This is a genomic window from Paraburkholderia sp. RL18-101-BIB-B (assembly GCF_046026985.1).
Classification (GTDB): domain Bacteria; phylum Pseudomonadota; class Gammaproteobacteria; order Burkholderiales; family Burkholderiaceae; genus Paraburkholderia.
Map to the genome: position 1 here is coordinate 1 of NZ_JARESV010000043.1, position 56,651 is coordinate 56,651.

General features: G+C 62.8%; 53 protein-coding genes, 1 other RNA gene and 1 riboswitch (1 of these 55 running past the window's edge). Of the genes, 31 read left to right on the forward strand and 23 right to left on the reverse strand.

Annotated elements, in window-relative coordinates; genetic code table 11:
- From P0D73_RS36155 to P0D73_RS36170, 4 genes are all read left to right on the forward strand, one after another.
- A partial coding sequence (locus P0D73_RS36155; RefSeq protein WP_408434981.1) for a beta strand repeat-containing protein occupies positions 1-1,143 on the forward strand: 1,143 nt, incomplete at its 5' end.
- Positions 1,144-1,682: 539 nt separating this feature from the next.
- Complete coding sequence (locus P0D73_RS36160; protein ID WP_408434983.1) at positions 1,683-3,365, forward strand: ShlB/FhaC/HecB family hemolysin secretion/activation protein; 1,683 nt, start codon at positions 1,683-1,685, stop codon at positions 3,363-3,365.
- 84 nt (positions 3,366-3,449) lie between these two features.
- Positions 3,450-5,306, forward strand: coding sequence for a peptide transporter (locus P0D73_RS36165; RefSeq protein WP_408181135.1), 1,857 nt, complete (start codon positions 3,450-3,452; stop codon positions 5,304-5,306).
- A 7-nt stretch (positions 5,307-5,313) separates the two neighbouring features.
- A complete protein-coding gene (locus P0D73_RS36170; protein ID WP_408434986.1) occupies positions 5,314-7,110 on the forward strand; it encodes a methyltransferase domain-containing protein in 1,797 nt (598 codons plus the stop codon).
- A 118-nt stretch (positions 7,111-7,228) separates the two neighbouring features.
- Here P0D73_RS36170 and P0D73_RS36175 read toward each other — a convergent pair whose 3' ends face one another.
- Positions 7,229-8,074, reverse strand: coding sequence for a MurR/RpiR family transcriptional regulator (locus P0D73_RS36175; protein ID WP_132373093.1), 846 nt, complete (start codon positions 8,072-8,074; stop codon positions 7,229-7,231).
- 289 nt (positions 8,075-8,363) lie between these two features.
- On the opposite strand from P0D73_RS36175, the gene edd reads away from it, so the two are divergent.
- The 4 genes from edd to P0D73_RS36195 all read left to right on the forward strand — a co-directional run bounded on the left by edd (position 8,364) and on the right by P0D73_RS36195 (position 13,159).
- Positions 8,364-10,268, forward strand: a complete 1,905-nt coding sequence (edd, locus tag P0D73_RS36180) for a phosphogluconate dehydratase (RefSeq protein WP_408318568.1) — start codon at positions 8,364-8,366, stop codon at positions 10,266-10,268.
- 25 nt (positions 10,269-10,293) lie between these two features.
- The gene (gene eda, locus P0D73_RS36185; protein WP_132373097.1) at positions 10,294-10,935 is read left to right on the forward strand and encodes a bifunctional 4-hydroxy-2-oxoglutarate aldolase/2-dehydro-3-deoxy-phosphogluconate aldolase; all 642 of its coding nucleotides are present in this window, start codon (positions 10,294-10,296) and stop codon (positions 10,933-10,935) included.
- A 330-nt stretch (positions 10,936-11,265) separates the two neighbouring features.
- Complete coding sequence (locus tag P0D73_RS36190; protein ID WP_408434988.1) at positions 11,266-12,651, forward strand: GntP family permease; 1,386 nt, start codon at positions 11,266-11,268, stop codon at positions 12,649-12,651.
- Between the two features lie 10 nt (positions 12,652-12,661).
- On the forward strand, positions 12,662-13,159 hold the full coding sequence (locus P0D73_RS36195; RefSeq protein WP_132373101.1) for a gluconokinase: 498 nt from the start codon (positions 12,662-12,664) through the stop codon (positions 13,157-13,159).
- A gap of 89 nt (positions 13,160-13,248) precedes the next feature.
- On the opposite strand, the gene purB is transcribed toward P0D73_RS36195, so the two are convergent.
- Complete coding sequence (gene purB / locus P0D73_RS36200) at positions 13,249-14,637, reverse strand: adenylosuccinate lyase (protein WP_310813928.1); 1,389 nt, start codon at positions 14,635-14,637, stop codon at positions 13,249-13,251.
- Between the two features lie 149 nt (positions 14,638-14,786).
- Positions 14,787-15,539 carry a glycosyltransferase family 2 protein gene (locus P0D73_RS36205; RefSeq protein WP_408434990.1) on the reverse strand — a complete coding sequence of 251 codons (753 nt, stop codon included), beginning with the start codon at positions 15,537-15,539 and terminating at the stop codon, positions 14,787-14,789.
- Between the two features lie 237 nt (positions 15,540-15,776).
- Here P0D73_RS36205 and P0D73_RS36210 point away from each other — a divergent pair, with 237 nt between their 5' ends.
- From P0D73_RS36210 to P0D73_RS36235, 6 genes are all read left to right on the forward strand, one after another.
- The gene (locus P0D73_RS36210) at positions 15,777-16,733 is read left to right on the forward strand and encodes a LysR family transcriptional regulator (protein ID WP_132373107.1); all 957 of its coding nucleotides are present in this window, start codon (positions 15,777-15,779) and stop codon (positions 16,731-16,733) included.
- Positions 16,734-16,871: 138 nt separating this feature from the next.
- The gene (locus tag P0D73_RS36215; protein WP_408181130.1) at positions 16,872-18,185 is read left to right on the forward strand and encodes a Glu/Leu/Phe/Val family dehydrogenase; all 1,314 of its coding nucleotides are present in this window, start codon (positions 16,872-16,874) and stop codon (positions 18,183-18,185) included.
- A gap of 274 nt (positions 18,186-18,459) precedes the next feature.
- On the forward strand, positions 18,460-19,353 hold the full coding sequence (locus tag P0D73_RS36220) for a glutamate/aspartate ABC transporter substrate-binding protein (protein WP_408181129.1): 894 nt from the start codon (positions 18,460-18,462) through the stop codon (positions 19,351-19,353).
- 82 nt (positions 19,354-19,435) lie between these two features.
- Entirely contained in the window at positions 19,436-20,176 is a 741-nt protein-coding gene (locus tag P0D73_RS36225; RefSeq protein ID WP_132373113.1) for an amino acid ABC transporter permease, read from the forward strand.
- On the forward strand, positions 20,176-20,853 hold the full coding sequence (gltK, locus tag P0D73_RS36230; protein ID WP_408181128.1) for a glutamate/aspartate ABC transporter permease GltK: 678 nt from the start codon (positions 20,176-20,178) through the stop codon (positions 20,851-20,853). The genes P0D73_RS36225 and gltK overlap by 1 nt, the downstream gene beginning before the upstream one ends.
- Entirely contained in the window at positions 20,850-21,575 is a 726-nt protein-coding gene (locus P0D73_RS36235) for an amino acid ABC transporter ATP-binding protein (RefSeq protein ID WP_012434314.1), read from the forward strand. Before gltK ends, P0D73_RS36235 begins: the two co-directional genes overlap by 4 nt.
- Before the next feature lie 127 nt (positions 21,576-21,702).
- Here P0D73_RS36235 and P0D73_RS36240 read toward each other — a convergent pair whose 3' ends face one another.
- Positions 21,703-22,638 (reverse strand): class II glutamine amidotransferase, encoded by a 936-nt coding sequence (locus P0D73_RS36240; protein WP_408181127.1) that lies wholly within the window; start codon positions 22,636-22,638, stop codon positions 21,703-21,705.
- Between the two features lie 166 nt (positions 22,639-22,804).
- On the opposite strand from P0D73_RS36240, the gene pyrC reads away from it, so the two are divergent.
- The 3 genes from pyrC (at position 22,805) to rnpB (ending at position 25,216) form a co-directional block, all read left to right on the forward strand.
- Entirely contained in the window at positions 22,805-23,866 is a 1,062-nt protein-coding gene (gene pyrC, locus P0D73_RS36245) for a dihydroorotase (RefSeq protein WP_408434992.1), read from the forward strand.
- Between the two features lie 12 nt (positions 23,867-23,878).
- Positions 23,879-24,706 (forward strand): DUF3025 domain-containing protein, encoded by an 828-nt coding sequence (locus P0D73_RS36250; protein WP_408181125.1) that lies wholly within the window; start codon positions 23,879-23,881, stop codon positions 24,704-24,706.
- A gap of 96 nt (positions 24,707-24,802) precedes the next feature.
- Positions 24,803-25,216: RNase P RNA component class A (gene rnpB / locus P0D73_RS36255), an RNA gene on the forward strand.
- Between the two features lie 109 nt (positions 25,217-25,325).
- Here rnpB and P0D73_RS36260 read toward each other — a convergent pair.
- Complete coding sequence (locus P0D73_RS36260) at positions 25,326-25,748, reverse strand: OsmC family protein (protein WP_408434994.1); 423 nt, start codon at positions 25,746-25,748, stop codon at positions 25,326-25,328.
- Positions 25,749-26,395: 647 nt separating this feature from the next.
- Here P0D73_RS36260 and rplM point away from each other — a divergent pair.
- The 3 genes from rplM (at position 26,396) to erpA (ending at position 27,872) form a co-directional block, all read left to right on the forward strand.
- Positions 26,396-26,824, forward strand: coding sequence for a 50S ribosomal protein L13 (gene rplM, locus P0D73_RS36265; RefSeq protein WP_020069304.1), 429 nt, complete (start codon positions 26,396-26,398; stop codon positions 26,822-26,824).
- A gap of 11 nt (positions 26,825-26,835) precedes the next feature.
- Entirely contained in the window at positions 26,836-27,228 is a 393-nt protein-coding gene (rpsI, locus tag P0D73_RS36270) for a 30S ribosomal protein S9 (RefSeq protein ID WP_011489810.1), read from the forward strand.
- A gap of 278 nt (positions 27,229-27,506) precedes the next feature.
- The gene (gene erpA, locus P0D73_RS36275; RefSeq protein ID WP_007180424.1) at positions 27,507-27,872 is read left to right on the forward strand and encodes an iron-sulfur cluster insertion protein ErpA; all 366 of its coding nucleotides are present in this window, start codon (positions 27,507-27,509) and stop codon (positions 27,870-27,872) included.
- Positions 27,873-27,953: 81 nt separating this feature from the next.
- On the opposite strand, the gene P0D73_RS36280 is transcribed toward erpA, so the two are convergent.
- Entirely contained in the window at positions 27,954-29,084 is a 1,131-nt protein-coding gene (locus tag P0D73_RS36280) for an anhydro-N-acetylmuramic acid kinase (protein ID WP_408434996.1), read from the reverse strand.
- Between the two features lie 207 nt (positions 29,085-29,291).
- On the opposite strand from P0D73_RS36280, the gene tyrS reads away from it, so the two are divergent.
- The 3 genes from tyrS (at position 29,292) to P0D73_RS36295 (ending at position 31,802) form a co-directional block, all read left to right on the forward strand.
- Positions 29,292-30,536 (forward strand): tyrosine--tRNA ligase, encoded by a 1,245-nt coding sequence (gene tyrS, locus P0D73_RS36285; RefSeq protein WP_408181122.1) that lies wholly within the window; start codon positions 29,292-29,294, stop codon positions 30,534-30,536.
- Between the two features lie 31 nt (positions 30,537-30,567).
- Complete coding sequence (gene dtd, locus P0D73_RS36290; protein WP_134457836.1) at positions 30,568-31,026, forward strand: D-aminoacyl-tRNA deacylase; 459 nt, start codon at positions 30,568-30,570, stop codon at positions 31,024-31,026.
- Positions 31,027-31,130: 104 nt separating this feature from the next.
- Complete coding sequence (locus tag P0D73_RS36295) at positions 31,131-31,802, forward strand: histidine phosphatase family protein (RefSeq protein ID WP_408181120.1); 672 nt, start codon at positions 31,131-31,133, stop codon at positions 31,800-31,802.
- A gap of 368 nt (positions 31,803-32,170) precedes the next feature.
- Here the strand turns inward: P0D73_RS36295 and P0D73_RS36300 are convergent, their stop codons facing one another.
- From P0D73_RS36300 to ruvA, 3 genes are all read right to left on the reverse strand, one after another.
- On the reverse strand, positions 32,171-33,112 hold the full coding sequence (locus tag P0D73_RS36300) for an oxygenase MpaB family protein (RefSeq protein ID WP_408434999.1): 942 nt from the start codon (positions 33,110-33,112) through the stop codon (positions 32,171-32,173).
- A gap of 31 nt (positions 33,113-33,143) precedes the next feature.
- Positions 33,144-34,208, reverse strand: a complete 1,065-nt coding sequence (ruvB, locus tag P0D73_RS36305; protein WP_132373133.1) for a Holliday junction branch migration DNA helicase RuvB — start codon at positions 34,206-34,208, stop codon at positions 33,144-33,146.
- Positions 34,209-34,326: 118 nt separating this feature from the next.
- The gene (gene ruvA / locus P0D73_RS36310; protein WP_007180436.1) at positions 34,327-34,908 is read right to left on the reverse strand and encodes a Holliday junction branch migration protein RuvA; all 582 of its coding nucleotides are present in this window, start codon (positions 34,906-34,908) and stop codon (positions 34,327-34,329) included.
- 160 nt (positions 34,909-35,068) lie between these two features.
- On the opposite strand from ruvA, the gene P0D73_RS36315 reads away from it, so the two are divergent.
- Positions 35,069-35,701, forward strand: coding sequence for a LysE family translocator (locus tag P0D73_RS36315; protein ID WP_408435001.1), 633 nt, complete (start codon positions 35,069-35,071; stop codon positions 35,699-35,701).
- Between the two features lie 160 nt (positions 35,702-35,861).
- Here P0D73_RS36315 and ruvC read toward each other — a convergent pair whose 3' ends face one another.
- Entirely contained in the window at positions 35,862-36,404 is a 543-nt protein-coding gene (gene ruvC, locus P0D73_RS36320) for a crossover junction endodeoxyribonuclease RuvC (RefSeq protein ID WP_132373137.1), read from the reverse strand.
- Between the two features lie 128 nt (positions 36,405-36,532).
- Between ruvC and P0D73_RS36325 the strand changes: the two genes are divergently transcribed.
- Positions 36,533-36,772, forward strand: coding sequence for a hypothetical protein (locus tag P0D73_RS36325; protein WP_132373139.1), 240 nt, complete (start codon positions 36,533-36,535; stop codon positions 36,770-36,772).
- Positions 36,773-36,984: 212 nt separating this feature from the next.
- Here P0D73_RS36325 and purH read toward each other — a convergent pair whose 3' ends face one another.
- From purH to P0D73_RS36350, 5 genes are all read right to left on the reverse strand, one after another.
- Positions 36,985-38,550: a bifunctional phosphoribosylaminoimidazolecarboxamide formyltransferase/IMP cyclohydrolase gene (purH, locus tag P0D73_RS36330; protein WP_408435003.1), complete on the reverse strand. Its 1,566-nt coding sequence runs from the start codon at positions 38,548-38,550 to the stop codon at positions 36,985-36,987.
- A 65-nt stretch (positions 38,551-38,615) separates the two neighbouring features.
- Positions 38,616-38,849 (reverse strand): Fis family transcriptional regulator, encoded by a 234-nt coding sequence (locus P0D73_RS36335; RefSeq protein ID WP_007180440.1) that lies wholly within the window; start codon positions 38,847-38,849, stop codon positions 38,616-38,618.
- The gene (gene dusB / locus P0D73_RS36340) at positions 38,846-39,910 is read right to left on the reverse strand and encodes a tRNA dihydrouridine synthase DusB (protein ID WP_408435006.1); all 1,065 of its coding nucleotides are present in this window, start codon (positions 39,908-39,910) and stop codon (positions 38,846-38,848) included. The genes P0D73_RS36335 and dusB overlap by 4 nt, the downstream gene beginning before the upstream one ends.
- A 239-nt stretch (positions 39,911-40,149) precedes the next feature.
- Positions 40,150-41,538, reverse strand: coding sequence for a UbiH/UbiF/VisC/COQ6 family ubiquinone biosynthesis hydroxylase (locus P0D73_RS36345; RefSeq protein WP_408435008.1), 1,389 nt, complete (start codon positions 41,536-41,538; stop codon positions 40,150-40,152).
- Between the two features lie 21 nt (positions 41,539-41,559).
- Complete coding sequence (locus tag P0D73_RS36350; protein ID WP_408435010.1) at positions 41,560-42,966, reverse strand: aminopeptidase P N-terminal domain-containing protein; 1,407 nt, start codon at positions 42,964-42,966, stop codon at positions 41,560-41,562.
- 203 nt (positions 42,967-43,169) lie between these two features.
- Between P0D73_RS36350 and P0D73_RS36355 the strand changes: the two genes are divergently transcribed.
- The gene (locus tag P0D73_RS36355) at positions 43,170-43,784 is read left to right on the forward strand and encodes a glutathione S-transferase C-terminal domain-containing protein (RefSeq protein ID WP_132373149.1); all 615 of its coding nucleotides are present in this window, start codon (positions 43,170-43,172) and stop codon (positions 43,782-43,784) included.
- Positions 43,785-44,084: 300 nt separating this feature from the next.
- Positions 44,085-44,843: a metalloprotease LoiP gene (gene loiP, locus P0D73_RS36360; protein ID WP_408435012.1), complete on the forward strand. Its 759-nt coding sequence runs from the start codon at positions 44,085-44,087 to the stop codon at positions 44,841-44,843.
- Positions 44,844-44,979: 136 nt separating this feature from the next.
- Here the strand turns inward: loiP and lnt are convergent, their stop codons facing one another.
- From lnt to P0D73_RS36395, 7 genes are all read right to left on the reverse strand, one after another.
- Entirely contained in the window at positions 44,980-46,689 is a 1,710-nt protein-coding gene (gene lnt / locus P0D73_RS36365; protein ID WP_408435014.1) for an apolipoprotein N-acyltransferase, read from the reverse strand.
- A gap of 82 nt (positions 46,690-46,771) precedes the next feature.
- Positions 46,772-47,665 carry a CorC family transporter gene (locus P0D73_RS36370; RefSeq protein ID WP_091799238.1) on the reverse strand — a complete coding sequence of 298 codons (894 nt, stop codon included), beginning with the start codon at positions 47,663-47,665 and terminating at the stop codon, positions 46,772-46,774.
- Between the two features lie 201 nt (positions 47,666-47,866).
- On the reverse strand, positions 47,867-48,568 hold the full coding sequence (locus P0D73_RS36375) for a gamma-glutamylcyclotransferase (protein WP_132373155.1): 702 nt from the start codon (positions 48,566-48,568) through the stop codon (positions 47,867-47,869).
- 49 nt (positions 48,569-48,617) lie between these two features.
- On the reverse strand, positions 48,618-49,079 hold the full coding sequence (gene ybeY / locus P0D73_RS36380) for an rRNA maturation RNase YbeY (protein ID WP_408435016.1): 462 nt from the start codon (positions 49,077-49,079) through the stop codon (positions 48,618-48,620).
- A 39-nt stretch (positions 49,080-49,118) separates the two neighbouring features.
- Positions 49,119-50,198, reverse strand: a complete 1,080-nt coding sequence (locus P0D73_RS36385) for a PhoH family protein (protein WP_408435018.1) — start codon at positions 50,196-50,198, stop codon at positions 49,119-49,121.
- 47 nt (positions 50,199-50,245) lie between these two features.
- Positions 50,246-51,619 carry a tRNA (N6-isopentenyl adenosine(37)-C2)-methylthiotransferase MiaB gene (gene miaB / locus P0D73_RS36390; protein ID WP_132373160.1) on the reverse strand — a complete coding sequence of 458 codons (1,374 nt, stop codon included), beginning with the start codon at positions 51,617-51,619 and terminating at the stop codon, positions 50,246-50,248.
- Between the two features lie 139 nt (positions 51,620-51,758).
- Positions 51,759-52,742, reverse strand: a complete 984-nt coding sequence (locus P0D73_RS36395; RefSeq protein ID WP_132373162.1) for a LysR family transcriptional regulator — start codon at positions 52,740-52,742, stop codon at positions 51,759-51,761.
- 111 nt (positions 52,743-52,853) lie between these two features.
- Here P0D73_RS36395 and P0D73_RS36400 point away from each other — a divergent pair, with 111 nt between their 5' ends.
- The 4 genes from P0D73_RS36400 to ribB all read left to right on the forward strand — a co-directional run bounded on the left by P0D73_RS36400 (position 52,854) and on the right by ribB (position 56,483).
- Entirely contained in the window at positions 52,854-53,252 is a 399-nt protein-coding gene (locus P0D73_RS36400; protein ID WP_408435030.1) for a VOC family protein, read from the forward strand.
- A 16-nt stretch (positions 53,253-53,268) separates the two neighbouring features.
- Entirely contained in the window at positions 53,269-54,435 is a 1,167-nt protein-coding gene (locus P0D73_RS36405) for an MFS transporter (protein WP_408435020.1), read from the forward strand.
- A gap of 188 nt (positions 54,436-54,623) precedes the next feature.
- The gene (locus P0D73_RS36410) at positions 54,624-55,313 is read left to right on the forward strand and encodes a helix-turn-helix domain-containing protein (protein WP_132373166.1); all 690 of its coding nucleotides are present in this window, start codon (positions 54,624-54,626) and stop codon (positions 55,311-55,313) included.
- A gap of 119 nt (positions 55,314-55,432) precedes the next feature.
- Positions 55,433-55,616, forward strand: a riboswitch (FMN riboswitch).
- Between the two features lie 147 nt (positions 55,617-55,763).
- Positions 55,764-56,483, forward strand: coding sequence for a 3,4-dihydroxy-2-butanone-4-phosphate synthase (ribB, locus tag P0D73_RS36415; protein WP_134457854.1), 720 nt, complete (start codon positions 55,764-55,766; stop codon positions 56,481-56,483).
- Between the two features lie 116 nt (positions 56,484-56,599).
- On the opposite strand, the gene P0D73_RS36420 is transcribed toward ribB, so the two are convergent.
- A protein-coding gene (locus tag P0D73_RS36420; protein WP_408435022.1) for an HAD family hydrolase crosses the window boundary here: on the reverse strand, positions 56,600-56,651 show its 3' end. The gene runs 635 nt beyond the window's last position; only the last 52 of its 687 coding nucleotides appear in the window; the start codon falls outside the window, past its right edge; it ends in the stop codon at positions 56,600-56,602.

Genomic DNA, 56,651 nt, shown 5'->3' on the forward strand with positions numbered 1-56,651 from the left:
GCCAACGGTTCGGGTGTGGTGGACAACGGCTCGATCAACACGTCGGGTAACGGTTCGACCGATATCTCCGGCAACTCGACCAACGGTTCGGGCGTGATCGTCGATCCGAATGGTTCGATCAACACCACCGATAACGGCACGACCAATATCTCGGGCAATTCGGACAACGGTACGGGCACCGACAACAACGGAACGATCGACAACTCGGGTAATGGCACGACCAACATCTCGGGTGATTCGACCAACGGTACGGGTATCGACGACAACGGCACGATCAACACGTCGGACAACGGCACGACGATCATCGACGGTAACTCGACCAATGCCTCGGGTGTGATCGACAACGGCACGATCAACACCACGGACAACGGTACGACTGTGATCATCGACAACGGCAACATCGCCGGCGGCGATAGCAACGGTACGGCCAATGGCTCGACCAATACCACCGGCGGTGGCGATAGCAACGGTGCCGACAACGGCTCGACCAACATCTCGGGTGGTGGCGACAGCAACGGTGCCGACAACGGTTCGACCAACATCTCGGGTGGCGGCGACAGCAACGGTACGGACAACGGTTCGACCAACATCTCGAATGGCGGTCAAACGGGCGGTACCGACAACGGTTCGACCAACATCTCGGGCGGTGGCAGCGACGCCGCTGCGAGCAGCAGCGCCCACGGCGGCTCGGGTGGTGCGGCTGGGGCGGTGGTCGGCGCGGTCGGTGCAGGCGGTCTGGCTGCATTCATCTGGGCCGACATGGATGCGCACTGGTACCTCGATCAGGCGCAGCCGCTGACGGTGGGGGCAGGTGATGCCGCGCTCTGGACCGACGCCGAAGTCGAGCATGTGAACGTCGACATGCTGATGCACTATGCCGATGTGCGTTTGCTCACGCACTCGGGGCCGGTGGACCGTCATCTGGTCTTGCGCGATGGCGCCGACGGCGTGAAGCATTTCACGTCCGAGGACAAGCAGTCGCAGACGAAGGCGGATCTGTCGGTCAATGCGCAGACGCATGAGTTCTTCTACACGGAGAGCGGCGTTAAGGATGGCAAGCCGTACGTCATCAACTCGCATGGCTGGCTTAAGCACGGCGTGGACCAGGCGTTTCCGGTTCATGCCTCGGCAGCCGGCGCCTGATCCTGCGGTCGCCCAACTGGCGTCCTGCGCCAGTTGGGCGGCTAGCGGGGCTGCAGGGTAATCGGGCTCGTTCAGGACGATCTACTCCGGCTCGCATATTTAGCTGCTTGAAAGGCGGTGCTCTACGCACCGCCTTTTTTATTCGGACCAAAGACTTGTACTTATTTGAGATTATTCTTAATCGAAAAATATAGGATTAATCCTATGCGAGAAAATTGAAGCGGATACGAATAACGCTCAGAAAAATATAAAAATCGCACTTTCAGACCGAATTTTAGGAATTGTCCCATCGCACTACGCCTGCACAAAAGGCAGTCACACGCCCTCAATCGGCATTGCTGGCCGAAACGCGGGGTGAAACGGCCCAAACACGCCATTGACTCTTAAAAATCGGGGCGCTTTTTTGGAATAGTCCTATTCGCTTCCGAACATCAAACTTTTACTCTTTCCAGTGTCGGCGGTACGAATCACTGGGATAAAAAATAAACCCACAAAGATCGTGTCGCCACCCTGTTTTAATCAAAGCAAGGATTGCTTCCATGTTGTGGCGTAGAAACTCAGTAAATCGGCAGATCACTCAAGCAATGTGGGTGTTGCCGTTGTTGATGACCGGCGTAGTCCATGCCGAGCCCGTCGCCGATACGAGCGCGGTGGTGACGGCGCAAAAAGCCATCGTCGATTTCAAGCTTCTCCCCGCAGGTGGCCAGGACGAAGCAGCGGTGATCCAGTTGCTGCGCACTCAGGCACAGCAACTGGGCGTAGCGCCCCATTCGCTATACGAAGTCAACCGCTGGTCGGATCGACTGACGGATGCGTTGCGTCAAGGCGGATTCCCGATTGGCCAGGTGCTGATGACCGAGTCGGACTGGCATGCGCTGCAACAAGGCGGCCAGCCGATGTTTTCCGTCTTTCCTGGCCGCATCAGCCAGATCGAAATCCATAACAAATCGCGCGTCGCGGATTCCCGCCTGCGCAAGCTGATCACGCACGCACTGTGCGGCAGCGATACGCTCGCCGGCGCGTGCTACCTGAAGACCTCGCGCCTCGAACGCTCGACGCAGCTTCTGCAAGACGTGCCGGGCGTCGCACTCGACAATGCGCCGCAATTCGGACCCGGCGCGGGCACAGGCGACGTAAAGGTCGTGTATGGCATCGCGCAGAAGGGCAAACCTCTCGCGGCCAATCTGATCTTCGACAACCAGGGCGTGCCGACGACGGGCACGTACCGCATGGGCGGCACCGTCTCCGGAAACAACTTTTTTGGCGCGGGCGAAAGCTACGCATTCACGCTGCTCGCTACCGACAAGAAGATGTGGACCGGCGAACTGGATGGCAGCGTGCCGATCCTGAATGACGGATTACGTCTGACCGGTGGCATTAGCCGCCAGCAATACACGACGAACACCATTACGCCGATGGCCGGTGTGGCCACCACGGCCTCCGCGGGCGTACTGTATCCGTTCACCCGCGGACTCGATGCCAATGTCTGGGGTGGTGTCTCGCTGCTGCACAGCCAGACCTCGACGGACATGAAAGAGTACGACACCTCGACGCACAGCAAGCTCGACTCCGTTCGCTTCTCCGTGCAGGCCGACAACGGCGACCGCGCGCAGCAACTACGTACGAATATCCTGACCGGTCAAGGCGCGATCACGCTCGGCCATCAGAGCAACGACTTTCCATACGGAGACTCGGTCGCCAACCCCGCCGGCAACTACGCGAAGTTCACGGGCAGCAGTTTCGGCACTTACGCCCTGACTCGCAGCGGCAATCTGTTCCTGTCGGGTCGCATTAACGGGCAGATGACAAACCGCAACCTCGACCCGAGTGAAAAGCTGGCCGCAGGCGGCCCCAATGCCGTGCGCGCGTACCGCTCCGATGAAATCTCGTTTGACGACGGCGTCGTCATCAACGCGGGCCTGTACCAACGTTTCCCCGTCGCGACAGGTCACCAGATCCAACTCGGCGTGTTTTCGGATTTCGCCATCGGCCGTGTCAACCACACACCTTGGGCAGGCTGGGAACAAAGCTATCCGGGCGTATCGGACGTCACCAACACGCGCACGCTCGCCGGCTACGGCGCCAGTGTCGACTGGCTCACGCCGATCGGCGCGACGGTCTCGGCGTCGGTATCGAAACCCTTTGGCTTCTCGTCGGCTTCCTGGGTCGAGCCCGGCAAAAAGCCGCTGCAGTACTGGCTGTCGGTCACCTGGAATCACTAACACGCATTGCATGAGACGGGGCCGCCGCGGTCCCGCCCATCACTCGCTCACGCTTTAACGATATTCAATCATCCGGAGAACATCATGAAATTCAGCATCAACAAGTTCGAACACCTCTGCTATCGCCGTGAACATGAGAAGGCGGGCCGCATGCTACTGGAGTTGCTCAACAAGATCGATCAAAACTATGGCGTATTGATGGACGTCGATACGTGGGCCCAGTCGGGCGAAGCGCACAACATCATGGACGAACACCTGCTCGCACGAATCACGTCTGCGATCACCGCACTGGCCACGGATCCGAAATTTACGATCTCGGACGTCGGGATCGGGCGTCTCATGCTGTTCCAGCGCTGGCTTGCCGCCATGTTCTCGGCAAGCCCATTCCGCAATGCGGACCACATTCTGCGTTCACTGGGCGTAGACGAAGAAGCGCGCAATGCGATTGAGCTTCGCAACAACGAATTCCGCAAGTTTCAGTTGTTCTATCTTCCGGAATCTGAGGTTCGCGTCGACTGGGACGTTCTGTGGAAAGCCAACAAGGTGATGGCCGCAAGCATGGCGACGACGATCATGTCTTCGCGCTTCCTCGGCACGCCGTCCGCGCATCAGAAGCGCGAGATGCTGCTGCGCTGGTTGCCTGAGCGGCTTGCGGAAATCGAAAACGTTGACGCGCTTCCGATGGGCGTGCTGCACGACATGTACATGCACTGCAGCTACGCGGACCTGCCGGGCAAGCACGACATCAAGAAGCCGATCAACACGCTGATCCGTCGCAAGCTCGCAAGCCTGGACATCCACGACGTACAGCGTGCCGCCGCGCCGGCTGTCGCCGGCGAAAAGCCGGTGGTGATCGTGGTGCTGGAATGGTTCTCGAAGAACCACTCGATCTACCGCACGCACTCGCAAACGATGGTCGCGATGCGCGACAAGTTCCACCTCGTCGGTATGGGCTACAACGGCCGTGTCGACGATGCGGGCAAGGCTGTCTTCCATGAGTTCATTCCGCTCGAAGGCGCAAACCTGTGGGAAACCGCCCGGCAAGTCCGCGATACCAGCGAAGCACGCCAGGCACAGATGATGTACATGCCGAGCGTTGGCATGTTCCCGATCACGATGGTGCTTGCCTGCCTACGCGTCGCCCCGATGCAATTGATGGCGCTGGGTCACCCCGCCACGACGCACGGTCATGCAATGGACTATGTGGTGGTCGAAGAAGATTACGTCGGCGACGAGGCCTGCTTCAGTGAGAAGCTGCTGAAGCTGCCTTCGGACGGCATGCCGTATCGTGCGCCGGCCGCGCTGCTCGAGTTGAATCTGCCGGAGAAAGCGCCCTCGGACGGCGTCGTGAAGATCGCCATCGCCGGTACGACGATCAAGCAAAACCCGGGCTTCCTCAATACGTGCGCCCAGATTGCGCGCGAATCGAAAGTGCCGGTGAAGTTCCATTTCCTGATGGGCCAGGCGAACGGACTGATCTATCCGCAAGTGCGCAATCTCATTCGCCGTCTGATGGGCGATGCGGCTGTCGTGCACAAGCATCAGAACTACGCGGGCTATATGAAGGTGATCGCGGGTTGCGATCTGTTCCTGAATCCGTTCCCGTTCGGCAATACGAATGGCATCGTCGATACGGTGTGGGCGGGTCTCGTCGGCGTGTGCAAGACCGGCCGCGAAGTGCACGAACATATCGACGAAGGCATGTTCCGCCGTCTCGGCTTCCCCGAGTGGATGGTCACGAAGACCAACGAAGAGTACAAGGCAGCGGCACTGCGTCTGATCGAAAACGCTGAAGAGCGTAACGAACTCTCGGCGAGGCTGGCGGGTCCTCAGGCTATCGAAAAGCTGATCTTCGCGGGCCGTCCGGAAATCCTCGGCGAGCGCATGCAGGCACTGTGGCAAGAACAGATCGACGTAGCAACGCCGGCAGCGGCTGCATGAGGCGAAGATGAACGAAACGAGCAAATCGGCACTGCGCCGCTCGCACGATCCGGCCTTCATACAACACTACTTCGTGGGCAAAGGCCTCGACATCGGCGCCGGGGAGGATCCACTGGCAGCGCACACGCATCTCTTTCCTCGGGCTCGCCGCATCCAGTCGTGGGGCGAGCAGCAAGGCGACGTGGTGCAGATGAAGGGCGCAGACGACGGGTCATTCGACTTCGTGCATGCCAGTCACGTCCTCGCCGAAGTCGCCAATCCGGGCAAGGCGCTGGCAAGGTGGCTGGATCTGCTGAAGCCCGGTGGCTACGCGGTCCTGACTCTCCCCGACGAGGACCTGTATGGAAAGGGTGCTTGGCCGAACCGCTTCAACAAGCGGCACAAGGCGAGCTTCACGATCTGTAAGCCCGAAAAGCAGTTGGCGCAATCGATCAATATCCTGGACCTGATACAGACGCTGTCCCACGTCGCATCTTGCGAACGTGTAAGTCTCCTGCGCGATCACTACGATGAAGCGCGCAACGACGCGGATCAGACCGCACGCGGTCTCGCGGAATGCGCGATCGAAGTCGTGTTGCGCAAGCGTGCCGTGCCGACGGCGCAGAACATGCTCGACGCCATCGTGAAGGCGCGTAGCGCGGAGGCGAGCATCGACGCTGGCCGACGCGCGGTGAAGACTTATCCGTACCGGTTTATGGTCTACCATCGGTCAATGATGGAGTGCCTCCGCTGGGACCGGGAGGATGAGGTCGATCGTATTTTGGAACAATGTGTCGTGCGTCTGCCCAATGAGCATCTGCCGCGTTTATATCGCGCGTTGCATGCAATTTCGCGCGGTAAGCTACACCACGGCTTCCGGTTGCGCGAAGCGGCGATGGCGTCGTTCGGCTGGCAACGCCGCACGACGGCGCAACCGCCTGCCACATTTCCCGAGTGGAAGGGCGAATCGCTTGAGGGCAAGTCGATCGTGATCTGGAGCGAGTTCGGGCTAGGCGACGAGATTTTCTTCTTGCGTTTCGCTCGCATGCTGCGCGAGCGCTGCGGCGCCGCGCGCGTGACGGTGATGTGCCAGACGCCGCTCGTGTCGCTTTTCGAAGTCTCCCGCGAAGCCGACGCCGTCATCGACGTGAAACATGCCGCACAACTGCCGGTGCACGATTGCTGGGTGTTCCCGCATGCCATTCCTGCGCATCTGCCGTTGGAACTAGACGCACTACCCGTATCGGTGCCCTTCCTGCGCGCGCCGTCCGACGAGGCGCCTGCTTTACTGCGGATCGAATCGCATGCGCTGAAGGTCGGCGTGGTATTCAAAGGTGCGCCGACGCACGAAAACGACCACGCGCGCTCGCTGCCGTCATTGTCCGTGCTCGACGAACTGTTCCAGCTCGAAGGCGTCGAGTTCTTCAGTCTGCAAAAAGGCGCGGGTGCCGACGAGGCCGCGCAGTACGCGCAACGATTGTCGAACTTTCATGATCTGGGCGCCGACATTCGCAGCATGGACGAGACTGCCAGTGCCATCGCGGCACTGGATCTCGTGCTGACGGTCGATACGTCGGTTGCGCACGTCGCGGGCGCGATGGGCAAGCCAACGTGGCTGATGTTGCCTTCGTACGGCGACTGGCGTTGGCACTACACGCGGGAAGACAGCCCTTGGTATCCAACGATGCGCCTCTTTCGCCGGCGCTTCGGCGGCAACTGGCCCGAAGTCGTCGCGCGCATTCGCGGCCATCTGCTGACGCTGATCGCATCGAACCTGGACAGCGCAGGCTCGTCAGCTCTTCCTGCACCTGCGATTTCCAGGTGACCGTGCGGCGGTTGCGTCCCTCTCAGGTGACCGAGTGAAGCGCGCTGTCGGCGTGCGCGAAGACTCTGGTGCAAATAGGTGATGGGTCGAGAGTTTCGTATAGATCGGGATACGCTCTTCAACCTTCGCCGTCGATCCTCAACCGGCCGATCACCCCTTTCGCCTGTCCAACCCGCTCGACCAACTCAGGCCCGCGCTTGAGCGCGACGCCGACCGCCAGAATGTCGCCGATCGCCAGATGCGACATGCGCGACGTCATCGGCGAGAACACGTCGTTTTCCTCGACCACGTTCGAGAACAGGCAGATCGACGCGACGCGCGCAAGCGGTGAACTGCCATGCGTGATCGCGATCACCTTCGCGCCGCGAGCGAGCGCTGAGCGCGCCGCTTCGATGATGTCGCGGGTTCGGCCGGTATTCGACACCGTGACCACGACATCGCCGGGTCCGAGCAGCGCCGCCGACATCGAGTAAGTATGCGGATCGGAGTACGCGACGCTCGGCATGCCGAGCCGGAAAAACTTGTGCTGGATATCCTGCGCGGCAATGCCTGAGCCGCCCGCTCCATAGAACTCGATGCGCGCCGCGTTCGCCAGCAGATCGACAGCCGCTTCGATGCTATCCGGCGACAGGCTGTTACGCACCTCGATCAGCGTGCCAATGGTCCGGTCGAATACTTTGGCGATCAGTCCGGGCGCGCCCTCATCCGGCCGCACATCCCGATAGACGGTCGGCACGCCCGACGCAATCCCTTGCGCCAGCCGGATCTTGAACTCACGAAACCCCGAAAACCCGAGCGCATGACAGAACCGCGCGATGGTCGGCTGGCTCACGCCCGCGCGGGCGGCCACTTCCGTCATCGACAGATCGAGCACTTCGCGCGGCGCCTCGATCACGTAGTCGGCGAGTTTGCGCTCGGACGGCCGCAACTGCTCGCGCATCTCTTCCACCTGAGACAGCATCATTGGAAAACTCGCACTATGCTGAAGAATGCGTGGACTATAGCTGATTGCTGAGAAGGTACAAAAACTACATTTATGCCTGTAGGTGTAATCCCTAGGTTTTAGGCGTAACGCACGAAAGCTAAGCCGGTTGGGCGTTTCAGGCAATCAAAACATGCCGCAGCGCAGCACCAGAGAACATTGCGATCATGTAGTTTTTCTACTAAGATGGCGTCGTCAACTGATTCGACATCCCCGCGATACCTACCTGGCATAGTGCGCGCACGCTCACGCCAGCGACGAAGGAGCTCCGATGGTTTCCCCGCATTCGCAATTGTTGAAGGTCACGCAACGCGTGGTCGAGCGCAGCAAACCCACTCGTGAGGCGTATCTCGCCCGCATCCACCATGCGCAGGGCAAGTTTCCGGCGCGCGGCGCGCTCTCCTGCGCCAATCTCGCGCACGGTTTCGCGGGCCTCGAAGGCAACGACAAACTCGTCATCAAGCAGATTCGCGAGCCGAACATCGGCATCGTGTCCTCGTACAACGAGATGCTGTCGGCCCACGCGCCGTACAAAAACTACCCCGACATCATCAAGCAGGCCGCGCGTGAAAACGGCGGCGTCGCGCAATTCGCGGGCGGCGTGCCGGCCATGTGCGACGGCGTCACGCAAGGCAATGCCGGCATGGAACTGTCGCTGTTCTCGCGCGAAGTCATTGCGATGAGCACGGCGGTCGCGCTCACGCACAACATGTTCGACGCGGCACTGTGCCTCGGCATTTGCGACAAGATCGTGCCGGGCCTGTTGATCGGCGCGCTGCAATTCGGCCATATCCCGACCATCTTCGTGCCGGCCGGCCCGATGGGCAGCGGCCTGTCCAACGACGACAAAGCCAAGACCCGCCAGCTCTTCGCCACCGGCCAGTGCGACCGCGGCGCGCTGCTCGAAGCGGAAGCCGCCGCGTATCACAGCCACGGCACCTGCACGTTCTACGGCACCGCGAACAGCAACCAGATGCTGATGGAAGTGATGGGTTTGCATCTGCCCAGTTCAGCTTTTGTGCATCCGCATACGCCGCTGCGCGACGCGCTGACGGCGCAGGCCGCGCGCCGCGTGCTCGATCTGACGGTCGAGCGCGGCAACTACATGCCGATCGGCCATGTGGTCGACGAAAAGGCGATCGTCAACGGCATCGTCGCGTTGCTGGCGACGGGCGGCTCGACCAACCACACGCTGCATCTGGTCGCGATTGCACGCGCGGCGGGCATCGTGATCGATTGGGACGACTTCGACACGCTGTCGCAAGCGGTGCCTCTGCTCGCGAAGATTTACCCGAACGGCAAGGCCGACGTGAACCACTTCCACGCGGCAGGCGGCGTCGCGTTCCTGGTGCGCAATCTGCTGGAAGGCGGCTTGCTGCACGAAGACGTCAACACTGTCGCGGGCAAGGGCCTGAAGCACTACACGGAAGAGCCCAAGCTGATCGACGGCAAGCTGCAATGGGTGCCGGGCGCGCAAACGAGCGAAGACACGGCGGTGTTGCGCGGCATCAAGGAACCGTTCCAGCCGGACGGCGGTTTGCGCCTGATGCAGGGCAAGCTCGGCCGCGGCGTCATCAAGATTTCCGCGGTCGCGGCGCAGCATCGCAAGGTCAAGGCGCCGGCCATCGTGTTCGATTCGCAGGAAGCCGTGCAGGAAGCGTTCGACAAGCACGAACTGAAGCGCGACTTCATCGCGGTGGTGCGCTTCCAGGGCGCGCGGGCAAACGGCATGCCTGAACTGCATCGTTTGACGCCGCTGCTCGGTGTGTTGCAGGATCAAGGTTTCCATGTTGCATTGGTCACGGATGGCCGCATGTCCGGCGCGTCGGGCAAAGTGCCGGCGGTGATTCACCTGTCGCCGGAAGCGTTGCTGCAAGGGCCGATCGGCAAGGTGCGCACGGGCGACATGCTGGTGATCGACGCCGAAGCCGGCGTGCTCGACATCGAGATCGACGCGGCCGAATGGGCAGCGCGGCCGAACGCCGTGCCGCAGCATCAGGCCGAAAACGAAGTCGGTTTCGGCCGCGAACTGTTCGGGGTATTCCGCGCGGCGGCGGCGCCGGCGGAGCAGGGTGCGTCGGTATTCGGCGCGATGGTGGGCGAGCGTCCGGCGCATCACGGCGAAGCAGCCAAAGCTCATACCGCAAAACACACAAGCACCACTCACGCCAGCTAAGTGCTGCAGAACAAGGAGTCTGACTATGACCTCGAAAACAGTAAGCGATATCGTGCGCCTCGGGCCGGTGATTCCGGTGCTCGCGTTTGACTCGGTCGAACAGGGGGTACACGTGTCTCGCGCGCTGCACGCGGGCGGCGTGAAGGTGCTGGAAATCACCTTGCGCACTGCAGCAGGCCTCGAAGCGATCGAACGCGCAAGCCAGTTGGCCGAAGACATCGTGGTCGGTGTCGGCACGATTACGAAGCCCGAGCATTGCGCTCAGGCCAAGAAGGCGGGCGCGCAGTTCGGCGTCTCTCCTGGCCTGACGAGAGACATGCACAAGGCCGCGCAGGATGCGGGCTTGCCGCTGCTGCCGGGCGTGATGACGCCGTCGGACATCATCGCGGCGCTGGAACTCGGCTACGAAATCGTGAAGTTTTTCCCGGCGCAGCAAGCCGGTGGCGTGCCGATGCTGCAAGCTTTTCACGGTCCGTTCCCGAATCTGAAGTTCTGCCCGACCGGCGGTATCACGGCGGAAACGGCGACGCATTTCCTTTCGCTGCCGAACGTGGTTTGCGTGGGCGGCTCGTGGCTCACGCCGAAAGCCGCGCTCGCCGCGCAAAACTGGGACGAGGTCACGCGCCTCGCGCGGGCCGCGAGCCAGTTGGCCGCGCCCGCCCATTGAGTTGAAGCGGTCCGCACGCTAAGCGTTATCAAGGTCCAGCGCAAAGGAGCCTCGTCGATACAGCCGCTCAGGCTGTCCTGGCGAGGCTCTTTTGCGATATGCGCGCGGAATTGGCGCACGTTTACAGACAACAAACAGTAAAATTCAGCGTCCGCGCGGTCAGCCCGGTTTCAAGGCGCCGCACAGGTCGCCGTGAGACGAAGTGCTGCCGTGTCCGCACGCACAAGAAAACGCCGGGCCGCCCGAAGTTTTCTTGTGACCCCCTCAGGGGGCTGGCGCGCAGCACCAGGTCGGATGCACTCAAATCAATAACGCAAAAGGAGGAGCTTCATGGAAGCTGTCCACGGCAGCACGCTGCTGGTCTTCGCGGTGATCGCCATCGCATTGCTGATCCTGCTGATCACGCGCTACAAGGTTTATCCGTTCCTCGTCCTGATCATCGTGTCGCTGCTGCTGGGTCTTGCATCCGGCATGCCGATGGCCACCATCGTCAAATCGTTCGAAACGGGTAACGGCAATACGCTCGGACACATAGCGGTCGTGGTGGGTCTGGGCACGATGCTCGGCAAGATGATGGCCGAATCGGGCGGCGCCGAGCGTGTCGCCACCACGTTGATCAACTTCTTTGGCGAGAAGAACATCCACTGGGCGATGATGATCGTGGCGATCATCGTCGGCTTGCCGGTGTTCTTCGAAGTCGGTTTCGTACTGCTGATTCCGATCGCCTTCAACGTCGCGAAGCGCACCAACAAGTCGCTGCTGCTGGTCGGCTTGCCGATGGTCGCGGGCCTGTCCGTCGTGCATGGGCTGCTTCCGCCGCATCCGGCCGCGATGCTCGCGGTGCAGGCCTATCACGCGGATATCGGCAAAACCATCGCCTATGGGCTGATCGTCGGCGTGCCGACCGCGATCGTCGCCGGTCCGCTGTTCGCGTTGCTAATCAGCCGCTATATCCAGCTGCCGAAAGACAACGCGCTCGCCGCGCAATTTCTCGGTCACGAAGACGCGGACAAAAACGGCACGCAAAACGCCGCGCCGAAGCGCGAACTGCCGAGCTTCGGCATCACGCTGCTCACGATCCTGCTGCCGGTGATCCTGATGCTGGTGGGAAGCTGGGCCGATCTCTTCACCACGCCGAAAACCTTGCCGAACGACCTGCTGCACTTCGTCGGCAATTCGGACGTCGCGTTGCTGATCGCGGTGCTGGTCAGCTTCTGGACCTTCGGTGCGAGCCGCGGTTTCAATCGCGAGCAGATCCAGAAATTCTGCGGCGACTGTCTCGCGCCGATCGCGGGCATCACGCTGATCGTCGGCGCGGGCGGCGGTTTTGGACGCGTGCTGATGGATAGCGGTATTTCGAAGGAAATCGTCAATGTGGCAACCGCCATGCATCTGTCGCCGCTGTTGTTCGGCTGGCTGGTGGCCGCATTGATTCGTCTGGCCACGGGTTCGGCGACGGTCGCAATGACCACGGCGTGCGGCATCGTCGCACCGATCGCTTCGGCTAGCGGCGTGCATGTCGAGCCGGAACTGCTGGTGCTCGCCACCGGCTCGGGCTCGCTGATCTTTTCGCACGTGAACGACGGCGGTTTCTGGCTGATCAAGGAATACTTCGGTATGACAGTGGGGCAGACCTTCAAGACATGGTCGCTCCTCGAAACCATCATTTCACTGATGGGCTTGGGTTTGACCTTCGCGCTCGCGACGGTCGTGTAAGGAGTTTTTGATGATTCTGATCGCAATGGGCGTGTCGGGCGCCGGCAAGACGAGAATTGGCGAAATGCTGGCGGAACGCCTGCATTGCGCGTTCACCGACGGCGACGCGTTTCACAGCGCCGCCAACAAGGAGAAGATGCACCACGGCATTCCGCTCACCGACGAAGACCGTTGGCCGTGGCTGCAAACCATCCGCGTGGCGATCGTCGAGAAGCAGAAGGCGGGCGAGACGGCGGTATTCACGTGCTCATCGCTGAAACGCTCGTATCGTGACGTCTTGCGCGACGGCGACCGGGACGTCTGCTTCGTGTATCTGAAGGGCTCGCGTGAAGTGCTGGAGCAGCGTCTGACCACGCGCACCGGACATTTCTTCGATCCGTCGCTGCTGCAAAGCCAGCTCGATACGCTCGAAGAACCGGGCCCGGACGAGGCGATCACGGTGAGCATCGAACTGTCGCCGGAAGAGATCGTCGTCGAAGTGCTGAGGCAGGTGGAAGCGCGTCAGTGAGTGTGCTTCGTCGCTGCAAATAAAAAAACCGCTCCTCGGAGCGGTTTTTTTTTACGCCTCGGGCTACGAGGATGTACGACTCAAGCCGGTTAAGCGATCCGCTTCGCCAGCTCGACCGCCTTGCCGATGTACGACGCCGGCGTCATCGCGAGCAAACGGTCTTTCGCGTCCTGCGGAATCGCGAGGCCGTTGACGAACGTTTGCAGCGCTTCCCGCGTGATGCCCTTGCCGCGCGTCAATTCCTTCAACTGCTCGTACGGATTCTCGATGCCGTAACGGCGCATCACCGTTTGCACCGGCTCGGCCAGCACTTCCCAGCAGTTGTCGAGGTCTTCGTTCAGACGCTGTGCATTCACTTCGAGCTTATCCAGACCACGGATCAGCGAGTCGTACGCGAGCAGCGAGTAACCGAACGCGACGCCGATATTGCGCAGCACCGTCGAATCGGTCAGATCGCGCTGCCAGCGCGAGACCGGCAGCTTGTCGGCGAGATGGCGCAGCGTGGCGTTCGCGAGGCCGAGGTTGCCTTCCGAGTTTTCGAAGTCGATCGGGTTGACCTTGTGCGGCATGGTCGACGAACCGATTTCGCCGGCCTTGGTGCGCTGCTTGAAGTAGCCGACTGAGATGTAGCCCCACACGTCGCGGTCCAGATCCAGCAGGATCGTGTTGGCGCGCGACACCGCGTCGAACAGTTCGGCCATGTAGTCGTGCGGCTCGATCTGGATCGTGTACGGATTGAACGTGAGCTTCAGACGCTGTTCGACCACTTCGCGCGAGAACGCTTCCCAGTCGAACTCCGGATACGCGGACAGGTGCGCGTTGAAGTTGCCGACCGCGCCGTTCATCTTGCCGAGCAGTTCGACCTTGGCGATACGGTCGATCGCGCGTTCCAAACGGGCCGCGACGTTGGCGAGTTCCTTGCCGAGCGTGGTCGGGCTGGCCGGCTGGCCGTGCGTGCGCGACAGCATCGGCTGTTCGGCGTGCGCGTGAGCCAGCGCGACGAGGCGCTGATGCACCGAGCGCAGCGCCGGCAGGATCACGTGTTCACGGGCGCCCGCCAGCATCAGGCCGTGCGACGTGTTATTGATGTCTTCCGACGTGCAGGCGAAGTGGATGAACTCGCTCGCGCGTTCCAGTTCCGCCTGACCCTTCACCGATTCCTTCAGCCAGTACTCGACCGCCTTCACATCGTGATTCGTCACACGTTCGATTTCCTTGATGCGCGCGGCATCGTGCGCGGTGAAGCGCTCGGCCAGTTGCAGCAGGAATTGTTCGGACGCCTCGGAAAAGCGCGGCACTTCGGCGAAACCGGCGCGCGACAAGGCGATCAACCAGTGGATTTCGACCGTTACGCGATTGCGCATGAAAGCGGCTTCCGAGAGCCAGTCGCGCAGGGCTTCGGTTTTCGAGGCGTAGCGGCCGTCGAGCGGGGAGAGCGCGTTCAGCGCGAACAGGGTGTCGGGGCGAGTGTCGGACATGATGGGGGCCGGGTGAGGGCAAAACGCAAGGGTGAAAACGCGGGGGAAACTGCCGGAACCGCGAATTTTACCACCGGACGCCGCTTGCCCCGATTTCGCCGCGACGCGTACGGCGCCCGTGCGGCGCTCGCATGGCGGCTGTGTGGCGGCTAGTCCGGATAGCCTTCGTAGCCGGGAAACAGGGTGGGCAGCGTGAAGGCCGGCATCGAGTAGCGCGAGAAGCAGCGTGAGGTGGACGCGGGATGGACCAGATGCAGGCAACTGGCTCGAGGATCGTCCACGGCGATCACGTTGCGGCCTGCCTCGACCACGCGCCGGATGAAGCTCTCGTCGTCGCACAGGTCGATATCGTCAAAGGCCGAGACCGCGGCAAGCGCTTTGTCGTACACGTACGAGAAACCATAGAACAGGATGAAATCCGCGCCGATCTGCATTTTCTCGTGGAACTCGATGTGGCTGACCGAACGCCCGCTCAGTTCGTAGTGCAGGCCCACCTTGGCGTTCAGGTCCATGTAGCCGAAGAACTGCGTGTGCGGCGCGTACATGAAGAAGCCCGATAGCTTGATGAGATCCGCGCGGTTCTCCTGCATCGTCCTGACCATGTGGGCGAGGTAATGCGGCGCGTAGTGGTCGTCGTCGTCGAAATGGGCGATCAGCGAGCCGCGCGATTCGGCGATCAACGCGTTGCGCTTCGCGCCGATCGACATACGCGCGGCGGAATGAAAGTAGCGAACGCGTACGTCCTGCGACGCCAGCGCTTGCATGGACGCGCTCGGCTCGGGGCTGTCATCGAGGATCAGCCATTCCCAGTCGATCTGCTGGCGAAGCACGCAGCGGGCGATGGCCGGCAGCAGACGCTCGCGATTGGCCGTCGGGGTGATGATGGAGACGAGTGGGGACATGGCGGGTTTGCGCGCCCTGAAAGGCGCGTTGTCGACGAAGCTTGGTGGAGGACGCGGCGCACTGGCCGCGGCGGCGTGAGCGCAGCAAGATAGCGGCTCGCCGACGGCCCGCCCATCGGCGCAATCCGATTTCGCATTGGCGGGCTATCACGCGCTCGCGCGCACCCTTGCCACAGACTGGCTCTCGACACCCACTAGAATGCTGACTTCCTCTCTCCCGTCGGCAGCAGGCCCCGCATGGAACTGAAATGGCTCGAAGACTTCGTTTCGCTAGCGGAAACGCGTAGTTTCAGCCGCTCGGCTGAATTGCGACACGTCACGCAACCGGCGTTCTCCCGGCGGATTCAGGCGCTCGAAGCCTGGCTCGGCACGGAACTGATCGATCGCTCGGTCTATCCGACGCGGCTCACGGCGGCCGGCCAGGTATTCAACGAGCAGGCGCTCGCCATGCTCTCGCAGTTCCACGAAGCCCGTGCGCTGCTGCGCGGCCATACGGCGACGCCGCAGGCGACCATCGAGTTCGCCGTGCCGCATACGCTGTCGCTGACTTACTTCCCACGCTGGCTGCAGCGGATCGAAGCCCATCTGGGCCCGATCCACACGCGCCTGCGGGCCCTGAACGTGCACGACGCGGCGTTGTCGCTGGTGGAAGGCGGCTGCGATCTGATGATGGGCTATCACCATCCCAGCCATCCGGTCGCGCTCGATCCGGGCCGCTACGACATGCTGACGCTCGGCAATGAGCCGATCAGTCCGTTCTCGGCACCGGGCCGCGCCGGCCGGCCGCGTCACACCTTGCCGGGCACGGCCGAGGCACCCACGCCTTACCTGTCCTACACGCCGAACGCCTATCTGGGACGCATGACCGAAGTGATCCTCGCCAACGCGCCGGAGCGCCTGTACCTCGACCGGCTCTACGAAACCGACATGGCCGAGGGACTCAAGGCGATGGCGCTGGCCGGGCACGGCATCGCTTTCCTGCCGCACAGCGCGGTGGAAGACGCGGTCGCCGACGGTAAGCTGATCCGCCTCGACCGCGCCACGCGTGGCACGCCGGAAGGACAGCTCACACTGACCATGGAGATTCGTCTGTATCGCGACAAGCTCGCGGCGAAGAGCGACGATGCGCGACAGATACTCGTGCGTCAGTTGTGGGAGGTGGTGTCCGAGGAACTGGCCCAAGGCACGGCCTGAAATCCTGCTTCCCTACGACGCGAATTTGCGGCTTCTTGATGGTTATGCAAAAAAAACATAATCGGATAAGGAAACGGCATTGGATTTCAAAACGGCGTTTTTCCACAATGCTGTTACTCGATCAACGCCGGAGCGTTCATGTCATCCCAGCAACAAGCAGCACAATCCGCATTAACGTTGCAGTCGGTTCCTTCCTACCTGAATAAAGACGATCTCGGCCCATGGGGCAACTACCTGCGTCAGGTCGATCGCGTCGCGCCGTACCTCGGCTCTCTGTCCCGCTGGCTCGAAACCCTGAAGCGCCCGAAGCGCATTCTGGTCGTCGACGTGCCTATCGAACTCGATAACGGCACGGTCGCTCATTTCGAAGGCTATCGCGTGCAGCACAACGTGTCGCGCGGTCCGGGCAAGGGCGGTGTGCGTTACCACCAGGACGTGACGTTGTCGGAAGTGATGGCCTTGTCGGCGTGGATGTCGGTGAAGAACGCTGCGGTGAACGTGCCGTACGGCGGCGCGAAAGGCGGCATCCGTGTCGACCCGCGCACCTTGTCGCGTGGCGAGCTGGAGCGCGTGACGCGCCGCTACACCAGCGAAATCGGCATCATCATCGGACCGAATACCGACATTCCCGCGCCGGACGTGAACACGAACGAGCAGATCATGGCGTGGATGATGGACACGTACTCGATGAACCAGGGCCAAACGGCCACCGGCGTCGTGACGGGCAAGCCGATCACGCTGGGCGGTTCGCTCGGCCGTCGCGAAGCGACGGGCCGTGGCGTGTTCGTGGTGGCCTCCGAAGCCGCGCGCCGTATCGGCGTCGACATTGAAGGCGCACGCATCGCGGTTCAAGGCTTCGGTAACGTGGGCGGCATCGCGGCGCGTCTGTTCCAGGAAGCGGGTTCGAAGCTGGTCGCGGTGCAGGATCACACCGGCTCGCTGTACAAGTCGACGGGTATCGACGCCGTCGCACTGCTCGAACACGTGGCCAAGACGGGCGGCGTGGGTGGTTTCCCTGAGGCGGACGCGGTCACGAACGAAGAATTCTGGACCGTCGAATCGGACATTTTGATCCCGGCGGCGCTGGAAAACCAGATTACCGAAAAGAACGCCGGCAAGATCAAGACGAAGATCGTCGTGGAAGGCGCGAACGGCCCGACCACCACGGCGGCGGACGACATCCTGCACGATCGCGGCATCCTCGTGATTCCGGACGTGGTGGCGAATGCCGGCGGTGTGACGGTGTCGTACTTCGAATGGGTGCAGGACTTCTCGAGCTTCTTCTGGACGGAAGACGAGATCAACCAGCGCCTCGAGCGTGTGATGCGTGAAGCATTTGCCGCGGTGTGGCAGGTGTCGAGCGAGCAGAAGGTGTCCGTGCGGACCGCGGCGTTTATCGTCGCGTGTAAGCGGATCCTGGAAGCGCGCGAACTGCGCGGCCTGTATCCCTGATCTTTCCGCGTCTTTCTGTTTCAAACGGCGGTTTCGCTATCCCGCGGATCCGCCGCCAATCCTTGCTTCAACGCGGTCCACGAGACGGCGTGTTCGACCCGGCGGGCGGCATCGTATCGATGCCGCCCGCCTTTGCATATGCGGAAAGGTTGACCGACCGGCCCGAAGCGCCGTAAACCTGTAGCGGCGCACACGCAACAACATGGTTTATAGCGATACTTTCAGAATAATTACTTTGCTAAACTGGCGCCGGTTCTTGCCAAGGAGATCACAAATGAAGGTTAAAAAAGCTGCGCTGCTGCTCGCGACTCTCGGACTGTTTACGGTTGGCGCGCATGCGCAAGACGCTGGTACGCTGAAAAAGATCAAGGACACGGGTGTCATTTCGCTGGGTCATCGCGAATCGTCGATCCCGTTTTCGTATTACGACGACAAGCAGAACGTCATCGGTTACTCACAGGAATTCGCCCTGAAAGTGGTGGAGGCGGTGAAGCAGAAGCTGAACATGCCGAACCTGAAGGTGAAGCTCACGCCGGTCACGTCGCAAAACCGTATTCCGCTGGTGCAAAACGGCACCGTCGACATGGAATGCGGCTCGACCACCAACAATGTTGAACGCCAGCAACAGGCTGCCTTCTCGAACACGATCTTCGTGATCGGCACGCGCCTGATGACCAAGAAAGACTCCGGCATCAAGGACTGGGCGGACCTGAAGGGCAAGACGGTCGTCACGACCGCCGGCACCACGTCCGAGCGCCTGCTTCGCAAGATGAACCAGGACAAGAGCATGGGCATGAATATCATCAGCGCGAAGGACCACGGCGAGTCGTTCTTGACGCTCTCCACGGGCCGCGCCGCTGCTTTTATGATGGACGACGCACTGCTCGCGGGCGAACGCGCGAAGTCGAACAACCCGGGCGATTTCGTGATCGTCGGCACGCCGCAATCGCATGAAGCCTACGGCTGCATGATTCGCAAGAACGATCCGGAATTCAAGAAGGTGGTCGACGACGCGATCGCCAAGGTCGAAACTTCGGGCGAAGCCGATCAGATCTACAAGAAGTGGTTCGAATCGCCGATTCCGCCGAAGGGCCTGAACCTGAACTTCCCGGAAAGCGACGACATGAAGGCGCTCTACAAGAGCCCGAATGACAAGGCAATCGATTAAACCTTAGCTGTTTTTTTGAAACGCCGAACGAAACGGAAGGGGCCACGCGCTTCTTCCGTTTCTTTTTGCTGGAGTCTTGGTCATGTCATATCACTGGAACTGGGGCATTCTGCTGAGTCCCGTCTCCACCGGCGAGCCGACCACGTATCTGGGCTGGCTGCTGTCGGGCTTCTGGGTGACGATTACGGTATCGCTGTCGGCGTGGGTGATCGCGCTGATCGTCGGTTCGTTATTCGGCGTGCTGCGCACGGTGCCGAACAAATGGGCCTCGGGCATCGGCACGGTCTATGTCGCGATTTTCCGTAACATCCCGCTGATCGTGCAGTTCTTCATCTGGTATCTCGTGATACCGGAGTTGCTGCCCCCCTCGATGGGCAACTGGTTCAAGCAACTGCCGCCGAGCGCGCAGTTTTTCTCATCGTCGATCATCTGTCTCGGGCTCTTCACGGCCGCGCGCGTGTGCGAGCAGGTGCGCTCGGGTATCAACGCGTTGCCGCGCGGCCAGCGCGCCGCGGGCCTGGCCATGGGCTTCACGCAATGGCAGACGTATCGCTATGTGCTGCTGCCGGTCGCGTACCGGATCATCGTGCCGCCGCTTACGTCCGAGTTTCTGAATATCTTCAAGAACTCGGCGGTGGCGTCGACGATCGGTCTGCTCGATCTGTCCGCTCAGGCGCGACAACTGGTCGACTACACGTCGCAGACGTATGAGTCGTTCATTGCGGTCACGCTGGCGTACATGCTGATCAATCTGGTCGTGATGCAACTGATGCGCTGGGTCGAAGCCAAGACCCGGTTGCCCGGCTATATCGGAGGCAAGTAATGCACCATTTCGACTGGAGCGGTATTCCGGGCGCAATGCCTACGCTGTGGACCGGCGCCATCGTCACCCTCAAGATCACGCTGATCGCAATCGTGTTCGGCATCGTCTGGGGCACGGTTCTCGCCATGTTGCGGCTGTCGTCGTTCAAACCCTTCGAGTGGTTCGCGAAGGGCTACGTGACGATCTTCCGTTCGATCCCGCTGGTGATGGTGCTGCTGTGGTTCTTCCTGATCGTGCCGCAAGTGCTGCAAAACGTGCTCGGTTTGTCGCCGGATATCGACATTCGCCTCGCGTCGGCCATGGTCGCTTTCTCGCTGTTCGAGGCGGCGTACTATTCGGAGATCATCCGCGCCGGCATTCAGTCGGTGCCGCGCGGGCAGGTCAACGCGGCGTTCGCGCTCGGCATGAGCTACTCGCAGGCCATGCGTCTGATCGTGCTGCCGCAGGCGTTCCGCGCAATGGTGCCGCTGCTGCTCACGCAGGGTATCGTACTGTTTCAGGATACGTCGCTCGTCTACGTGATCAGCCTCGCCGACTTCTTCCGCACGGCCACGAATATTGGCGACCGTGACGGTACGAATGTCGAGATGGTACTGTTCGCGGGCGCGTGTTATTTCGTGATCTGTGTGGTCGCGTCGAGCCTCGTCAAAGGTCTTCAGAAAAAGGTCGCAAGATGATCTCTATCAAGAATGTTTCGAAGTGGTACGGCCAGTTTCAAGTGCTGACTGACTGCACGACGGAAGTCAAAAAGGGTGAAGTAGTGGTGGTGTGCGGGCCGTCGGGCTCGGGCAAGTCCACGCTGATCAAAACCGTCAACGGCCTCGAGCCGTTCCAGAAGGGCGAGATCGTCATCAACGGGCAGTCGCTCACCGACAAGAAAACCAATCTGTCGAAGCTGCGTGCCAAGGTCGGCATGGTGTTCCAGCACTTTGAGCTGTTCCCGCATCTGTCGATCGTGCAGAACCTCACGCTCGCCCAGGTGAAGGTGCTCGGCCGCTCGAACGACGAAGCCACGGCGAAAGGGCTGAAGCTGCTCGATCGCGTCGGCCTGCGTGCGCATGCGGACAAGTTTCCTGGCCAGTTGTCGGGCGGTCAGCAGCAGCGCGTGGCGATTGCGCGCGCGTTGTCGATGGACCCGATCGCCATGCTGTTCGACGAGCCGACCTCGGCGCTCGATCCGGAAATGATCAACGAAGTGCTCGACGTGATGGTCGAACTCGCTCAGGAAGGCATGACCATGATGTGCGTGACGCACGAAATGGGCTTCGCGAAGAAGGTCGCGCACCGCGTGATCTTCATGGACAAGGGCTTGATCGTGGAAGACGACCGCAAGGAAGACTTCTTCGCCAATCCGAAGTCGGATCGCGCGAAGGACTTTCTGGCGAAGATTCTGCACTGAGTTTGTCTCAGGGCGACGCCGTTCAGACGGCGTCGCGCGGACAAAAAAAAGCCGCTTCGGAAGAAGCGGCTTTTTCGTTTCTGGCGATTCGATTCGATTCGAGCGAATGCTCGCGTGATTCAATGACTCAGGATTCGAACGCAGCGGCGTCGTCTGCCGCTTCGAGGTCGACCTCGGCTTCTGCGTCGGGTAACGCTTCAATCGATGCCGCGATCGTGGTCGCCGAAGCCGACGCATCCAAAGCCGGATTGCGCAGCTTTTCCAGCACCGAAGCCGGCACCGGCACATTGACGCGCCCGATCACATCGCCATGCTGGAACATCATCAGGTCGCCCGGCTCGAAGGCGGTCCAGACTTCGTTGTCGGTGAGCGGCTTGGTGGCGATCACCGCGACGCGGTCTTCAGGCGTCGTGTATTTGGCGAAATCGATCGACACGTCCGCGTCGACCAGATGCGCAGTGGAAAACGGCCAGCGCCGCACGATGTAATGCAGATGCGTGGAGCAATGCGCGAACAGCGCCTGGCCATTCGACATCAGGAAATTGAACACGCCGAACTGCGTGATTTCGCGCGTGAGGGTTTCGAGCGCGGCAAACAGTTCGTCGAGCGGCGGCTGTTGCGCGCCGGGAAAAGCCTTGCGCAAGCCTTCGAGCAGCGCGCAGAAAGCGAGCTCGCTGTCGGTCGTGCCGACCGGCTGATACACGCCCGTCAGTACCGGCGAATAATCCTTGAGGTCGCCGTTGTGCGCGAAGATCCAGTGGCGTCCCCACAGTTCGCGCATGAACGGGTGGCAGTTTTCCAGCAGGATGTGCCCTTGCGTCGCCTTGCGGATATGCGCGATCGTGTTCTTCGATTTGATCGGGTAGCGCTTGACCATTTCGGCGATCGGCGAGGTGGCCGACGATTGATGGTCGATGAACAGGCGGCAGGCTTTGTCTTCAAAGAAGGCGATGCCCCAGCCGTCGGCGTGGTGATCGGTGACGCCGCCGCGCGCCGCAAAGCCGGTGAACGAGAACGTGACGTCCGTTGGCGCGGCGCAGTTCATTCCGAGAAGTTGGCACATGTTGCGGGTAAGCCTGTGAACGGGGCGAGCCGTTACAATGATGATTTTCCAAGCATATCACCGAGCCAGAAACGCCAAATAGCAAAATTGACGTGTGTTTATGCCGCAACGTTGCGGTTTGACCGCATAGATTGGCTTTTGTCGTCGAATCTCGTCCCCCGCCGCCATGACCGCTTCCAACGCTTCTCTCGACTCCATCACGCTCGCCCGCCCGGACGACTGGCACCTGCACGTCCGCGACGGCGCGATGCTAGCCGCAGTGTTGCCGGACACCGCGCGCCAGTTCGGCCGCGCGATCATCATGCCGAACCTGAAGCCGCCGGTCACGACCACCGCGATGGCGCAGGCGTATCGCGAGCGGATCGTCGCCGCGATTCCCGCAGGCGCAAAATTCGAACCGCTGATGACGCTGTACCTGACCGACAACACGCCGCCCGACGAAATCCGCCGCGCGCGAGAAAGCGGCTTCGTGCATGGTGTGAAGCTGTATCCGGCGGGCGCGACGACCAACTCGGACGCGGGCGTCACCGACATCATGAAGTGCGCCAAGACGCTCGAGGTGATGCAGGAGTTGGGCATGCCGCTGCTCGTCCACGGCGAGGTGACGGATTCGTCGATCGATCTGTTCGATCGCGAGAAAGTGTTCATCGACCGGGTCATGACGCCGCTGCGCCGCGCGTTTCCGGCGCTGAAGGTAGTGTTCGAGCACATCACCACGAAAGATGCAGTCGACTATATCCGCGAGGCCGGCGTGGCGCCGGAACTGCTGGGTGCGACGATCACGGCGCATCACCTGCTGTACAACCGCAACGCGATTTTCCAGGGTGGCATTCGGCCGCATTACTACTGCCTGCCGGTGTTGAAGCGCGAGACGCATCGCGTGGCGCTGGTCGAGGCGGCGACCTCGGGCAATCCGCGCTTCTTCCTCGGCACGGACAGCGCGCCGCATCCGAAGGGGCTGAAAGAGCACGCGTGCGGCTGCGCGGGTTGCTACACGGCGCTGCACGCTTTGGAACTCTATACGGAAGCGTTCGACAAGGCCGACGCACTGGACAAGCTCGAAGGCTTCGCGAGCTTTTTCGGCGCCGATTTTTATGGCCTGCCGCGTAGTGCGGACAAGGTCACGCTGCGTCGTGAGGAATGGACTCTGCCGGCCGAACTGCCGGTCGGCGATACGCCGGTCGTGCCGTTGCGCGGCGGCGAGTCGATCGGCTGGCGCCTGGTTTAAGGCATCAGCAAGATGCAGGCGTATGAGGCGGAGCTGCCGGGCTTCGCTGCAATCGACTGGTCGAAGCCGTGGTTCGCGCCGTTCGCCCAACGCGGCAAGCGCTGGCAGCAAGCTGCGCTGACGAGCTATGAGGCGTTGCTCGCCGCAATGAACGCCGACGCCGGCGAGATGCGGCAGATCACCGGCCGCGGCCAGCGCCTTGCGTTCATCGCGCAGGACGATCTGCCGCCCGGCGCGGCGTACGAAGCGCATATCGCGTCGACCGGCTGCGTGCCGACGCGCCACAATCTGCACGACTTCTTCAATGCATCGATGTGGTTCGCCTTTCCACGCATCAAGGCGGCGTTGAACGCGCGGCAGTCGGCCGCCATTGATGTGTTGGGCATCGGTCCGACCCGCGGCGGCGTGCGCGATACGCTGACCTTGTTCGACGAGAACGCGCTGCTGTTCCCTTGCGCGGATCCCGCTTTGAGCGCGGCTTTGCGTGGCTTCGACTGGCACGCGCTGCTGGTGGCTCGGCGCGAAGCATGGGGCGCGAGTTGTGAGGTGCGCTGCTTCGGTCATGCGTTGATGGAAAAGCTGATCGCGCCGTTCAAGGCCTGCACGGGGCACGCGTGGATCGTCGATGTGCCCGCCGCGTATTTTGAGTGGGACGCTGTGAAGCGGGATGCGTGGCTGGACGAATCCGTCGCCGCCGCGCTGCTCAACACCGATGCGCTGACGAGCCGCATGTTCGCGCCGTTGCCCGTGCTGGGCATTCCGGGTTGGTGGCAGGAGAACGACTCGCCCGCGTTTTACGACGACACTTCCGTGTTTCGCACAGGACGGCGCGCGCGTTGAGCGCGCTGAGCTGCGTTCCAAGATCCCTTGGTCGTTCGGCTATTTGAACGGTAGATCCGGCTTGCAGCGCCCGCAGGTGTTAAAATCCGCACCAGCAAAGCGGGCCAGGCAGTCGCGGCCTTTGCGGCTTCGGCCAAAGAGGGCGAGGAAAGTCCGGACTCCACAGGGCAGGGTGATGGCTAACGGCCATCCGTGGCAACACGCGGAACAGGGCAACAGAAAGCAAACCGCCGATGGCCCGGCGCAAGCCGGGATCAGGTAAGGGTGAAACGGTGCGGTAAGAGCGCACCGCGGCTGCTGCGAGGCAGACCGGCACGGTAACCTCCACCCGGAGCAATTCCAAGTAGGCAGGCTAGCATCTTCGAGATGCAGGACGGGGCCCCTGTCACGTCTGCGGGTAGGAAGCTTGAGCGCGTCAGCAATGGCGCGCCTAGAGGAATGGCTGCCACGCGCGTCGCGTCTTCGGACGTTGCGCGTGCACAGAATCCGGCTTATCGGCTTGCTTTGCCACCCAACAAAAAATGCCGGCGTCCAGATGGACGCCGGCATTTTCTTTTTGTGCGTGACGCGCGCGCTGTGGCTAGCTCGGGCTCGCGCCGCAGCACGCGCAAGGCCGCGTTCAGCCCGCGACGATGTCGAACGAGTGCGTCAGCTCAGCCGTCTTGGCGATCATGATCGACGCCGAGCAGTATTTGTCGTGTGACAGGTTGATCGCGCGTTCCACGGTGGCCGGGTTCAGATTCTTGCCCGTCACGGTGAAGTGAAAGTGGATCTTGGTGAACACTTTCGGATCTTCGCTGGCGCGTTCGGCCTTCAGCATCACCGAGCAATCGCTGATTTCCTGACGGCTTTTCTTCAGGATCATCACGACGTCGTAGGCGGTGCAGCCGCCCGTGCCGAGCAAAACCATTTCCATCGGACGCGGCGCGAGGTTGCGGCCGCCGCCTTCAGGCGCGCCGTCCATTGCCACCAGATGGCCGCTGCCCGTCTCGGCTGCGAACGCCATCCCGTCTTGCCCCATCCAGCTCACTTTGCATTCCATGCTGTGCTCCACCGCGCTTTGCCATATCGAGACGGCATTGTAGCCCGGTGTTTGAGTGTCCGCCCGAGGCGACTTTTGCCGCAAGTTATGCGTGATGTCGGCTTGCGTGTTGCGCTGCGGCATGTTCAGCCGATTCGGGAATGCCCTGACGGATTTAGGGGTTTTACTCTAGATGATGTCTTGGCATGCTGCCGTTCCTGCAAGCTTTAGCCATTGATTAAAAAGGATATTTTACATTTCAAGGTCGATAAGTGCGGTTGCCACATTATGAAATCGCATTTCGCAATGCAAATGTTCTTGCGTCGCACAAGGTGGACTCATATAATCCGTTTTGTCTCCTCCACCTCCTCCTTTGGTGGATTAAACCCGAACCGCTCGTTCGGGTTTTTTTTCGCCCGCGCTCCGTCGGCGCCCGGCCGATTCACGTGCGAAAGACCGCCAGATCACGCTCCCGACTGCCGGATTGCCGCGAAATCTCGCGCAGCTCCCGTACGTTTTGACTTGCCGTAGCAAATTCCTTTATAATTCAGGGCTTTTCCGCATCCGCGCCCGCGGAGGAAGAACCAGGGAGAGCCTGCACGCGCCTCGATGCGCACACTACAAGCAGGAAAAAACACATTGGGCGCAGCAATTTTTTTGGATCGATCATGAAGACGTTTTCCGCAAAAGCCCATGAGGTTACGCGTGAATGGTACGTGATTGACGCGACGGATAAGGTTCTCGGGCGTGTCGCCAGCGAAGTGGCACACCGTCTTCGCGGCAAGCACAAGCCTGAATTCACTCCGCACGTCGACACCGGTGATTTCATCATCGTTATCAACGCCGGCAAGCTGAAGGTCACGGGCAACAAGGCTACTGACAAGAAGTACTATCGCCACTCGGGCTACCCGGGCGGTATCTATGAAACGACGTTCGGCAAGATGCAAGAACGCTTCCCGGGCCGTGCGCTCGAGAAAGCGGTCAAGGGCATGCTGCCGAAGGGCCCGCTCGGCTACGCGATGATCAAGAAGCTGAAGGTCTACGCTGAAGCAACGCATCCGCATTCGGCGCAACAGCCGAAAGCGCTCGAGATCTAAGGGGAGCCCACATGATCGGTAACTGGAATTACGGCACGGGCCGCCGCAAGAGCGCCGTCGCACGCGTCTTCATCAAGGCAGGCAAGGGCGATATCGTTGTGAACGGTAAGCCTATCGCCGATTACTTCTCGCGCGAAACGTCGCTGATGATCGTGCGTCAGCCGCTGGAACTCACGAACCACGGCGTCACGTTCGACATCAAAGTCAACGTGACGGGTGGCGGTGAAACGGGTCAAGCCGGTGCGGTTCGCCACGGCATCACCCGCGCGCTGATGGACTACGACGCAACGCTGAAGCCGGAACTGTCGAAGGCTGGCTTCGTTACGCGTGACGCTCGTGAAGTCGAACGTAAGAAGGTCGGCTTCCACAAGGCACGTCGCAGGAAGCAATTCTCGAAGCGTTAATCGCTTCGGGTGCGAGCCGGCTTTCGGGCCGGAGCGCTGCAAAGGCCGCCAACGCTTTCGCGAAGGCGGCTTTTTTCATGGGTTCGCGCCTCGGTGCGGTTCAGTGTTGCCGCAACGAACTCGTCGTCAAAGCGGCGAGATATCCCGCTCAGCCGGGCTGGTGGCGGCAGAACGCGCCGTCCATCGATTTTCAGGAAGAACCCATTGATTTTGTGGGCTTCAGCACGATATCGAGATCAGCCCTACAATAGCGGTTAGAAGCTTTTTGGAGAGTTCGAATGAACGCAGTCACCGATACACCCGTGACCGAGATGCCCGCCCCCTTCGTTTTTACCGACGCAGCGGCTGACAAGGTCAAGCAACTGATCGAAGAAGAAGGCAATGCGGACCTCAAACTGCGCGTTTTCGTGCAGGGCGGCGGCTGCTCGGGCTTTCAGTACGGTTTTACCTTCGACGAAGCCGTCAACGAAGACGACACCGTCATGAACAAGAGCGGCGTCCAGCTGCTGATCGATTCGATGAGCTACCAGTATCTGGTGGGCGCTGAGATCGATTACAAGGACGACATCAACGGCGCGCAGTTCGTCATCAAGAACCCGAATGCTACGACCACCTGTGGTTGCGGCTCGTCGTTCTCGGTGTGATGGCCGGTTGAGCGAAAGCATGTGAGAAACGGGGCTTCGGCCCCGTTTTTTATTGCCTGCGCCTTGGATCTCCCAAGGTGATCAGCGTGGATAGATCGCCCCGAGTACGCGCTCGGCCGACGCGCCCGTCACGGCCGGCAGATTGCCCGGCAGACGCGCCACGCAGCGCATTGCAAGCCAGGCGAACGCCAGCGGCTCGACCTGACTCGGCGGCACGCCGAGCGCATCGGTCGTCATCACGGGAACGCCGCTGACGCCGCTGTCCTCCAGCGCCTGCTGCAGCGCCTTCAGAATCTCCGGATTACGCGCGCCGCCGCCGCAGACATACACCGCTCTCGCATCCGACGCGTGCCGCTCGATTTCGCGCGCTACCGTCACTGCGGTGAGCGCGACCAGCGTCGCTTGCACGTCGGCGGGGTCGAGCCCGGCGAACGGCTGTAGCTTCGCGTCGAGCCATTCCGCATTGAACAGGTCGCGGCCAGTGCTCTTCGGCGGCTGTTGGGCGAAAAAGGGCTCATCGAGCAAGGCGTTCAGCAGCGTGCGATCCACCTGGCCGCGCGCCGCGAAATGGCCGTTCTCGTCGAAGGGTTTGCCGAGACGGCGCTGCGCCCATTCGTCGAGGAGCGCGTTGGCCGGCCCGCAGTCGAAGCCGCGCACGCTGCCGGTCGCGTTCAGGATCGTGATATTGCTGATCCCGCCGAGATTGCAGACCACCCGCGTTTCGTTCTTCGCGCCGAACACCGTGGCGTGAAAAGCCGGCACGAGCGGTGCGCCCTGGCCGCCGGCCGCGACGTCGCGGCTGCGGAAATCGGCAATCACGTCGATATGCATCATTTCCGCGAGCAGCGCCGGGTTGTTGATCTGCCGCGTATAACCCTTTTCCGGCCGATGTCGCACCGTCTGCCCATGCACGCCGATCGCACGCACTTCAGCGGCGGGCACGCGGCTGCCGTGCAGCAGTTCGTGGCAGCACACCGCGTAACGCGTGGCGAGCGCGTTGGCGGCCAGCGCCTCGCGCTCGATCTCGTTGTCGCCGGGCTGCTGGAGCGCGAACAATGCGTCGCGCAGGCCCGCGGCAAAGCCGACAAACGCCTCGGCCAGCACTACCGGTGGCTTCCCTTGCGCGAACTTGACGGCCACGCCATCCACGCCGTCCATACTGGTGCCGGACATCAATCCAAAGTAGACGCCGTCTGCGGGGTCTTGCGCCACGTTGCTGCTCCTCTCGATGGTTCGTTGCGATCCGTTGTAGCAGATTATCGGGCGAAGCGCGGTCGAATATAAAGCGTCGCGACGCCGGCGGCGGGCCGCCGAACGCGGAAAATCGCGCGTCGGCGGGGCGCTTGCGGCTGCGTCAGTGGGCGCGGCGGCGCGCATCTATGGGACAATCTCCTTTTTTCGCGACTTCACGTTTCCAGCATGAGCACCGAGTCCACTAAGCCCAGCCCCGCCTTCCCGATCACCGACGAAGTCCGTCACGCCCTCGCGGTCACCAAACGCGGTGTCGACGAACTGCTGATCGAAGACGAATTCGCGCAAAAACTCGCGAGGAGCGCGGCGACTGGCAAGCCGCTGCGCATCAAGCTCGGGCTCGATCCGACCGCGCCGGATATCCACATCGGCCATACGGTCGTGTTGAACAAGATGCGCCAGTTGCAGGATCTCGGCCATACCGTGATCTTTTTGATCGGCGATTTCACGTCGCTGATCGGCGATCCGTCGGGCCGTAACGCCACCCGGCCGCCGCTCACGCGCGAACAGATCGAATCGAACGCGAAGACGTATTTCGAGCAGGCCGCGCTCGTGCTCGATCGCGACAAGACCGAGATCCGCTACAACAGCGAATGGTCGATGCCGCTCGGCGCCGACGGCATGATCAAGCTCGCGTCGCGCTACACGGTGGCGCGGATTCTCGAGCGCGAAGATTTCACCAAGCGTTTTCAGGGCGGCGTGCCGATCTCGATTCACGAGTTCCTGTACCCGCTGATGCAGGGCTACGACTCGGTCGCGCTGAACGCGGACCTCGAACTCGGCGGTACGGACCAGAAGTTCAACCTGCTGGTGGGCCGCGAACTGCAGAAGCAATACGGCCAGGAACAGCAGTGCATTTTGACGATGCCGCTGCTCGAAGGGCTGGACGGCGTCGAGAAGATGTCGAAGTCGAAGAACAACTACATCGGCATCAGCGAAAAGCCGACCGACATGTTCGGCAAGCTGATGAGCATTTCCGACGTGCTGATGTGGCGTTACTTCGAACTGCTGTCGTTCCGTCCGATGGACGAAATCGCGGGCTTCAAGAAGGAAATCGAAGCGGGCCGCAATCCGCGCGATTTCAAGGTGATGCTCGGCCAGGAAATCGTCGCGCGCTTCCACTCGCAAGCCGATGCCGAGCGCGCGCTGGATGACTTCAACCATCGCGCGAAGGGCGGCGTGCCGGACGATATCCCGGCTGTGACGCTTGCGGGTGCACCGCTCGCGATCGGCCAGTTGCTCAAGCAGGCCAATCTCGTGCCGTCGACCAGCGAAGCGCTGCGCAACATCGAGCAGGGCGGCGTGAAGATCGATGGCGCGACCGTGGCCGACAAGGGCCTGAAAATCGACGCCGGCGAATACGTCGTGCAGGTCGGCAAGCGCCGTTTTGCGCGCGTCACGTTGACGGCCTGATGCGCCGCACGTCGCAACCGGAGTCACGCCGATGATCGCGCTGATCCAGCGCGTGCGGCGCGCGGAAGTGCGCGTGGCGGACCGCGTGACCGGCGCGATCGAAGCGGGCCTGCTCGCGCTCGTCTGCGCCGAACGCGGCGACACCGAGGCGGCTGCCGACCGGTTGCTCGCCAAGGTGCTCGGCTATCGCGTCTTCAGCGATGCCGCCGGCAAGATGAATCTCTCCGTGCAAAATCTCGACGGCGCCGGCCGCGCGGGCGGTTTGCTGCTCGTGTCGCAGTTCACGCTGGCCGCGGACACCAACAGCGGCCTGCGTCCGAGCTTTACGCCGGCCGCGCCGCCCGATGAAGGCAAGCGCCTCTTCGATTACTTCGTCGCGGCCGCGCGGGCGAAGCATCCGATCGTCGAGACCGGCGAATTTGGCGCGGACATGCAGGTGTCGCTCGTCAACGACGGGCCGGTCACGTTCTGGCTGCAAACGAACGCCTGAATTTTGTCCTTCAATGCGCGCCGTGGTGCGCGCATCCATCCTCCAGCCGCTTTTGCGACAATAGCGGCTCGGCATAACCGGCTAATGGCGCCCACTTTCATTCCATGACGACGCAGATTCTGTTCATCCGACACGGCGAGACCGACTGGAACCGCATCAAGCGCATTCAAGGTCACATCGACATTCCGCTCGCCACGACAGGGCTGGCGCAAGCGCAGCGCCTTGCGCGCCGCATGGCCGACGAGGCGAAGCAGGGCGCACGGCTCGACGCGATCTATTCGAGCGATCTGCAACGCGCGCAGCAAACCGCCCAGCCGATCGCCGATGCGCTCGGCTTGCCGCTGCAGTTGCGCGAAGGTCTGCGAGAGCGTTCATACGGAGCGTTCCAGGGCCACGACAGCGACGAGATCGCCCTGCGTTTCCCCGACGAATACGCGCACTGGCAAACGCGTGACGCGGGCTTCGCGCCGCCGGAGGGCGAGTCGCAACGCACGCTCTACCATCGCGTGCTGCACGCGATCGAACCGCTGGTCGCCGCGCATCCCGGTGGACGGATTGCGTGCGTCGCGCACGGCGGCGTGCTTGATTGCGTGCGACGTTTTGCTTGCGGTCTGTCGCTCGACGCGCCGCGTGACTATCCGCTGCTGAACACGAGCGTGAACACGGTGGATTTCGACAATGGCAAGGCGACGATCGTGTCGTGGGCGGATGTTTCGCATCTCGATGCGCCGAGTGCGGATGATAGTTTCAAGAAGGTGCCGGAGCCGGGGCGTTGATTGGCGCGAGCCGACTACGGGCGTGAACACGCTAGATGCCGATAGTGGCAAAGCGACGTTCGTATTGTGGGCGAACGTCTCGCACCTAGACGCGGCGGGTGCCGCCGACAGTTTCAAGACGGTGCCGGAGCCGGGTCGTTGGTTGACGCGGACCGATAATGCGGCGCGAGTTTGAGCGGTTGACTCGGACCCTTCGCCCGCGTTCCGCACATTCGCGCCGCCGGCGTTTGGCGTGACAGTTTGTGTACGAGCCCTGAGCGGTTCGCGTACCTGACGACTGACGCGGCGGTTTGCACGCATACTCGCGCGGCTCGAATAACTGACGTTTGATTGGGCGGCTTGCGCGCGTACGAGCGCCGTCGCTCGCGTTACTCCGGCTCGCGTACACCCGCAGCCACACGGCGCCGGGCCCGTTTCGACACACCATTCACCAGCGCCCAACGAATGACAGGCGCCACCAACCGCACACCCGGCCTCGCCATCGCACGGCGAAGCGCCGCGTAGCGCTGAAATCCCAACATCGCCTGTGCCCAATCGGGCAGCAGATCGACACCTGCGTTGAACATCAACACGCCGGCCGGTCGCATCGAAACGCTCGGGGCGGGCGCTGTCATCAGAACCCTCACGACTTCGCGCGTGCGTTCGCTGGCCACAAGCCCGGGCTTCATCGCGAGCAGGTAAGCGTCGATCTCGGCTCGCGAGCGCGGAATGTCCGACGCGCCGAGCATCTCGGCAATGCGCGCGGTCTCCGCGAAATACTGATCCTGCGCGGCAACGGGCAGCGACGGATTCACATAGCGCAAGTGCGCGGTCATGAAGCTCGACACTTCGGCGACATGCACCCACGTCAACAGCGCGGGTTCGCTTGCGCGATAGGGCTGGCCGTCAGGCGCGACGCCGCTGACACCGAGATGAATGCGCTTCACACGTTCGACCAGCGCTAGCGCGTCGTGCCGGCTGCCGTACGTCGTGCCCGCGATGAAAGTCGCGGTGCGGCGCAGGCGGCCGAGAATGTCGGTGCGAAACGTCGAATGGTCCCACACGCCGGCGAGCGCCAGCGGATGCAACGCTTGCAGCAATAGCGCGCTGATGCCGCCCGTCATCATCGACGTGAAATCGGCGTGGACTTTCCAGCACACCGAGTCCGGCCCGAACAGGCCGGGGTCGCCCGGAGGCGACAAGTAGTCGAGCGTGGGACCGCTGCCGCTTGTCAGATGCGTGACCCCGGCGGCCAGCTTTGAGCGAAGCCTGCGGGTGAGAAGCTGCAAGAGACTGCTGGAAGAGTTGGGTTGCCTGGTTTGGTCGGACATCCTGATTCGGTCTCGCGCGACGTGGTTCGGATCAGGTCGCGGCCGAATCCCACAGACCGGGCAGGCCGCTCGACGAGTCGGGCGCGGCGAGGCCGAAATGCCGGTAAGTCAGCATCGTGGCGACGCGGCCGCGCGGCGTGCGTTGCAGGAAGCCTTGCTGGATCAAATAAGGCTCAAGCACGTCTTCAATCGTGTCGCGTTCTTCGCCGATCGCCGCGGCCAGATTGTCGACGCCGACCGGGCCGCCGTCGAACTTGTGCAGGATCGCTTCGAGCAGCTTGCGGTCCATCAGGTCGAAGCCGACCGCATCCACGTCGAGCATCTTGAGCGCGGCGTCGGCCACTTGCGCGGTGATGTTGCCGTCGGCCTTCACTTCGGCGAAGTCGCGCACGCGCCGCAGCAAGCGGTTCGCGATCCGCGGCGTGCCGCGCGCGCGCTTGGCGATCTCGAACGCGCCGTCCGGATGGATCTGCGCATGGAGCAGCGACGCCGAACGCGTGACGATGCGCGCCAGTTCCTCGGCGTTATAAAACTCGAGCCGCGCCACGATGCCGAAGCGGTCGCGCAACGGGTTGGTCAGCATGCCCGCGCGCGTGGTTGCGCCGACCAGCGTGAACGGTTGCAGGTCCAGCTTCACGCTACGCGCGGCCGGACCTTCGCCGATCATGATGTCGATCTGATAATCCTCCAACGCCGGGTACAGAATTTCTTCGACTACCGGCGAGAGCCGGTGGATTTCGTCGATGAACAGCACGTCGTTGGCTTCGAGATTGGTGAGCAGCGCGGCGAGGTCGCCGGCGCGCTCGAGCACCGGTCCGGACGTTTGCCGCAGATTGACACCCATTTCCCGCGCGATGATGTGCGCGAGCGTGGTCTTGCCGAGGCCCGGCGGGCCGAACAGCAAGACATGGTCGAGCGATTCGGAACGGCGCTTGGCGGCCTCGATAAAGATTTCCAGCTGGCCGCGCACTTTTTCCTGCCCGACATATTCTTCGAGCTGGCGCGGACGCAACGCGCGCTCGAACGCTTCTTCGTTCGGCGAGACGGGCGTGGCCGCGATGATGCGCTCGGCGGCGAGTTTGTCGGTTTCGATCATGCGTTCATTGTACCGCGAGCCGCCCGCCGCGAAACTCGGCCGAATGGCCAGGGTGCGCGGCTCGCAGCCGTGTGCGAAGCTTCAGCCATCGCATGCACGTCGAAACGAGGGGTGAGCGTCAGCCCTTGGACAGCGCCTTCAACGCGAGCTTGATGCCCTCGGAAACGCCGGTTCCGGCCGGCACGTTTTTGACGGCGGCCAACGCTTCTTTTTCGGAGTAACCCAATGCGAGCAGTGCGTTCAGGATGTCGGAGGCGTGGTCGGATGCCGACGCCGCGCCCGCCATCGCGCCCAGATCGGCGCCGATCTTGCCCTTCAGTTCGAGGAGCAGGCGCTCCGCCGTCTTCTTGCCGATGCCCGGCACGCGCGTCAAACGCGCCGCGTCCTGCATCGTGACGGTCTGCGCGAGTTCGTGCACGCTCATGCCCGACAGCACCGCCAACGCCATGCGCGCGCCGATGCCGGAAATTTTCAGCAGTTCGCGGAAGGTCGAGCGTTCCTCGGCGGTGCCGAAGCCGTATAGCAGGTGCGCGTCTTCACGCACGATCATCTGCGTGAGCAACACGACGCGTTCGCCGGTGGAGGGCAGGTTGTAGAACGTGCTCATCGGCACATCGACTTCGTACCCGACGCCGTTGCAGTCGACGAGCAGATGCGGTGGGTTTTTTTCCAGCAGAACGCCGGCAATGCGACCGATCATGGCGAATTCAATCCTGAGAGAAAGGGCGAGTGTAGCGCAGCAAATGAGTGACGAGTGGCCCGCGAGTTACGCGTAATCGCGGTTGACCCGCGCGAGGCCGCCCCATAGACTGAGATCCCTTTTGGCGGGTTCTCATCCCACTCACCCAGAAGGAGCTTTCATGCTGAGCCTCACCACTCTCGCGCTGTTTGCCGGCGCGTGTCTTGCGTTGACCGCCATGCCCGGCCCCGACATGTTGCTGATTGCCTCGCGCAGTGTGAGCCAGGGGCGTTCCGCGGGCTTTGCGTCGCTGGCGGGCATTCTGGTCGGCACGTATTGTCATGCGTTGGCCGCGGCGTTCGGGTTGTCGCAACTCTTTCTGGCCGTGCCCATGGCATACGATGTGGTGCGTTTCGCCGGCGCCGCGTATCTGCTCTATCTCGCCTGGAAAACATTCCGCGCGCAGGGCACGGTGCTCGCGCCGAATGCGTCGATGAGCCGTTATCCGGTTGGCCGCATTTTCCGCCAGGGCCTCTTCACCAATCTGCTGAATCCGAAAGTCGCGCTGTTCGTGCTCGCGCTGTTTCCGCAATTCGTGCGGCCCGAAGTCGGGTCGGTCGCCTTCCAGATCATGGTGCTGGCCACCGTGCTGAACCTGATCGGCTTCTGCGTGAATGGCGCGGTGATCCTGATGGCGAGCAAGCTGAGCCGCAAGCTATCGGCGGGGCAGCGGCCGTCGCGGCTGCCGCAGTATCTGCTGGGGACGGTGTTCGCGGGATTGGCCTGCCGGCTTGCGCTTGCTGGTCGAAATTGATCGGGGCGGCTGCGCCGTTGCGTACCAGCTTGCGTGAGCCGTGAGCCACGAACCACGAACCACGAACCACGAACCACGAACCACGAACCACGAGTCGCGAGCCATGAGGCATGACACGCACGCGCGGCACAAAGGCGGCCAACGGGCCGCGTTTGCCACGCTATCCGACCAACCGTCCTCGCCTCACGCGTAGCCCCTTCTTCGCCAGCGAAGGCGCGATGCCGCCCAACGTACTCAGCGTCGTGCCGCCGTGCGCGTGGCAGATCGCCATGCCGAGCGCGTCGGCGGCGTCGGTGCTGGGTACGCCGGAGAGATTGAGCAGGCGCACCACCATCTGCTGCATCTGCTCCTTGGTTGCGCGACCGTAACCCACCACGGCCTGCTTCAATTGCAGGGCCGTATATTCGGCGACCGGCACGCCGCCCGCGACCAGTCCGCAAATTGCCGCCCCGCGTGCCTGGCCGAGCAGCAAGGTGGATTGTGGGTTGACGTTGACGAACACTTTTTCAATCGCCGACTGATCCGGCGAATGCTGGCGGATCAATGTGGAGATGCCTTCGAAGATGGTGCCGAGGCGCGACGGCAGATCGGCGTCGGCGGTCTTGATGACGCCGCTCGCGACATAGCTGAGCGTGTGACCGCTTTGGTCGATCACGCCGAAGCCGGTCACACGCAGGCCGGGGTCGATGCCGAGAATTCTCATGAGGTGCCGCAAATGCGGTAAAAACCAGGTGCTTGCGATACTACAACACACGCGCCGCGTGGCGGTCGGCGCGCAGCGCTGTCGGCGGAATAAAAACTGCTGCGTGTGCTGCAAGGAGGCAAGCACACATGGAGCGCTATCGGAATCTCAGCGGCGACTCAGGCGTCGAGGCTTATGAAATCGGCGACGATTTTGTCGCGGTCCGCTTCAGGCACGGCGTGGTGTATTGGTACACCGAGGCGAGCGTCGGCGCACGGCATGTCGCCGCGCTCAAGCGTCTTGCGCGACGCGGGCAGGGACTCAGTACTTATATCAGCCAGCACGCGGACGTGAGCGGTGGCTACGCGAGAAAGGAACCGGACGACTGAGCGGCGCGAAAAGCGTGGCGTGGGCACGGCACAACCGGCACAAGCTGCACAACTGGCACGAACGGCACGAACGGCACACGCGGAACAAGCGCGACACCAAAGAAAACGGCCCGACGGAAAATTCCGCCGGGCCGTTTCTGTAAAGCTCAAATCTCACCAGCAGCCCGGTTTCACCAGGAAACAGACGCCGCTATTGAAACCCAAACCCCAACTCAATGCCGGAAGTGCCGCACCCCAGTCAGCACCATCGCGATATTGTGCTCATCCGCCGCGCTGACCACTTCATCATCGCGCATCGAACCGCCCGGCTGAATCACGCAGGTCGCGCCTGCCGCCACCACCACGTCGAGGCCGTCGCGGAACGGGAAGAACGCATCCGACGCCACCGCCGAACCGGCCAGCGTCAAACCGGCGTTCTGCGCCTTGATGCTGGCGATGCGCGCCGAGTCCACGCGACTCATCTGACCCGCGCCTACGCCGAGCGTCATGCCGTTGCCGCAGAACACGATGGCGTTCGACTTCACGTACTTCGCCACGCGCCACGCGAACAGCAGATCGTTCATTTCCTTCGGCGTCGGATGACGCTTCGTGACCACGCGCAATTCGCGCGGCTGCACGTTCTTCGAGTCGAGCGACTGCACCAGCAGGCCGCCGCCCACGCGCTTCAGATCAAACGCGTTGTGGCCTTCGCCCAGCGCGATTTCCAGCAGACGCACATTCTGCTTCGCCGCGAACACCTTGCGCGCTTCGGCGCTGAACGACGGCGCGATCAGCACTTCAACGAACTGCTTGGCCACGGCTTGCGCCGCTGCTTCGTCCACTTCGCGGTTGAACGCGATGATGCCGCCGAACGCCGAGGTCGGGTCGGTCTGGAACGCCTTCGCGTACGCTTCGTTGACGTCCGCCCCGACTGCCACGCCGCACGGATTCGCGTGCTTGACGATCACGCAGGCCGGCACGTCGAAGGTTTTCACGCATTCCCACGCCGCATCGGAATCCGCGATGTTGTTGTACGACAGTTCCTTGCCTTGCAACTGGTTGTAGTTCGCCAGAGCGCCGGCCGGCACGCTCAGATCGCGGTAGAACGCGGCGCTCTGATGCGGGTTTTCGCCGTAGCGCAGATCCTGCACCTTGTCGAACGCGAGGTTGAACGTCGCCGGATAAGCGTTGCGCGACGCGTGCTGCAGTTCGTCGGTCAGGCTCGTCAGGTAGTTCGTGATCGCGCCGTCGTATTGCGCAGTGTGCGCGAACACCTTGGTGGCGAGGCGGAAGTTCGTCTTGTACGACACGGCATTGCTGTGCGCGCGCATCTCGTCGAGCACGACCGCGTAGTCGGCCGGATCGACCACCACCGTCACGTCGCGATGATTCTTCGCGGCCGAACGCAGCATGGTCGGCCCGCCGATGTCGATGTTCTCGATCGCGTCTTCCAGCGAGCATTCTTCCTTCGACACGGTCTGCACGAACGGGTACAGATTCACGACCAGCAGATCGATGGTCGGAATGTCGTGCTTTTCAAGCGCCGCCATATGTTCCGGCAGGTCGCGGCGCGCGAGGATGCCGCCGTGCACCTTCGGATGCAGCGTTTTCACGCGCCCGTCCAGCATTTCCGGGAAGCCCGTGTAATCGGCGACTTCGGTGACGGAGAGACCCGCGTCCGCGAGCAGTTTCGCGGTGCCGCCGGTCGACAGGATCTTGACGCCGAGGTCCGACAGCGACTTGGCGAAGTCGACGATGCCGGACTTGTCGGAAACGGAGATGAGCGCTTGCTTGATCATGATGAAGACGAAAAGCCGAAGGGAAACGTGGCAGGGCGCGAGAAACTACAACGAATTACAACGGGCTACAGCAAACCGTGCTGTTGCAGCTTCTTGCGCAGCGTATTGCGGTTGATGCCGAGATACTCGGCGGCCAGCGACTGATTGCCGCCGGCCTGCTCGAGCACCACTTCGAGCAGAGGTTTTTCTACGCAGGAAATCACCATGTCGTAGACGTCGTGCGGATTGGAGCCGTCGAGATCCTGGAAATACATCCCCAGGCTGTCGCGGACAGATTGTTCGATATTGTTCTTGCTCATGCTGCTAGTCGGTCGGTATGGTCCGGCTCGCCGTTATTGTTGAGCGTTTCGTCGACGTAGACGAGGCGGTCGGAGATCGCCTTTTGTGCGTCGAAGAACTCGTTGACGGCGAGGAGTTGTTCGCGCGTGGTGTCCAGCGTATTCATGCGATGCCGGAACACGTTGGCGCCAGAAAGGCCGCGAGTGTACCAGCCGATGTGCTTACGCGCAGTGCGGACACCCGTAAATTCGCCGTAGAAAGCGTAGTGGTCTTCCAGATGCTCGTTCATCACCTGCTGGATTTCGTCGATGCGCGGCGGCGGCAGCAACTCGCCCGTTTGCAGGAAATGCTCGATCTCGCGGAACAGCCACGGGCGCCCCTGCGCCGCGCGGCCGATCATGATGGCGTCGGCGCCGGTGGCGGCCAACACCTCGCGTGCTTTTTGCGGCGAGGTGATGTCGCCGTTGGCGACCACCGGAATGCGCACCGCCGCTTTCACCGCGGCGATGGTCTCGTATTCGGCGTCGCCGTGATACAGGTCGGCGCGCGTGCGGCCGTGCACGGTCAGCATCGAAATGCCGGCCAATTCGGCCAGACGCGCGACGTTCAGCGCATTCTTGTTCTCGCGATCCCAGCCCGTGCGGATCTTCAGCGTGACGGGCACCGCGTCGGGCCCGACGCCGACCGCGCCCACCACCGCCTCGACGATGCGCTGCACCAGTGGCTCGTTCTGCAACAGGGCTGAACCCGCCGCCACGTTGCACACCTTCTTGGCCGGGCAGCCCATGTTGATGTCGATGATCTGCGCGCCGTTCGCCACGTTGTAGCGGGCCGCTTCGGCCATCATGGCCGGATCGGCGCCGGCGATCTGCACGGCGATCGGCTCGACCTCGCCCGCGTGATTGGCGCGGCGCATGGTCTTCTCGCTTTTCCACAACTGCGCGTTCGAAGCGACCATTTCCGACACCGCATAGCCCGCGCCCAGCCGTTTGCACAGTTGCCGGAACGGCCGGTCGGTCACGCCGGCCATGGGCGCGACGAACAGGTTATTACGCAGATTGTGGGAGCCGAGAGTAGGCATAACGTGAGACGCGGTGGACGCGCGCGCGGCCGATTGGTCAATTTCTGTCAATCGGAGCGTTGGCGAAATGCGAGAGAAAACCGCTATTTTAGCGTTAACGGATAGCCGGCACCCGACATGTGCCTGTCGTAACCCATTAAATCTTCTATGAAAGTGCGCCGATTCATAGAACCGGCGCTGCTCGCGAGGCACCTTCCGCGTGAGGCAAAAAGTCCGTGCGGCGCGAGCGGGCGGCGCGCCTAGCGGCGCTGTCCGAACATCATTTGCCGTGCCAGCGCGGTTTTCACGGGCGGCAGGAATTCGAGCGCGGTGAGGGCGAGGCCGCGCATGATCGCGAGCGGCGCGAAGTCGATGGTGAAAAGGCGCGCGAGCGTGTCGGTGGCGCCGATCGTCATGCGCCGGTCGAGTGCGCGGCGTTGCGCGAAAGTGGCCAGCGCGAGCGGGGTCGGACCTTCCGCCGACAAGGCGTCGGCGAGCGCGTGGGCGTCGCGCAGACCCAGGTTCAGGCCCTGACCCGCCACCGGATGCAGCGTCTGCGCCGCGTTGCCGATCGCGACGACGTGGCCATTCACCAGCGTTTCCACGGCGTTCAGTCCCAACGGGAACGACGCGCGTCCCTTGATGTGCGTAAAGCGGCCCATGCGGTCGCCGAACGCGGCGCCGAGTTCGCGCAGGAAGTCTTCGTCGGAAAGTTGCGCGCGGCGCGCGGCTTCCTCGGGCGCGCAGCACCAGACCAGCGCGTAGTCGGCGCCGCGCACGCCGCCCATCGGCAGCAACGCGATCGGACCTTGCGACGTGAAGCGCTCCCACGCCACGTGCGGTTGCGGTGCGGATACAGTCACCGTGCCGACGAGTGCGGTCTGTCCATAGTCGCGCGTGCCGGTTTCGGCGACGCCTCTGCCAGCACGCCGTGCGGCGTCGCCGTCCCGGCCGGCTTGCCGATCGGCGCTTTTCGCCGCGCTGTCGGCGGCTTGGCTGTGGGCGTTGTCGGCGCCGTGGCCGACTTGTTTGTCCGCACTCGTGCTGGCGACTTTGACGGCGCGTTTGCCCGCCACTCGACCTGACGACTTCTGATCACCGAACAAACCGCCTTCGGCATTCACCAGAATGCGTGTGCGCAACTGACGCGTGACGCCCGCGGTTTCGATCGGCAGTGTGACGCCGTCGAGTTCCTGTGTCGGCGCCGCGGCGGACGTAGAGCGGAACCAGTGCACGGAGGTCGCGTGCACCGCCTCGGCGAGCCCATGCACGATCGAGCCGTAGCGCAGCACGTAGCCGAGCGCCGGCAATCCGTGCTCGCCGTGATCGATCAGCGTGCGGCCGAAGTGGCCGCGCTGCGAGACGTGAATGCGGTGGATCGCGGTGGCGTCGGCAGGCCAGCGCAGCGGTTCCAGGATCATCCGGCTGCCGTGCGACACGGCGATGGCGCGCGGATCGGCGATCGAATCTTCCGGCTCGCGCGCGTCGACGAGCGCGATCTTCAGCGCCCGCGTCGCGCTGCGGCGCGCCAGCCAGCCGGCCAGCGCCAGCCCGACCGGACCGGCGCCGACGATCGTCACGTCGAAATCGAAGGGTTGGCCGGCCTTGGCGGGCTTCAGGATCACCGTCGACTGGGAAACGTCGTTCATTACGTGTTACTTCCTTGCGAGTTACTTCGCTGCTTCGTGGGCCGCGCGGGCTTCCTGCATCAGCGCCTCGATCTCGTCGGCGGCGACCGGCACGTCGCGCGTCATCAGTTCGCAACCGGTCGGCGTGACAATCGCGTCGTCCTCGATGCGGATGCCGATGTTCCAGTAGCGCTCGGGCACGCCTTCGGTCGGCCGGATATACAGGCCGGGCTCGATGGTCAGTGTCATCGACGCCTGCAGCGTGCGCCACGGCAGCGCGCCCGCTTCGTCGCGCGGCGCGCCGCGTTCGCGGTAGTCGCCGACGTCGTGCACGTCCATGCCGAGCCAGTGGCCCGTGCGGTGCATATAGAAGGGCGCGTAGGCGCGCTCGGCGATTACGTCGTCGACCGAGGCGAACTTTGCGCGCTCGATGATGCCGGTGTCGAGCAAGCCCTGCGACAGCACGCGCACGGCGGCCTGGTGCGGGTCGTCGAAGGTGGCGCCGGCGCGGGTGGCGTCGATCGCGGCCTGCTGCGCGGCCAGCACGATGTCGTACAGCTCGCGCTGCGCCGGCGTGAAGCGGCCGCTCGCGGGGAAGGTGCGGGTGATGTCGGAGGCGTAGCCGTCGAGTTCGCAGGCCGCGTCGATCAGGATCAGGTCGCCGTCCTGAGCAATCGCGTTGCCGGCCGGGTAGTGCAGCACGCAGGCGTTCGCGCCGGCCGCGACGATCGACGTGTAAGCCGGCGCCTGCGCGCCGAACTTGCGGAATGTGTAGAGCAGTTCGGCTTCGAATTCGTACTCGCGCACGCCCGGACGGCAAGCGGCCATGGCGCGGCGATGCGCCTGGGCGGAAATCTGCCCGGCCCGGCGCATGATGGCGAGTTCGTGATCGTCCTTGATGAGCCGCATCTCGTCGAGCAACGGGATGAGATCGCACGCGGCCGCGGGCGCGGCGACACCGCCGCGGCTTTGCGCCCGCACCGCGTCGAGCCAGCCGCGCACCCGTTCGTCCAGTTGCGCCGAGGCGCCGAGCGCGTAATGCAGCGACGGCTTGTCGGCGAGCAAACGCGGCAGTTGCGTGTCGATTTCGCCGATGGCGAACGCGGCGTCGAACCCGAAGGCCGCGCGCGCGCCGTCCGGGCCGAAGCGGAAACCTTCCCACGTCTCGCGCTCGACGTTTTTCTCGCGGCAGAACAGCACCGAAGCCGGCTCGCCGGGCGCGGCGCTGGCGTCGAGCACCAGGAGTGCTTCAGGCTCGGTGAAACCGGTCAGGTAGTAAAAGTAGCTGTCGTGCCGGTAGGGATAGTCCGCGTCCCGGTTGCGCAACGCCTCCGGCGCGGTGGGGACGATGGCGACGCCGCCACCCGCTGCCCGCAGCGCGGCGAGTACGCGCTCACGGCGCGTGCGGTAGACGTCGATGGCGATGGTGGGTTCGGTCAGCTGGTTCATCGTGAGATTGTAGCGCCCATGCGCGGAGTTATTTTGCGCGGGATACTGGCGAAAGTGGCGGCAGACACGCGCGCGGCGCTGTTGCAATCCGTCCACAGCGAGTCCCCGTGCGGCTCGCGAAGCGTCGGCGTGACGCTTCTGAGCGCTCGTGAACGGCGCCAAGCACTTATACTTTCGCCGGATTCAGGAAAAGGCAGACGGTAATGATGAAACTCATCGGTTCGCTCGCCAGTCCCTTCGTGCGTAAAGCGCGAATCGTGCTGGCCGACAAGAAGATCGACTACGAACTGGTGCCCGAGAATGTCTGGGCGCCGGACACCCGTATTCACACCTTCAATCCGCTCGGCAAAGTGCCGTGCCTCGTAATGGAAGATGGCGAAGCGGTGTTCGACTCGCGGGTGATCTGTGAATACGTGGATACGCTGTCGCCGGTCGGCAAGCTGATTCCGCAGTCGGGACGCGAGCGCGTCGAGGTGCGCTGCTGGGAAGCGCTCGCCGACGGCGTGCTGGACGCGGCGGTGCTGATTCGCCTCGAAGGCACGCAGCGCGCGCCGGAGCAACGCGTGGACGCGTGGGTCGCGCGTCAGCAGCGCAAGATCGACGAAGCCCTGATCGCAATGGCGCAGGGATTGGGCAGCAAGCCGTGGTGCGCGGGCAATCACTACACGCTCGCGGATATCGCGATGGGTTGCGCATTGGGTTATCTGGATTTCCGCATGCCGGAATTGAACTGGCGCGAACCGTATCCGAATCTGGACAAACATTTCCAGAAGCTCTCACTGCGTCAGTCGTTCATCGATACGATGCCGGCCGACTGAATAAGCGGCTAATTGGCCGCGAGGTGATGATGTTTTGAATAGCGTGGTCAGTAATATCGGGCGGTTTGCAAAATTGTGTCATTAAAGCTTCCAGAAACATGAATTAAAGCTTACGTTGTGGTAAAAATGCGCCTGCCCGTCAGGCGCATTTTTTTGTCTGTCGCGTGGCGCAAATGTGTTCATGCAGGTTTATGCAATTTACATATCCGGCTTCTTTTGCCGACGGTATGAAACCGTTGCGAACGGGTGGTGCATTAAAAGCGCGCCGCTGAATTAATAACATCGCAGAGAGACTTCCACATGAAATCGTACCGCTTTGCCATTGCCGCTTCCGCCTGTGCTTTATTTGCGGCATGCTCGAATGTCAGCAACGTCGATCCGTCGGCGTTGATCAAGTCCGGCCAGATGGCCACTCAGGCTGCCACGCTGAGCGACGCCGACGTGCGCGCCCTGACCGACAAGTCGTGCGCGCAGCTGGACAGTGAAAACAAGATTGCCGCCGCGAACAGCAAGTACCAGAAGCGCCTGAACAAGATCGCCGCGCAACTGGGTGACAACATCAACGGCACGCCGGTGAATTACAAGGTGTACATGACCAAGGACGTCAACGCGTGGGCCATGGCCAACGGCTGCGTGCGCGTCTACAGCGGTCTGATGGACATGATGAACGACAACGAAGTGCGCGGCGTGGTCGGTCATGAAATGGGCCACGTGGCGCTCGGCCACACGAAGAAGGCGATGCAGGTCGCGTATGCGACTTCGGCGGCGCGTTCGGTGGCGTCGTCAGCCGGTGGCGTGGCGGGCGCGCTGTCCGGTTCGCAGCTCGGTGATTTTTCGGAGAAGCTGATTAACGCGCAATTCTCGCAAACGCAGGAAAGCGCAGCCGACGATTATTCGTTCGACCTGCAGAAAAAGAAGAATCTCGATCCGTCGGGATTGGTGACGGCATTCAACAAGCTCTCGGCATTGGATGGTGGTAAATCGAGCATGTTGAGTTCGCATCCGGCGTCGCCGGCGCGTGCGCAGCATATTCAGCAGCGTATTGCTTCGAACCAGTAAAGTTTGATAGGTACTAAAACGCGCGCTCGCCGTAATCCGCGGCGCGCGGTTTTTATTGCGGCGTTTTTTGTTGACTCGATTCACGCGCGCCGCTTTTCATATTGGCGACGCGCGATCGAGGCGGTTTAATCGCGGCTCATTGCTTGCCGTTGCGGCGCCGCGTAATGCCGGGGCCGAACGCAAAGCCGAACGCCAGCAGCAGCAAGGAAACCGCCAGCACGGTGTTATTGCCGCTCGTGATGTAAGGCGTCCTGCCCGCGGTGCCTTGCACGGTGACGTCGAGCGAGCCGATCGTGTACGGAGTGAGGCGTCCGAGCACCTTGCCGTTCGCATCGATCGCGGCCGTCATGCCGGTGTTGGTCGCGCGCAGCATCGGACGGCCGGTTTCCAGCGAACGCATGCGCGCGATCTGCAGATGCTGGTCGAGCGCAATCGTGTCGCCGAACCAGGCCAGATTGGTCGAATTGATCAGCACGCCGGCCGGCGTATCGCTTTCGCGGATGGTCCGCGCAATTTCTTCGCCGAAAATGTCCTCGTAGCAGATGTCCACGGCGACCGGCTGGTTATGCACGATGAACGGCTTCTGCACCGGCGCGCCACGGAAGAAATCGCCGAGCGGAATGCTCATCAGGTTGACGAACCAGCGGAAGCCCCACGGCACGAATTCGCCGAACGGCACGAGATGGTGTTTGTCGTAGCGGTACACATCGCGCGTGCCGGGCGTGACGCCGAACAGGCTGTTCGTATAGTCGATCACCTGGCCTTCCGGCGTGATGGTGCCCCCGATCGCGCCGAACAGGATCGCGCTGCCCGTCGAGTCCGAGAAGCTGCGCACCGCCGAGGCGAAGGGCGCCGGCAATTGCTGCGCAAGCACCGGTATGGCGGTTTCCGGCGTGACGATCAGATCGGCCGGCTTCGAGGTGATCATTTGCTGATACTGATCGATCGCGGCGCGCATGCCGGATTCCTCGAACTTCATTTCCTGTTTGACGTTCCCTTGCAGCAGGCGCACGGTCAGCGGCGCGTTGGCCGGCACGGTCCATTGCACGAGCGGCAGCAGCAGGCCGGCTGCGATCAGCGCCAGCGCGATCGCGCCCGGCACGACGACGCGTGCCACTCCGGGTTTCGCCCCGTTGCCGTTGCGGCTGGCATCGGCGCTCTGGTCAGGTTTGTGCGAGGACAGCAACGGCAGCACCGCTTGCACAACCAGCGCGGCCACCAGCGCCAACATCCAGCCGACGCCGTACACGCCCGCCACCGGCGCAAAACCGGCGAACGGGCCGTCCACTTGAGCGTAACCGCTCGCAAGCCACGGGAAGCCCGTGAACACCGTGCCGCGCAACCATTCGCCGATCGCCCACGCGCTCGCGAACGCCAGCGCGCCATGCCAGGTCGGCGAAAACGGCGTGTCGTCGGCGGCGGCGCCGTTGCGCGCGTGACCCGCGCAGAACGACCAGACGCCCGCCGCCAGCGCCGGATAAACCGCCAGATACAGCGAGAACAGCACGACGGCCGCGGCGGCGAGCGGCGCGGCCATGCCGCCGTAGAAATGCATGCTGACGTAGAGCCACCACACGCCGGTCACGAAATTGCCGAAGCCGAACGCGCCGCCCGTCAGCGCCGCGCTCTTCCAGCCGGTGGAGCGCGTGAGCCAGGCGAAAAAGAACGCGAAGATCGCGAGTTCGAGCCAGCCGCCGTGCGGCGTCGGCGCGAACGAGAGCGTATTGGCCGCGCCCGCGGCCAGCGCGACGAGATAATGCCAGCGAGGCAGCGTGCGGCCGCGGGTTTGCTCGGCGGCAGAAGCGTTCACGCCGCGGCGCGAACGGGAAGTCATCGGGTCGGCCATTGTTGCGCGGTCGGCGTGAGAGGTTGAAAAGCGGGTTGAAAAGCCAGTTGAAGAAGCGAAGAAAGCACCGGCCGGGACCGGTTCAGGTCTGCACGTGCTGCGCTTCGCGCTCACGCTGGCCGGCGAGCGGATCGCGGCGCACCAGCAGCATGTGAATCTGGCGGGCGTCGCCGCGCAGGATCTCGAAGATCAGATCGTCGAGGCGGACTTTTTCGCCACGATGCGGCACCCGTCCGAAGTGATGCGTGACGAGTCCGCCGATCGTGTCGACTTCATCGTCCGAGTAGTGGGTGCCGAAGGCCTCGTTGAACTGTTCGATTTCGGTCAGCGCGCGCACGCGGAAGCGTCCGTCGGGCGAGGCGATGATGTTGCCGCTTTCCTCGTCGAAATCGTATTCGTCTTCGATATCGCCGACGATCTGTTCCAGCACGTCTTCGATCGTGATCAGGCCGGCCACGCCGCCATATTCGTCGACCACCACCGCGAGGTGATTGCGATTCACACGGAAGTCGTGCAGCAGCACGTTCAGGCGCTTCGATTCGGGGATGAACACCGCGGGGCGCAACATGCCGCGCACGTCGAACTCTTCTTCGGCGTAGTAGCGCAGCAGATCTTTGGCCAACAGCACGCCGATGATGTTGTCGCGATTGCCCTCGTAGACCGGATAGCGCGAGTGCGCTTTTTCCAGCACGTAAGGGATGAATTCGGCGGGATTGTCGGCGATGTTGATCGCGTCCATTTGCGCACGCGGCACCATGATGTCGCGCGCGCTCAGTTCGGACACCTGGAATACGCCTTCGATCATCGACAGCGAGTCGGCGTCGATCAGGTTGCGCTCGTGCGCGTCCTGCAGAATTTCCAGAAGTTCGGCGCGCGAGTCGGGCTCAGGCGAGATGAAGTCGGTCAGACGCTCGAGGAGTGAGCGTTTTTCCTGCGGTTTGTCGGTTTGGCGTCGACTGGGATACGTGTCGTTCATGGTAGTGCGCCCGGCAAGACTGGGCGCGCTGTTGCAGAGCATTAAGGATACACCAGGCACATGGCAGGACCGTGTCCCGCCCGGCTGGGCGATGAGTGAAGCTGGGGTGAAGCGGCTCCGCCGTGAGGGCAGGCGTAGGTCAATCCTAACTGATTACGCGCGGAAAAGCGTTTCCAGGAAAAAAAGCGCCGTTCGTGACAGTTATTTCCGGTCTGCTTTCTGGGCTGCTTTTAAGTCTGCTTCACGCCTCTCCTCGCGACACCGTTCGAGCAGCGCTTCGAGCGCGCGGTCGGGCATGCCGCTCTCACGCAGCGCATGGACCGTGCGGCTGACGTAGTCGAGCGTGGTGCCGTAGCGCCCGCTCGCACAGCCGAACACGGTTTTAACGACGTCGTCGCGCAGCTTGCCGGTGTAGCTCGGCACGTCGCGGCGCATCACGAAGGCGAGCGCATCGACGCGCCGGCCGTCGGCGAGCACGCACGGCAGCCACGCCGGGCGGTATGAACCCATCGCCATTTCGCGACGCCAGAGTGCTTCGAGATGCGGCATCGAGCCTTCGGCCGCGAGCCGGAATGCGATGCCGGTGCACGAACCGCCGCGATCGAGCGCCAGCACGAGACCCGGCTGCTCGGGCGTGCCGCGATTCACGCGCGACCACAGGTAGAGCCCGCGGTGATAACCGTGGACCCTCGATCGGGTGGCTTCGACGGTGGGCAGGCCGGGATTCCAGATCAGCGAACCATAGCCGAACAGCCACAGGTCGCTCTTGCGGTCCCAGTCGCGCAAAGTGCATTCGAGCGACGCGCGCAGTTCCTCGTCCGTCAGGAGCCGCGATTCGCCGAGTGCCGGCGGATAGTCCGGGCAGGGCGTTCGGGTGTCGGCTTCGGGGGAAGAGGTGCTCACGATCGGTTTTGAACAGGTTGGACGTTTGCGACGTGCGGGTGATCGACGCCTACTGGTAGGGATCGGGAAAGCCGAGCTTGGCGAGGACTTCCGTTTCGATCGCTTCCATTTCCTCGGCTTCTTCCTCGACTTCGTGGTCGTAGCCCTGGGCGTGGAGCGTGCCGTGCACGAGCAGATGCGCGTAGTGCGCGATGAGCGGCTTGCCCTGGTCGGCGGCTTCTTTCTCGACCACCGGACAGCACAGGATCAGGTCGCCCGTCACCGGATCGTCTTCCGATTCGGCGTACGCGAAGGTCAGCACGTTGGTCGAATAATCCTTGCCGCGATAGGTGCGGTTCAGCGTGCGGCCTTCTTCGGCATCGACGAAACGCACCGTCAGTTCGCCGTCCGCGAAGAGCGCCGCCTTGATCCAGCCGGCCACCGTGGCGCGCGGCAGCAGCGCCTTGTGTTCCGGCCAGGTTTTGGCGGCGGGAAATTGCAGATTCAACGTCAGTTTCGGGGCGCGGCTCATGCGGTTTCGTTGTAGTGCGTTCGTTGCGGCTGCGGGCGATTAGCGCGAATCCGCCGGACTGGCGGTTTTCTGCGAATGCGCATCGTACGCCTCCACAATTCGCGCGACCAGCGGATGCCGCACCACGTCCGCGCTGGTAAAGCGCGTGAGCGCAATGCCGCGTACGTCGGCCAGCACCTGTTGCGCTTCGATCAGCCCGCTCTTGTGGCCGCGCGGCAAGTCGACCTGAGTCGTGTCGCCGGTGACCACCGCCTTCGAGCCGAAGCCGATCCGCGTGAGGAACATCTTCATCTGTTCGGGCGTGGTGTTCTGCGCCTCGTCGAGGATGATGAACGCGTGGTTCAGCGTGCGGCCGCGCATGTACGCGAGCGGCGCGATTTCGATCATCTGCCGCTCGAACATCTTGGCGGTCTTGTCGAAGCCGAGCAGGTCGTACAGCGCGTCGTACAAAGGACGCAGATACGGATCGACTTTTTGCGCCAGATCGCCCGGCAGAAAGCCGAGACGCTCGCCCGCTTCGACAGCCGGACGGGTCAGCACGATGCGCTTGACCTGGTCGCGCTCGAGCGCATCCACCGCGCACGCCACCGCGAGATAGGTCTTGCCGGTGCCGGCCGGACCGATGCCGAAGGTCACGTCGTGCGAGATGATCTGCTTCAGATACTCGCGCTGCGCCGGCGTGCGGCCGCGCAGGTCGGCGCGCCGCGTGTACAGCTTCGGGCCGAGTTCTTCGAGGTCGTCGTCGCCGGCGTCGGCGGGCTGGTCGAACGGATGATCCGGATTGCCGGGGAAACGCGCGTCGCCCACTGCGTCGCTATGACCATTGCCATTGCCGTTCGTGCGATGGCGCGCTGGGTGGCGCACTTCGACGAGCGCGAGCTGGATGTCGTCGACCGACAGCGGCTCGCGGGCATTGTTGTAGAAGTTCTCGAGCGCGGTGAGCGCGAGTTTCGCGCCGCGCCCGCGAATCGTGATGCGGTGGCCACGGCGTTGCAGCGTCACGTCGAGCGCCTGCTCGATCTGGCGCAAATTTTCGTCGAGCGGGCCGCAGAGGTTGGCGAGCCGCGCGTTGTCTTCGCGCGGTGCGGTGAATTCCAGATGCTGCTGAGTGGTCTTCAAGGCGGTGGGTCGATCCTGTCGGTTTCGCTACGCGCGTTGGCGTCGCTTTAATGGGTCGTGGCCGGAGCGTCGTCATGAACCAGCACGAGCTCGCCACGTAGCGAATGTGGGTACGCATGGACGATTTTCACGTCGACCATCTGGCCGATCAGCCTTGCGTGCGACGCCACCGGTGCCGGGAAATTCACCACCCGGTTGTTCTCGGTGCGGCCGGCGAGTTCGTTCGGATCCTTGCGCGCCGGGCGCTCGACCAGTATGCGCTCGATCTTGCCGACCATCGAATCGCTGATGCGCTGCACGTTTTCCTCGATGGTGGCCTGCAAATGTTGCAGACGCTTGAGCTTCACTTCACGCGGCGTGTCGTCGTGCAGATTCGCGGCCGGCGTGCCGGGGCGCGGGCTGTAGATGAACGAGAAGCTGGTGTCGTACTTCATCTCGTGCACGAGCGCCATCATCTTGTCGAAGTCTTCTTCCGTCTCGCCGGGGAAGCCGACGATCATGTCGGTGGAGAGCGACAGGTCAGGGCGGATCGCGCGCAGCTTGCGGATCACGGATTTGTATTCGAGCACCGTGTAGCCGCGCTTCATGGCCATCAGGATGCGGTCCGAGCCGTGCTGCACCGGCAGATGCAGGTGGCTGACGAGCTTGGGCACCTTCGCGTAGGTGTCGATCAGGCGCTGTGTGAATTCCTTCGGATGCGACGTGGTGTAGCGAATCCGTTCGATGCCCGGAATGTCCGCGACATATTCGATCAGCGTGGCGAAATCGGCGATGTCCGACGAACCCAGCGTGAGACCGGCGCGGTAGGCGTTCACGTTCTGGCCGAGCAGCGTGACTTCGCGCACGCCCTGGTCGGCGAGGCCGGCGATTTCGGTCAGCACGTCGTCGAGCGGCCGCGACACTTCTTCACCGCGTGTATACGGAACAACGCAATAGCTGCAGTACTTGCTGCAGCCTTCCATGATCGACACGAACGCGCTCGGGCCGTCGACGCGAGCCGGCGGCAGGTGATCGAACTTTTCGATTTCCGGGAACGAGATGTCGACTTGCGCGCGGCCGCTTTCGCGGCGCTTGTCGATCATTTGCGGCAGACGGTGCAGCGTTTGCGGACCGAACACCAGATCGACGTACGGTGCGCGCGCCACGATCGCCGCGCCTTCCTGACTCGCCACGCAACCGCCCACGCCGATGATCAGATTCGGATTCGCTTCCTTCAGCTCGCGCACGCGGCCGAGGTCGGAGAACACTTTTTCCTGCGCTTTTTCGCGCACCGAGCACGTGTTGAACAGAATGACGTCCGCGTCTTCCGGCGTGTCGGTCTTCACGAGCCCCTCAGCCGCGCCGAGTACGTCGACCATCTTGTCGGAGTCGTACTCGTTCATCTGGCAGCCAAAGGTCTTTACATAAACTTTCTTGGTCATCGAATTTCGCCGGTCGCAGTGGTTAACCTGGGGGCGTCGTTTAAAAGGTGAACAGGGCGAAACGTGCGAGCGGGCCGCGGGGCGGCGCTTCAGGCCACTATCGGGCAGCGTCGGGGCACGTTTGCAGCGTAGCTCATTATTATAGCCCTTCGCGCGACGCGGTTTCCCCGGTTGCCTGGCCGTGTGGCCCGTCCGGCGGCAAGCCCAGCAGACCTTCCAGTTCGTCCGACACCTGCGCGAAACGCTCGCTCAGGAAATCCAGCAGCACGCGTACGCGCGGCGCCATGAAGCGGTTGCGATGGTAGAGCGCGTGCAGCGGCGCGTCCGGATAACGCCATTCCGGCAGCAGGATCTTCAGGCCGTCGGCGCGTAGATCCGCCTCCACGTCCCACATCGACTTGATCGCGATGCCGTAACCGCGCAGCGCCCATTCGCGGGCGACGGCGCCGTCATTGGTCTCGCGGGCGGCTTCGAACGGCACGGTGTAGTGCTGCACCTCGTCGCCGCGCGTGAAGCGCCACTCGTTCGCCAGCCCGGAGGCGGTGCCCAGCACGATGCAGTCGAAATTGGCGAGATCGTGCGGATCCTTTGGTTCGCCCTTGCGAGCGATGTAGTCCGGCGACGCGCACAGCACGCGCCGGTTCGGCGCCAGCTTGCGGGCGACCAGCGAGCTGTCCTGCGGCACACCGAAGCGGATCGCCAGATCGATGTCCTCCTGCACCAGATTCGACAGCGAGTCCGACAACGTCAGCGCGAAGGTCACTTCCGGATACAGCGCGTTGAATTCGTCGAGCCAGTGCATCAGCAGATTGCGGCCGAAATCCGAGGTCGCCGAGACCCGCACCTTGCCACGCACCACGCCCTGGCCGGCTTGCAGGGCGGCTTCGGCGTCGTCGAGCGATTGCAGCGCCTGACGGCAGCAATTCAGGTAGAGACGGCCTTCGTCCGTGAGCCTGAGTTGGCGGGTGGTGCGCTCGAACAGACGCGCTTTGAGGCCGGCTTCGAGTTTGGCCAGGCGGGCACTGGCGGCGGCCGGTGTCAGGCCCATCTTGCGGCCCGCCGCAGACAGGCTGCCCTGCTGCGCGGCCTCAACAAACAGACGGATGTCACCGAGGTTGTCCATGGTGGATCTTTCAAAAGAGATTTGAAAATGCTTCAAATGCTACGCCAATTATCAAATCGACACTCAGCCTCGACAATTGCGGTCATGGAAAACCCTGATTCCGCCCAAGCCATGCAACTCGATCACGCGACGATCGTCACCGCCGAGCTCGACTCCGCCCGACGCTTTTTTGTCGATGTCGCCGGGCTGACCCAAGGCGCGCGTCCGCCGTTTTCGATCGACGGCTACTGGCTATACGCGAACGGCCGCCCGCTGATTCACCTGATCGACGCAACGGTGCCCGCCGTGACCGGTCGGACGGCGCCGCGTATCGACCACATCGCCTTCCGGCTGGAGAGCGCCGCCGAATGGCGGGCGCTGCTCGGTCGCCTGCATGCGCACGGCGTCGATTACCAAACCGCCTATGTGCCGCAGATGGGGCCGCAGGAGGCTCAGGCGCAACTATTCGTGGCGCTCGCGCCGGGCGTCGTCGTCGAATTCGTGACGGCGCTGCATCACGCTCAACCTTAAATCCTGGAGTAGAAAAATGCCCATTCCATTACTGGCGTTGGCGATCAGCGCCTTCGCGATCGGCACGACGGAATTCGTCATCATGGGCCTGCTGCCCGAGGTCGCGCACGATCTGGCGGTGTCGATTCCGTCGGCGGGCTTGCTGGTGAGCGGCTACGCGCTCGGCGTCGCGGTCGGCGCGCCGCTGCTCGCGGTGGTGACCAGCAAGATGCCGCGCAAGCTGGCGTTGCAGTTGCTGATGGGCGTGTTCATCGTCGGCAATACGCTGTGCGCGATTGCGTCCAGCTATTCCGTGCTGATGATCGCGCGCGTGGTGACGTCGTTCGCGCACGGGTCGTTCTTCGGCATCGGCGCGGTGGTGGCGGCTTCGCTCGTGCCGGCCGAAAAGCGCGCCAGCGCGATTGCGCTCATGTTCACCGGCCTGACACTGGCGAACGTGCTCGGCGTGCCGTTTGGCACGTTCGTCGGCCAGGAGTTCGGCTGGCGCGCGGCGTTCTGGATCGTCAGCGCGTTCGGCGTGCTGTCGCTCGTGGGCGTTACGGCGCTTGTGCCGAATCGTCATGACGCCGCTCCGGTCGGCCTCGGTCACGAAGTGCGTGTGTTGAAGGACCCGCAAGTCTGGACCGCGCTCGCGATGACGGTGCTCGGCTTCGGCGGCGTGTTCGTCGTGTTCACCTATATCGCGCCGATTCTGGAGCAGGTGAGCGGCTTCTCGCCGCGCGGCGTCACGCTGATTCTAGTGTTGTTCGGCGTGGGCCTGACGATCGGTAATACGGTGGGCGGCAAGCTGGCGGACCGCGCGCTGATGCCTTCGCTGATGGGCATTCTGGTCGCGCTCGCGGTGGTGATGGCGATCTTTGCGCGCACCAGCCATTCGCAGATTGCAGCGGCGGTCACTATCTTCGTGTGGGGCATTGCTGCGTTCGCCACCGTGCCGCCCTTGCAGATGCGTGTGGTCGAAAAAGCGGCTGCGGCGCCGAATCTGGCTTCGACGTTGAACATCGGTGCGTTCAACGTTGGCAATGCGGGCGGCGCGTGGCTCGGCGGTCTGGTGATCAATCACGGTCATTCGCTCGATACCTTGCCGTGGGTGGCGGCCGGAGTCAGCGTGGCGGCGTTGCTATTGACGTGGTTCGCTGCGCGTATGGATGCGCCGGCAGCGACGGTGGCGCAGCGGGCGTGAGGGCAAATGAGGCCGTGAATCGCCCGCGCCCGTGCCCTTATGAAAAATTCGCACAAGCATTGCGGAAAACGTCCTCCGCAATGCTGATAACAGTGTGAAGATAACTTCGTTGGGCGCGGCGGGGCGCGATGCTATCTTGCTTCCACTAACCGTTTGCCCGCCGTCCGGCGGCGCTCCTGGAGGCAATCATGCATTCCCCGCTTGCGCTGGTTCGCGATCCCACGGCTGACACCGATGCGTCGCCGCGTGCCGCTGAACCCTTCGATGCACTCGAACATCTCGTCGGCGTGAATCTCGCCCGTTTGCGCGCCGAGCGGCAACTGTCGCTCGACGCTTTGGCCCGCGCGTCAGGCGTGTCGCGCGCGATGCTCGCGCAGATCGAGTCGGCGCGCAGCGTGCCGTCCATCAAGGTGCTATGCAAAGTGGCGGCCGCGTTGAAGGTGTCGGTGGCGGCCTTTTTGCGGCGCCATGCCACCAACGGCTTCGAGCATTTGCCGGCGGAGCGCTCGTCGCGCGTCGTCAGTTCGAATGGACGCTATTCCGCCCGGCCGCTTTATCCTGACGCCGAGCCGACCGCCGCCGAGTTTCACGAGTTGCGGATCGCGCCGTTGCACACCGAAGCCGGGACGCGCCGCGCGCCGGGCACGACGGTGAATCTGGTGGTGAGCGAGGGCACGCTGGAAGTCAGCGTGCACGATCAACGCCAGTTGCTGGCCACCGGCGACGCGATCGTGTTCGACGCCGACCAGCCGCATAGCCTGCGCAATCCCGGCGACACGGAAGCGCGCGCGTTTCGCGTCACGCTGAAGGCGGAAACGCCGCCGCGCTGGGACGTGCCCGCGCACCACGAGCCGCAGCGCGAGGCCGCGCCGGTTTGACCGGCATCGTTTGCGGACCGATGTGGTCGGAGTCAGAGATTTCCGTCTGATCAGTAGGGTTGCGCTGCACGTGCGGCGCGACTGTTGTATGCTTTGCCAGCCGGTCGATCCGGCAATCAGTGCGTCTTCAGGGCGGGGTGAAATTCCCCACCGGCGGTAGGCCGGCAACGCGAAAGCGTGAGCCGGTGAGCCCGCGAGCGCCCACGTAGTGCGGTCTTCCGAACAGGAAAGACTGAAGTGGGGTCAGCAGATCTGGTGAGAAGCCAGAGCCGACGGTTAGAGTCCGGATGGAAGAAGATGTGCAGATAGTCATGTTCGTTTCCGTGGCGCCGCTTGCAGGTTGAGGCGGTGCGCGAGCGTCGCTTTGCGCGGCGTTCAACGGCGCGTCTTTGTCTGTTTGCAATGCCCTGAAACGTTTCTCGCCCAACTTTTGCGATGAGCGTTTCAATCATGACCTTTGCTACTTTTCCTGCTCCGTCGACGATTGCGGATAGCGCATTCCTCGATCTCCCGTTGCTCGACACCGAAGCCGTTCCGCCGCGTATCGCCGCCGCGTTGCAAGCCATGCGCGATGGCCGCGCCGTCGTTCTACAAGACGACCACGACCGTGAGAACGAAGCCGATCTGATCGTTTCCGCCGAGCGTCTGTCCGTCGAAACCATGGCGTTGTTGATCCGCGAATGCAGCGGCATCGTGTGCCTGTGTTTGCCCGACGAGAAAATCCGCGCGCTCGAACTGCCGCCGATGGCCGTCAATAACGAAAGCCGTCACGGCACCGCGTTCACGGTTTCGATCGAAGCACGCGACGGCGTGACCACCGGCGTGTCCGCGCTCGATCGCGTGACGACGATTCGCGCCGCGATCGCCGACACGGCGAAGCCCGCCGACATCGTGCGCCCTGGCCATGTGTTCCCGTTGCGTGCGCAACCCGGCGGCGTGCTGGCGCGTCGCGGCCATACCGAAGGCACGGTCGACCTCGCGATTCTCGCGGGTCTGAAGCCGGCTGGCGTGCTGTGCGAACTAATGAACCCGGACGGCACGATGACGCGCGGCGCTGATGTGGAGCGCTTCGCCGCGCAACACAATCTGCCGATGCTGACCATCGCCGAACTGGTGGAGTTTCGTCAGGCGCTGGCGCAGGCGCGCGAATGCGTGGCTGACGAGGCTTGATGGGCGAGGCGTGCGCGCGTGTGAAATGAGGCGCGCACTCGCTTGCAGCGCTGATGCGAAAAAGCCGGCTGTTTTCAGCCGGCTTTTCTGTTGCCGCAAGCCGTTGGTGCGAACGGTTACGACTGCACGTCGCCGAACTCGCCGCGTACGCCCGCTTTGACCAGCGCG

Coding starts and splice junctions, on each gene's coding strand:
- P0D73_RS36160 (WP_408434983.1), top strand. CDS start 1,683: ATGTTGTGGCGTAGAAACTCAGTAAATCGGCAGATCACTCAAGCAATG.
- P0D73_RS36165 (WP_408181135.1), top strand. CDS start 3,450: ATGAAATTCAGCATCAACAAGTTCGAACACCTCTGCTATCGCCGTGAA.
- P0D73_RS36170 (WP_408434986.1), top strand. CDS start 5,314: ATGAACGAAACGAGCAAATCGGCACTGCGCCGCTCGCACGATCCGGCC.
- P0D73_RS36175 (WP_132373093.1), bottom strand. CDS start 8,074: ATGATGCTGTCTCAGGTGGAAGAGATGCGCGAGCAGTTGCGGCCGTCC.
- edd (WP_408318568.1), top strand. CDS start 8,364: ATGGTTTCCCCGCATTCGCAATTGTTGAAGGTCACGCAACGCGTGGTC.
- eda (WP_132373097.1), top strand. CDS start 10,294: ATGACCTCGAAAACAGTAAGCGATATCGTGCGCCTCGGGCCGGTGATT.
- P0D73_RS36190 (WP_408434988.1), top strand. CDS start 11,266: ATGGAAGCTGTCCACGGCAGCACGCTGCTGGTCTTCGCGGTGATCGCC.
- P0D73_RS36195 (WP_132373101.1), top strand. CDS start 12,662: ATGATTCTGATCGCAATGGGCGTGTCGGGCGCCGGCAAGACGAGAATT.
- purB (WP_310813928.1), bottom strand. CDS start 14,637: ATGTCCGACACTCGCCCCGACACCCTGTTCGCGCTGAACGCGCTCTCC.
- P0D73_RS36205 (WP_408434990.1), bottom strand. CDS start 15,539: ATGTCCCCACTCGTCTCCATCATCACCCCGACGGCCAATCGCGAGCGT.
- P0D73_RS36210 (WP_132373107.1), top strand. CDS start 15,777: ATGGAACTGAAATGGCTCGAAGACTTCGTTTCGCTAGCGGAAACGCGT.
- P0D73_RS36215 (WP_408181130.1), top strand. CDS start 16,872: ATGTCATCCCAGCAACAAGCAGCACAATCCGCATTAACGTTGCAGTCG.
- P0D73_RS36220 (WP_408181129.1), top strand. CDS start 18,460: ATGAAGGTTAAAAAAGCTGCGCTGCTGCTCGCGACTCTCGGACTGTTT.
- P0D73_RS36225 (WP_132373113.1), top strand. CDS start 19,436: ATGTCATATCACTGGAACTGGGGCATTCTGCTGAGTCCCGTCTCCACC.
- gltK (WP_408181128.1), top strand. CDS start 20,176: ATGCACCATTTCGACTGGAGCGGTATTCCGGGCGCAATGCCTACGCTG.
- P0D73_RS36235 (WP_012434314.1), top strand. CDS start 20,850: ATGATCTCTATCAAGAATGTTTCGAAGTGGTACGGCCAGTTTCAAGTG.
- P0D73_RS36240 (WP_408181127.1), bottom strand. CDS start 22,638: ATGTGCCAACTTCTCGGAATGAACTGCGCCGCGCCAACGGACGTCACG.
- pyrC (WP_408434992.1), top strand. CDS start 22,805: ATGACCGCTTCCAACGCTTCTCTCGACTCCATCACGCTCGCCCGCCCG.
- P0D73_RS36250 (WP_408181125.1), top strand. CDS start 23,879: ATGCAGGCGTATGAGGCGGAGCTGCCGGGCTTCGCTGCAATCGACTGG.
- P0D73_RS36260 (WP_408434994.1), bottom strand. CDS start 25,748: ATGGAATGCAAAGTGAGCTGGATGGGGCAAGACGGGATGGCGTTCGCA.
- rplM (WP_020069304.1), top strand. CDS start 26,396: ATGAAGACGTTTTCCGCAAAAGCCCATGAGGTTACGCGTGAATGGTAC.
- rpsI (WP_011489810.1), top strand. CDS start 26,836: ATGATCGGTAACTGGAATTACGGCACGGGCCGCCGCAAGAGCGCCGTC.
- erpA (WP_007180424.1), top strand. CDS start 27,507: ATGAACGCAGTCACCGATACACCCGTGACCGAGATGCCCGCCCCCTTC.
- tyrS (WP_408181122.1), top strand. CDS start 29,292: ATGAGCACCGAGTCCACTAAGCCCAGCCCCGCCTTCCCGATCACCGAC.
- dtd (WP_134457836.1), top strand. CDS start 30,568: ATGATCGCGCTGATCCAGCGCGTGCGGCGCGCGGAAGTGCGCGTGGCG.
- P0D73_RS36295 (WP_408181120.1), top strand. CDS start 31,131: ATGACGACGCAGATTCTGTTCATCCGACACGGCGAGACCGACTGGAAC.
- P0D73_RS36300 (WP_408434999.1), bottom strand. CDS start 33,112: ATGTCCGACCAAACCAGGCAACCCAACTCTTCCAGCAGTCTCTTGCAG.
- ruvB (WP_132373133.1), bottom strand. CDS start 34,208: ATGATCGAAACCGACAAACTCGCCGCCGAGCGCATCATCGCGGCCACG.
- ruvA (WP_007180436.1), bottom strand. CDS start 34,908: ATGATCGGTCGCATTGCCGGCGTTCTGCTGGAAAAAAACCCACCGCAT.
- P0D73_RS36315 (WP_408435001.1), top strand. CDS start 35,069: ATGCTGAGCCTCACCACTCTCGCGCTGTTTGCCGGCGCGTGTCTTGCG.
- ruvC (WP_132373137.1), bottom strand. CDS start 36,404: ATGAGAATTCTCGGCATCGACCCCGGCCTGCGTGTGACCGGCTTCGGC.
- P0D73_RS36325 (WP_132373139.1), top strand. CDS start 36,533: ATGGAGCGCTATCGGAATCTCAGCGGCGACTCAGGCGTCGAGGCTTAT.
- purH (WP_408435003.1), bottom strand. CDS start 38,550: ATGATCAAGCAAGCGCTCATCTCCGTTTCCGACAAGTCCGGCATCGTC.
- P0D73_RS36335 (WP_007180440.1), bottom strand. CDS start 38,849: ATGAGCAAGAACAATATCGAACAATCTGTCCGCGACAGCCTGGGGATG.
- dusB (WP_408435006.1), bottom strand. CDS start 39,910: ATGCCTACTCTCGGCTCCCACAATCTGCGTAATAACCTGTTCGTCGCG.
- P0D73_RS36345 (WP_408435008.1), bottom strand. CDS start 41,538: ATGAACGACGTTTCCCAGTCGACGGTGATCCTGAAGCCCGCCAAGGCC.
- P0D73_RS36350 (WP_408435010.1), bottom strand. CDS start 42,966: ATGAACCAGCTGACCGAACCCACCATCGCCATCGACGTCTACCGCACG.
- P0D73_RS36355 (WP_132373149.1), top strand. CDS start 43,170: ATGATGAAACTCATCGGTTCGCTCGCCAGTCCCTTCGTGCGTAAAGCG.
- loiP (WP_408435012.1), top strand. CDS start 44,085: ATGAAATCGTACCGCTTTGCCATTGCCGCTTCCGCCTGTGCTTTATTT.
- lnt (WP_408435014.1), bottom strand. CDS start 46,689: ATGGCCGACCCGATGACTTCCCGTTCGCGCCGCGGCGTGAACGCTTCT.
- P0D73_RS36370 (WP_091799238.1), bottom strand. CDS start 47,665: ATGAACGACACGTATCCCAGTCGACGCCAAACCGACAAACCGCAGGAA.
- ybeY (WP_408435016.1), bottom strand. CDS start 49,079: ATGAGCCGCGCCCCGAAACTGACGTTGAATCTGCAATTTCCCGCCGCC.
- miaB (WP_132373160.1), bottom strand. CDS start 51,619: ATGACCAAGAAAGTTTATGTAAAGACCTTTGGCTGCCAGATGAACGAG.
- P0D73_RS36395 (WP_132373162.1), bottom strand. CDS start 52,742: ATGGACAACCTCGGTGACATCCGTCTGTTTGTTGAGGCCGCGCAGCAG.
- P0D73_RS36400 (WP_408435030.1), top strand. CDS start 52,854: ATGCAACTCGATCACGCGACGATCGTCACCGCCGAGCTCGACTCCGCC.
- P0D73_RS36405 (WP_408435020.1), top strand. CDS start 53,269: ATGCCCATTCCATTACTGGCGTTGGCGATCAGCGCCTTCGCGATCGGC.
- P0D73_RS36410 (WP_132373166.1), top strand. CDS start 54,624: ATGCATTCCCCGCTTGCGCTGGTTCGCGATCCCACGGCTGACACCGAT.
- ribB (WP_134457854.1), top strand. CDS start 55,764: ATGACCTTTGCTACTTTTCCTGCTCCGTCGACGATTGCGGATAGCGCA.